The organism is Pseudalkalibacillus sp. Hm43, assembly GCF_054170705.1.
The window spans coordinates 2585057-2642727 of record NZ_CM135129.1; the positions used below are offsets into that span (position 1 = coordinate 2585057).

A 57671-nucleotide genomic window follows, 5' to 3' on the forward strand; every position below is an offset into this window, starting at 1 on the left:
AGGCTGGCAGCTTGAAAGATCTTTATATGGCACAAGGTTTCGTTACTGCCCAGGATCGTCTCTTTCAAATGGACTTGAGCAGACGTCTAGCTTCAGGAAGATTAAGTGAAGTTGTAGGCGATGGAACGGTTGACCGTGATCGCTTTTTCCGGACACTTGGTTTAAGAAGAGCGGCTGAAGCCTCTTATGATCAATACTCCACCGATGCTCAAAAAATCCTCCAGTGGTATGCCGATGGGGTGAATGCATACATAAAAGAAGCGAAAGAGAAAAACATACTCCCGCCGGAGTTTACAATTCTGGATTATGAACCGGAAAAATGGACGCCGACCGACTCTTTGACAATCGGCAAATACATGGCTTTCGACTTAGGGGGTCATTGGGAAGGACAAGCTTTCAGACAGTACTTATTACAGACTTTTCCGGAAGAGAAAGCGTTGGAACTTTTCCCGTCCTATCCTAAAGACGGGCCGGTCATCATATCAGAAGCGAAGTCACATCCCGTTGATTTCGAAAAATCTTTTGCGGGTGCCGTTATCCCGGATCCGTTCAATGGGAGTAACAACTGGGTCGTTGCTGGTCAGAAAACAGAAAGTGGGGTTCCTCTTCTAGCGAACGATCCACATCTCGGACTTGGAACACCGTCAATTTGGTACGAAACACATCTGAAGGCGGATGAGATGAATGTCAGCGGGGTCATATTCGCTGGCATCCCAGGAATCATCGTCGGACACAATGAAAAGATCGCTTGGGGAGTTACGAATGTTGGACCGGATGTGCAGGATCTTTATATCGAAAAAAGACATCCGGAGAACGCAGAACTCTTCTTATATAACGAAGAATGGGAAAAGGCTGAAGTCATTGATGAACCGATCAAAGTAAAAGATGGCGAAACCGTCGATCATCAAGTGACGATTACAAGACATGGTCCGATCGTTTCTGAATTTGCTCGATACGACGAAAAGGATACAGCCCTGGCTATGAGGTGGACCGCCCTGGACCCATCCACCGAGCTTGAGGCGGTGATCCGTATGAACCAGGCAGATGATTGGGACACGTTTAAGGAAGCCTTGACGTACTTCCATACTCCGGCACAAAACTTTGTGTTCGCTTCTGTTGATGGTGATATCGCTTACCGTGCGAACGGTTTGATTCCGATTCGTAAGAAAGGGGACAGCCTGCTTCCTGTGCCAGGTTGGACAGACGAATATGAATGGGAGGGCTATATTCCATGGGAGGACCTTCCGACGGTCGTAAACCCTTCTAAAGGATTCATCGCTACGGCCAATAACAAGATTGTTGATGACGATTACCCTTATCACATTACGCATATATGGGCACAACCGTACCGGCAACAACGGATTGTAGATACATTGTCGAGAATCGGCCAGCTGACGACGAAATCGATGAAAGATTTGCAGATGGATCAGTACAACCTCCAAGCTGCTGAAATGGTTCCGATCCTTTTACCGAAAATCTCAAGAACGGACCTGAATGAGATTGAAAATGATGGGTATGAACTGCTCGCTAAATGGAGTTATGAGGACCGGATAGATCTAGGGGGACCGTTGTTATTCCATTTATGGATGTCTGCCATGAGTGACGTATTGTTTGAAGATCAAATCGATAAGAAAATGATGAAGTTCTTTGATGGACGGGCACAAGCAGTAGATGAGCTGATCCGAAATGCCGATCGAGGCGAAATAGGGATATGGATGAGGGATGCAGGAGGATTGAAAGCAGCCGCTACGGAATCTTTTAAACGAGCTGTAAAAGAGGCTGTCGCCCTGCAAGGAGATGAAACGAAAAACTGGCGATGGGGGCAGTATCATTCCTTGTTGTTTGAACACCCTCTTGGCTCCATCGAACCCTTGAACCTATTGTTCAACCCGGATGAAGTGGAAGTTGGAGGAAGCCGCGTCACAGTTATGGCGGCCGGCTGGGATCAAAAGACCGGCAAAGTGAATCATGGAGCAGCATGGCGTACCGTTGTCGATCTTTCAGATATTCAACGCTCACAAAACATTGTCGGTCCTGGTCAATCAGGACATGTTTTAAGTACGTGGTATGATGATCAAGTGTTGGATTGGGCGAATGGGACCTATCATACGACTAGCATCGAAAAAGAAGACTATGCTGACGGCGACCAACTAAGGTTGGTACCGGCAGAGTGATATGATAGACTGAATATGGTTCTTAAGTCATGTTCGATTTGAACTACCGCAGAAATTCTGTGGTAGTTTTTTTATTCCGGAATGAGTGAATTTCTATAAATTTGAAAAGAAATTCAACATCGCAATAGATATAAAAACTTTCATGAAACCATATGGTCTTATGAACGTATAAATTGATAAGTGAGTTTTTAAAGGGGGTTGTAACAACATGAATCGTACAATGAAACTAATCATCTTCATCCCGCTCGGGTTGTTGATTGCTGCGGCATTAGTCACGAGTGTGTATACAGTGGACGAATCCGAACAAGCCGTCATTGAGACATTCGGTCAGGTGGAAGAGGGGATCATTCCTTCTGGCTTACACTTCAAATTACCGTGGCCGATCCAACAAGTGCGGAAGTTTTCAAAAGAGACATTCAGTTTGCAATTCGGCTATGAAGAAGTCGATGGTGAAGTGACGAAGGAATACCCAGAGGATACGAAAATGATTACAGGGGATGAAAATATCGTCTTAGCGGATATGGTCGTCCAATGGAAAATCACAGATCCGAAAAGGTATCTTTATGCCACAAATGATCCGAAGCAGATCCTTTATAATGCGACATCTGCTTCACTAAGGGGAATTATCGGGACATCAACCATTGATGAATCTTTGACATCCGGAAAGGCAGAAATTGAAGCGGAAGTCCGTGATCTTCTGGTCAAACTGATTGAAGACTATGACATTGGTGTTTCAATCTTAGCGGTCAAGCTTCAAGATGTGGATCTGCCGAACAAAGAAGTTCGCCGAGCATTCACAAAAGTAACGGATGCCCGCGAAACGATGAATACGAAAATCAACGAGGCGAAGAAGTATTCCAATAAGCAAAGGGAAGAAGCAGAAGGGGAAAAGGATGCCATCATCTCCAGAGCGGAAGGAGATAAAGCCGCTCGTGTCGAGAAAGCAAGAGGGGATGTCGCGACATTCAACGCTCTTTACTCTGAATATACGAAACAACCGGATATTACAAGAGAACGTCTTGTACTGGAAACACTTGATCAAGTTCTTGCCGAAGCTGAAATTTATATCATGAATGATGAAGGCGGGACATTGAAATACTTACCGATCCGACCTGCTGAGACGAAGCCGGCTGCGGCACCAGAGGGGGAGAAGAACAATGAGCGATAACATATATGATATCAATGAACAGAAGCGATCGTTCAACTGGAAAAGACACAAGAAGCCGATCATCTTCGGAGTGATCATACTTCTCCTATTAAGTTTCATCATCAGTAACCTGTTTATCGTAAAAGAAAATGAATACCGCGCGGTCCGTCAGTTTGGAGAGGTCGTCAAAATCATTGATGAGCCTGGTTTGAACTACAAGCTACCGTTCATCCAAACGGTGTCGACTTTACCGAAATATCAAATGATGTATGATGTGTCAAAAGCGGAAATCAATACGAAAGATAAAAAGCGGATGATCATCGACAATTATGCGGTATGGCGTATCGAGGATCCGAAAAAGATGATCACCAACTTGCGTACGACGGAAAATGCAGAAGCTAAAATGGCCGAATTCATCTTCTCCATTGTCCGTTCGGAGCTTGGTAAGTTGGATTACGATGAAATCATCAATGACGAGAACTCATCGAGGGGTAGTCTGAACGAGCGTGTAACGGAGAAAGTAAATAACTTACTGGAGCGTGATCAATTCGGTATCATTGTAAAGGATGTCCGTATGAAGCGGACCGACTTACCTGATGAGAACGAAGAATCCGTCTTCACACGTATGATTTCAGAACGTGAAACGAAGGCGCAACAATACTTATCTCAGGGTGATGCAGAAAAGAACCGGATCATCGCCAATACGGATAAAGAAGTGAAACAACTATTAGCGAAAGCAGAAGCGGACGCTGAAAAGATCCGTGCTGAAGGGGAAAAAGATGCAGCGTTGATCTATAACGAATCCTTTAGTAAAGACGCAGGATTCTACTCGTTGTATCGAACGCTGAATTCTTATAAGAAAACGATTGATGACGAGACAGTCATCATCTTGCCGAAAGACTCTCCATACGCCCGATTGTTGATGGGATACTTGGATTAATAAAACGATGAAAAAGACTGCCAGCACATCCTATAGTGGACTGCTGACAGTCTTTTTTTAAGTCCCCAAGGACTTTTATAAACATCGTAGAATTACCATCCATGCTCAGAAGGTTGATTTCGCACGAGATTCACGACACTCCTCGAAAATGAAATTCGCATTTTCTTCGTGCGATGGAATGCTGTCGAAGTTTTTCTTGTCCTGCGGGAATAGCGAGCCAGGCGAGAACCCGCAGCGAACACGATCGAGTGTTCTAAGGAACTTCGACTAAGTACCATCACGTCCTGTGATGAACGTCGAAGTCAGTACATCCTGTACAAGTCCGTCCTGTGGTGAACGTCGAAGCCAGCACATCCTGTGGAAGTGAGGCTCGCGGTTCGCCCGCGGAAAGGGAGTGAATTTCGAAGAAATCATATGTTATGAAAGCCGTAAAGAAAGGTGTTTCGCTGCAACCATGCCTTGAGCGGTCGCTGATGAAATGCTTGAAAACATCGGATGCGTACATACATCACCAATCGCATAGATCGAAGCATCACTCGTCTGTTGGCAGCTGTTGACGACTACATAATTCTCCTCATCAAGATGGACATAATCTTTTACGTAACGAGTGTTAGGTTGGACACCGATTCGGATAAAAACACCTTCTACGTCTAGATGATCCGTTTTTTGTGTCAGCCGGTTATATAGGTCAACCCCATTGATCCCGTTTTCTCCATGATGGATCTGCTTCACGACAGTATCCTCCATGACCCTGATACGGGTGTGATTTAAAGCGGGTTTGGTGAACTCATCTCTTGCGCGGAACTGTTTAGATCGGTGGACAAGATACACTTCAGCTCCGCTTTCTGCAAGCAGAAGAGCTCCTTCAAATGCGCGATCTCCTCCGCCTACGATGACGACCTTACGCCCTTGGAAGCGGTGGCGATCTTTTGTCGCCGAGTAGATTTCTCCCCGATCAATCATCTCCTGCTCACCTGGAATGTCCAGACGACGGACGGAAGTACCTGTTGCAAAGATCAAATATTGATATTCGACCTGCATTTTTTCTCCGTTAGAATGTAAGTGGACCGTTTTTTGATCATGGTCGAATGACTCGATCGACATCTTGACATGGGCTGTACAATCGAGTTCTTCCAAATGGTGTTCAAACTGTTTTTGAATTGCTTTTCCATTTTCAAATATGCCACCAAGGTAATCGACAATTTGATTATGGATGTCATTCAACTGTCCACCGAGGTAATCAGCTTCTTCAATTAACATATAATCCAACCCGAGTCTTTGGCACCATACAGATGCTGACATTCCGGCAGGACCACCACCGATTATGAGAATATCCTTTTTGATCAAGTGCGTTCACCCATTTCGAATTTTTCGATTAACGTTTCAAATTCAATCCAGCTTCCTACTCGATCCACATCGACATTACGATTGTATGGATAATCCATTGCCACAGCTTTTCTTCCGGTTTCAGAAAAGGCAATGAGATTATGGGGTGCATCATCAAAAAGCAAATCCCCGACGACCATTTCTTTTCGGTGAGTGAAAACCAAGTTTCGTGCACCGATGAACGGTAGATGTTTCTCCACCCATTTTTCTTTTTCCGTATAGGCGTAAGTCCGACTGCTTGTGACAATCAGAATCTCGTATGTTCGAGAAAGACGTTCGAGGACTGCAATGGCGTTCGGAAAAGGTTCTAGGTTCAAAAAGAGGCCTGGCTGATCCAAATATTCATAGATCTTTTTCCCGCATGCTTCTTTAACGTATTTTTCACTTTGCCAGCACTTGAGGTCTTCCACACTCAAGTTGTCATCATAATCTTCGTTATATCTTCGATGCCATTCCGTCATTAGATCCACGATGACGGAATCCATATCTATGAGTAGCGTTTTCATCCTAAAATCCCCTTTTGCATTCGACACTTGTTAACAAGATTATAACAAGAGGTTGTTGAAAAACAAAAAGCCGTGAATCTCGCTCAAAGAGAGCTTTTGGATGGGTGAAAAAAAGGAAAGCGGTGAAGTCACCTACCCAAAGAGAGCTTTTGGATAGGTGAAAAGAAGGAAAGCGGTGAAGTCACCCACTCAAAGAGAGCTTTTGAATGGGTGAAAAGATGAAAATCGTTGAAGTCACCCACTCAAAGTGGGTTTTTGCATATGCGCAAAGATGAAATGGACCTTTAGCAGTCGTTATTCAACTTTAGTCGCTTTTCCATTGAGGATCTTCAGTAAATTGTTTTCAAAGCTTACAGTGTAAGTGCATTTATAGACGAACGTTTTGGTCTCGCGATTTTTCTGTCGTTCCAACGCATCAATGATGATCGTGACTTTCATCGCTTCTTCCTCTTCCATATGTTCCGCTTTGATCTGGTTGATCGTAATATCCACCGTATGAATATAGCCGTTTCGAAACTTCTCATATGATGTGTTCTTCTGCCATTCACTTCCGAGCAGAGAGTATGCAGTCACGTAGTCTCCCATCGCAAGACTTTCATAGAAGTATCCGACAATATATTTACTATCTTCTGCATCAAGTTCTTTCGTTATCGAGTTGTCATCCTCGTTTTGAGGTGGCGGTGTCACGTTTGATGGATTTTCCGACCAGGAAGACAATTGTTCAAACACATCTTTCATCGGAATACTGAAGCCGATGGAACCTTCTTCTGTTCCGGCTGAATTGATGGCAACCACTTCACCCGTTCTCTGATCGATCAACGGACCACCACTGTTCCCTTGTGTGATGGGAGCGGATATTTGATAAACATTCGAGTATGTATAATTTTCTAATGTGAAATCTCGATTCAAACCGCTTATGATTCCTGTCGTGACAGAGTTTTGCAATCCTAGAGGGCTTCCAAGCGCAATCACTTCGTCCCCGATTTCTGCCAGATGATCATGAAGGACAGGAAGCGGATCGTTTCCTTCCAATTTTGGAACTCTTACGAGCGCAATGTCTGTTGATTTACCGATTCCGATCAGTTGCCCTTCATATTGCTGCGCATCTGCTGTCCGAATGGTGATTTTCTTCGCTCCAGCAACGACATGTGCATTTGTGACGACATCACCTTGATCATTGTATAGAAAGCCGGACCCGACGCTATTGCCAGAATCACTTTCAACATCCAGTTGGACGACGCTTTTCTGACTCTCATGGATGATGGTTTTCAGATCTTTCTCAAGATGAACGTCCGACTTTTCCTTTGCTTCTTTCAGACTGCCGATGGTAGAGGTCGCGTTCACTTGAAAATGGTTGAAATGATTGTAAAGGAGATACCCTCCTACGATACCCGTGATGAGTATGAGGGAGGTGGTGATGGTTGATATCCAAGTTCGAGTGTTCATTGATGACCTCCCCTTCATTCAATTGACATGCCAATCTGCTTCATTGAATTTTACATTCAGTTCTTCGTTGACCAGATAATGCGTGTATTCAAAAGTTCCAGTTTCATCAGGGTATAAGATATCTGGATACACGAATACTTCATTCTTATCAAAGATTTTCCCGTCCTGATCCGTGAGCGTATAGGAAATCCGGATTGAGCCGATCGGCACGGTTGCCTGACTTTTAATAGTACCGGTTACGATGATATCCCCGAGATGATTCATCTTGGCTTCAATGGAATTGAGCTTGATCGCATTGTTCAAGTTATGTTCCTTTTCTTCAGCTGCGGCGACAATCGCTTGTTCAATCCGCTTTTGCTCTGCTTGTTCGAAAGCGACTTGCTCGTTATGGATCGTCGTCTTCAAACTGAGCAGCTTTTTGCTCTTCGGTTCATGGTAGAGACCCTTTTTAACAGAGGCAAGAGCTGCAGAGAATTGATTGTCGGTCAGAAAATCATTCGCCTGCACATAGGCGATTTCAGCAATTCTCTTTCGAATTTCTTCCGCGATTTGTTCCGCTTCAGGTGATTGGATTGCGTCTGCTTTCGTTAAAAGGGGTTCCAGCTCATCCAGGGTTGATTTGCCTTCCATATCATATTGCAGGTGGGCGATATTCAGTGCATTCTCATTTGAGGTGATTTTCTGATCGAGTGCAGATGCAACTTTTCCTGTATAGCTCCTTAGCGTGCTTTCTGCTTTTTGGATCTGTTCCGAAGCTTTGTCGAAGGCTTTCTCTTCAATATGTTTCTCGGATATGTTCAACCGTTCTTGTATGTGAAGGGCATCTTCTATCAATCTCATGTTCTCTGTGGCGGCTTTAAAATCGGACCGGTGATCCAGAGCCGTCTGGAATGCTTGTTTCGCTTTTTTATAGTCGCCGTCCAGTGCAGCCTTTTCACCATTATCGAAGGCTTGGATAGCCGCTTCGGTCTTCCTATGCTCACTATAAAAATAGCCTGCTAGACTGGTAGTCACGAGGATGAAAGCGAGGAGAGGAGCAAGCCACTGCCAACGTTTCATTTTCTTAGTAGTTTCATCAACTGTAGGCAACCGTTTGGATCCGCATGCTAGACAATATGTATCTCCTATTTGGAGTTGTTTTCCACAATTCGAACAATACATCGAAATCCCACACCCTTAAAAGCAATTACTTCTTCTATTCTGTCATAATTTAGGACGCTTTGGAACTCCTAAATGCACCAATTTTAAGCAAAATAAGTTGACGGATGAACACGTATAATTTATTATATGTTTAAACAATTAAACGAATAAACCTAAAAAGGGTGAATGAATATGAAAACAGCGTTGATCACAGGAGCTTCAGGTGGAATCGGTCTGAAATTGGCTCACCATTTTGCGAAGGATGGACACAACCTCGTGCTTGTTGCACGATCGAAAGACAAGCTAGAGAAGCTTGCCGGTAATTTGAAAGACCGCTTCAACATCCAAACGGAAGTGATTATAGCGGACCTTGGTGCCACAGGCGCGGTTGATCGATTGCTTGAAGAACTTTCAAACCGCAACATCAGCGTCGATATCCTCGTCAATAACGCAGGTTTCGGATTATACGGGGAATTCTTTGAAACGCAATGGGAAGAAGAGAAGGAAATGATGATGGTCAATATGATGGCATTGACCGAATTGACCAAACGACTTGTTCCATCAATGATGGAACGCAAGTCAGGGAAGATCCTGAATGTCGCCTCTACAGCTGCCTTTCAGCCTGGGCCTCTTATGGCAGTCTATTATGCTACCAAAGCCTATGTTCTTTCATTTTCAGAAGCGTTAGAAAACGAATTGAAAGGTACGGGTGTCTCTGTATCGATCTTATGTCCTGGTCCGACAGATACAGGATTCCAGCAACGAGCAAGCATGGAGGAATCCAAGTTGCTTGAAGGTGGAGTCATGAGCGTCGATCAAGTCGCAGATATTGCTTACAAAGAGTTCATGGCTGGAAAGACGTTGATCATTCCTGGGTCTCAAAACAAGCTTCTTGCGTTCATGATTCGATTCTTGCCGCGTAAAATGGTGACGCGAACTGTACGTAAGGTTCAAGAACGGAAGTAGGGCAAGTAGCATTCCCCAGTGCCGATTGTTACAATAAAAGGAAATGATTGGTGCCAGGGTGATCTGTATGAAAATGAGCGACATTAAAAAATGGGTTGGAGGACGTGTAATCAAGACAGGACTTGCAGCCTTCGTGACCGCCTTGATCTGTAACCTTTTCCATCTCCCTGTCCTCTTTGCCGTCATTACCGCAATCGTAACCGTCGAGCCGACCGCTTCAGATTCCATCAAAAAGGGAATGATCCGCTTCCCTGCTGCGATGATTGGAGCGGCTTTTGCGATGGTTTTTGAGTATTTTCTCGGACCATCGTCTCTTACATATGCGTTAGCTGCCACACTTACCCTTCTAGCCTGTCATAAGCTGAGACTGGATGCGGGTATGCTCGTCGCCACCTTGACCGCTGTTGCGATGATCGCTGAAACGGAAGATCAGTATTTCTCTTCTTTCGTCGTACGCCTTTACACTACCCTTATCGGCCTGGTCGTCTCAACAGCCATCAACTATCTGATCCTGCCACCTCATTATCATGAAATGGTCCGCACGCAAGTGGATGAACTCTACGACCGTTCTGGGATGCTATTGAACCGGTTTGTAAAAGGAGGTACTCCACGTGAGCTTCAATCGGAATACCGCAAGATAAGCAAAGATATGGAACGCACCTTTTCACTTGCTCAGTATCAGAGGGAAGAGTGGAAATACAGACGTCATAACTTGAGGGATATTCGGGAATTCGGAATTCTCATGAAGAAGCTCGAGTACTATCAGAAGATCCTCTATCATTTTGCCAATCTCGTTTACTTGAACATTGAGGAAGCGAAGCTGAGTGAGGAAAAAGTCACTACGATCATGAAAGCAGTCGATTCCATTGGGTCGATTCTGAGAGATCCTTCTCATCGAATTCCAGATGAACACAACGCACTGATTGAAGAGTTGGACGAGTTGTTCATCTCAGAAAGAGAACGACGGATCCAGACAGAACATAAGTCGACAAGAAAACACTTATCTGTTCGGATTGCCATCATCTATGAATTGTTGGCTTTGGAAGATGTATTGGAAGACTTGGAAAGGATATGTACAAAAGAAAAGGCACACTAATTCTGTCAAAAAAGCTCGAAGGATTCTTCGGGCCAATTTACTTATATGAGCAGGATTTTCTATGGTTATAAAGAATCAGAAATGGGTACATAGTTTTAGAGTCTTTTTTGGGAACGTAATGTGAACGTTATGTGGATTCATCTTCTCATAGTTGCTGTCCAAGGGTGACATCCGATATTCTTATGACAGGACTATCGATATAGGAGAGAAACGATGAATCAAAATCAACCGAAACAACAGAAGAGTTACACTGGCGTTGTTGTCATTTTATCCATTGTCATTAATGCACTTGTGGTCGTCTTGTTCTTTTTACCAGAATATCAGGGCGAAACAGGATTCGATATTAAGATCCTTCCATTGTTGAATGCGATTTTCAACAGCTTTACATTCGTCTTTTTGCTTGCAGCATTATGGTTTGTGCTACGGAAAAACATTAAACTTCATCGTCGCTTTATCTTTGCGGCATTTACGACGACCGCATTGTTCTTGGTGTCTTATGTTTCCTATCATTATCTAGCGGAATCCACTACCTATGGGGGAGAAGGTCCGCTGAAGTACATTTATTATTTCATTTTGATTACCCATATCATTCTTGCGGCAGTCATCGTTCCGCTTGCTTTGTTATCCCTTGTGAGAGGGTTGACGATGCAGGTAGAAAAGCACCGGAAGATTGCAAGGTGGACCATGCCTTTATGGCTTTATGTCAGCCTGACAGGAGTGTTGGTGTACATCTTGATTTCTCCATATTATTAACAGGCGGGGTGCGCAATGGGGCAGTTAGGGCTTGATACTCGAAAGTTGAATCGAAAAATTTTAAGCGTCTATTGGATTGTGATTGGATTAGCGATTCTCATCAAGCTAGTCAACAGTAATTTTTCTGAACTGCCATTTACGGAATACTTTATAGACTTTGTGCTCATTCCGAGCGGTATAGGAGTCCTGGTCGTCTTATCGACAGAATGGTGTGTAAGGAAATTGAGTTGGAATGTCGATTTGATCGTTATACTGGCAGGGCTCGCTTTAGCGCTCAATTTCATTTACAGCCGTCCAGATATCATCATTCTTCGTTCTGCCCTGTTCTTGCCGATACTTGTTTCTGGAGCGTATTTCAAAAGGAACACCATCATCATGACGTCTGTCGCGACGATTGTCAGTTACAGTTTTCTCACGATGATGCAGCCGATTCTAAGGACTGGGGTGACCATCACCGATCATTTTACGATGATAGCGATGCTGGTCATAGCAGCCATTGCGGTCATTGGAATCATGGAAAGAGGGCTTGAACTGGCAGGGCATTATCGCCAGTCAATCGAGAACCAGCAAGATTTGCTCGTCAAAAATACCTTGATGGAGAAATTGACGAAAACAGACTCATTGACGGGGATGTACAACCAGATTTCGTTTCATCAATTCCTGGATGAACTGCTCGCTCATCATGCTCAATATCACTTCTCGATCCAAATGGCGATTTTCGATCTGGATAATTTCAAGCAAGTGAATGATACATATGGTCACCGTGCAGGTGATGAGGTGCTGAAACAGATTTCTAAGCTGATCAAAAGTGAAATCACACCAGATGACTTTGCGGCCCGTTATGGCGGGGAAGAGTTCATCGTTTTGTTTGTCGGTAAGCCGATGAAAAAGACGGCTCATTTAGTGGAAGACATCCGTAGAAAAATTGAAAGCATCTCCTTCCGCGTTCTGGAAGGACAAAGTGTTACGGTGAGCGTAGGCCTACAGGAGTACGAAGCGCACACTGGAAAAGACGCCTTTTTTGAAAAAGCCGATTCGTTATTGTACGATGCCAAACGAAACGGTAAAAACCAGGTGATTACAGGATGATACAGAGGAAACTGCAAAGTGCTGCAGTTTTTTCTTTTTTGTTCAAAAGATTGCAGGAGTCCACTTCCATATATGGAATATTGGTAGTCTGGCATTTTTATAGGAGGGAAGAAAGGTATGACAACCATTGCTTTTATTAGACACGGCGTGACGAACTGGAACTTGGAGAGAAGAGCACAGGGGCAGTCGAACATTCCACTGAATGAGGAAGGCATCCTTCAAGCGAAAGCGGTTGGACGCAGATTTGAAGGAGAAAAATGGGATGCGATTTATACGAGCGATTTGAGCCGGGCAAAAACGACTGCTGAAGAGCTTGGTAAAGTCCTTCAACTAGAAGTCACAGGAGATGAACGGCTTCGGGAAGTCTCATTCGGCGACATTGAGGGAACGCTGGAAGATGAGCGTGTAGAGCGTTGGGGACCGAATTGGAAGGATCTGAACTTGAATATTGAAAAAACAGAAGAGGTTTATAAGCGGGCTCAAAGCTTCATGGATGAAATACGAAACCGCCATGAAGGTCAAAAGGTCATCGTCGTAAGTCATGGTGCATTTTTGAACGACTTGTTCAAGCTTTTGCTTGGTGATCAATTTGAACATTGTCGATTGGATAACACATCCATCTCCATTGTCGAATTCCTTGAAGACCAGTGTGAAATGAAGCTTTTGAATTGCTCCACGCACCTTTCCGAAATCGGTGAAAAAGAGGCGTGAATAAGCGCTATTATCATTATAGTGAAGAGCCGGATATCCAAGACTTCAAACCGAGGATATCTCCATCTTTTCCAGATGAACCACCTATGGTGTGGGCGATTGATGCAGATCATCGCCCGCTTTATTATTTTCCAAGAGATTGTCCCCGTATCGCTTTTTGGGAAAATGAGAAGACGACACCCCAAGATATCGATCGGTTCAAGTTGAATACGAAAATGGTCATTATCATAGAAGAAGGTTGGCTGGGAAAACTGGAGGATGCGGTTCTCTATGAGTACACATTCTCAGGTGAAACTTTCCGATGCTTTGATGAAAATGCAGGATATTTCACCTCAATGTCCTCTGTAAAACCGGATAGCGTGAGGAGACTGGACGGTTTGATTCACCGGCTGCTGATGGAAGGCGTTGAGCTAAGGTGGGTGCCCTCTTTGTGGAAGGTAAAAGAAGACGTCCTCGCATCTTCACTCGCCTTTTCGATGATTCGTTTGAGAAATGCAAAATACTGACAATTCACTCTGGGCAAAGAACGTGGTATGATGGATAAATGAATTTTGAACAACGGAGGAAGAACAACATGAAATCATTCATCGTACGGTTGATCAGTTTTATACTTGGGCTGAGTCTCATTTCATTCGGCGTAAGTTTGACGATAAAAGCAGAACTTGGCACAGGCGCATGGGATGCCCTGAATGTCGGGCTCTCGAAGACGATTGGTTTGACGGTTGGAAGCTGGGTCTTCATCGTCGGCATCGTGCTTATTGTTTTGAACGCAATTTTGATGAAGTCGCGACCTGACTTTCTGGCGGTCATTACGATTTTCCTAGCAGGTCTTTTCATTGACGGCTGGTTGCTGGTTGTACTGGATACGTTCCAGGCCAATGGGTTATGGGAGCAAATCGTTGTGTTCGTTGTCGGTGTGATCGTCCTTTCATTCGGGATTGCAGTCTATCTGCAAGCGAACTTCCCGCTCATTCCGATCGACAAGCTTATGCTGGCCATTCAGGATCGTCTAGGTGTGAGTATGGGAACGGCCAAGACCATCGGAGAGCTCTCTGCACTTGTCGCAGCATTCCTTTTCAGTGGACCGATCGGCTTAGGGACACTGATCGTGACCTTTACGATTGGACCGCTTGTCCAATTGTTTGCACCTCGAGTCCACAAGTTTCAACAACGATTACAAACATGATATTTTTTAAAAAGGTGGGTCAAGGGATCCACCTTTTTTTACTGTATAAAAAAGGGTTTGGCATGTCGGAATTGGTATATATTAAGAGAGTGATCAAGGAATGGAGGGGATTTACTTGAGTAAGGCGACTGTCAAACATGTCGTTCGTTATCCTGTCAAATCAATGCAAGGTGAATATATGGACACATTGGAAATACATAAGCATGGAGCCGCTGGTGATCATATTTTCGCATGGGAAATGCAAGACAAACCGGGCGAATACCTGACGATACCGAAATATCCATTTTTGCTGGACTATGAAGTGACGTTAAGTGAAGGTGGCGCGCTGAACATTCAGAAAGAGGCCCTTCAGCTGAGCAGCCTTAGGTCGAAGGAGGCGGAAGCTCATATATCCGACCGCGCTGATCGACCTGTTTCACTCGTATCAATGGATGTTGAGAACGAAGAACCGAGCTATTGGGAAGAACCGCTTCTCATAGCAAGTACAGCCTCGCTTCGTAAAATCCAAGAAATGACCGACCGGGACTCATTGGACATGCTCCGATTCCGACCTAATCTGATCGTTGATGTTGAAGGGGACACGCCGTTCGTGGAAGAATCTTGGATCGGGAAAGAGCTCGTTCTGAATGATGTTGTCTTATTTGTGAAAAAAGCGTGTGAGAGATGCGCTTACGTCAATGTCGATTCAGGTACGAAAGAAGTGGATCCGACTGTATTGAAGACGGTCGTGAAAGAGAACAAAAACGTATTCGGCGTCTATGCCACAGTGAAAAAGACGGGAACCGTGCGAGTCGGAGACCCGATTGAGATCAAATAGAGGAAAAGCTGCCTGGTAAGGTTCCAGGCAGCTTTTTGTGTGCTTATTTATACGAGTCGTTTAATGCCTCACTCTCTCACTCTGACCGATGGCTTGCTAACCATTGCATACCTGCATCTGTCAGCTCGGATCCTTTTCTTCCGCGGTGGATCTTCACGAACCCGACCCGCTGCAAGTCTTCCATCCTCGTCCGGATTTGTTGAGGGGTCAAAGGGGTAGCCGTCTCTTTTAGCGTATCGACGAGCTTCAAGCGGCTCGCATTCTCGTTCCTTTCATGCAATATCTTCATGGCTTGGAGCAGTTCGCCGTATTCTTTCCGATTTTTCGGCGTGAATGGCGAGCTCGGTACTCCTTTTTGCACTGGAGAAGGACTGTATCCATCCATTTTCGGCATATCTTCAACCTTTAGCTCGGACGCTTCACTCAGCGCAAGCATATAGAGGATCGTGTTTTTCAACTCTCGCACATTTCCTTTCCACTCCGCATTTAAGAGCCGCTCCAACACGTCAGGATGGAATGATTTCTTATAACCGGCTTCCTGCAGAATGAAGGATTCTGCCAATAAGGGGATATCCTCTGTCCGTTCCCGCAAGCTCGGCAGCTCGAGCGACAACACTTTGATCCGGTGGTAAAGGTCCTCCCGGAACAATCCTTTCTCGACAAGTTCAGGCAAGTTCTTGTTCGTAGCCGTGACGATCCGTACATCGACGGATATGTTTTTCGTATCACCGATCCGCCTGACCTCCATCTCTTGTAAAACGCGCAATAGCCTCGCCTGTAGCTTCAGACTGATATCACCGATTTCATCCAGAAACAGCGTACCGCTATCCGCCTGCTCGAAGACGCCTTTTTTACCGCCTTTTTTCGCACCTGTAAAAGAACCTTCTTCATAGCCGAACAATTCGCTTTCAAGCAGCTCTTCCGGCAAGGCGCCACAATTGATGGCGAGATATGGATTTTTCCTTCTGGAGGATTCATTATGGATAGCGGATGCGAACAATTCCTTACCGGTACCAGTTTCACCGTGGATCAAAATCGGCAACTCACTATTCGCGAGTTTACGGGCGATCCGTTTCGTGTCTTCCATGATGGCACTCTGGCCGAGAATGCTTGAGAAGGTATACTTCGCCACATAACCGCGTCGCTGTAGCTCTTGTTTTCTCGCCTTTTCCATCTCCAACGTTTCTTCCATATCCTTGAACGTAGCGACGATCACGCCTTCCTGTTCCATCCGGAATCGATAGACCATCACTTCTCGTTGCCGTAGAGTGAAAAAGCTTTGAGATTCGGCTTTTTCAGAGAGCAAAAATCTTGTCAGCTCGATATTCTTGAAGACCTTTGATAGCTTTTTCCCTTCGGCATAGCTGCCGGACATGCCGAGCATTTGTTCCAACGCTTCATTGAACACGGTGATTTCTCCATTTTCCTGAATGGCGAGAATTCCGTCGTTGACACCATCGACAACCCGGTTCAAAAATTTGTTCAGCCTTCGAGCTTGCATGTGGGTATCTGAGAGCTTTTGACTGAGCTCGATGATTTTCTTCGTGTACCGGTCTGTGATATCAATACTCAATTCCTCTGAGAGTTCAAAATGATTGGCGATTTTAATGATCGTGTTCAAATCGATGAGTCGGACACCAACATCGATCTGCTTTTCAATCCACGAAGGAATCAGATGGGTTTCACCAGGTGAAATGGCAATGTGTACGCCATCCGGCTTTTGTGTACTCTCACTTGAATAGGGAATATAGTCGACGTGATTGATCCCGAGCTTATTCAGCTTCGTAATCGCCTCTTTCGACGTTTCCAAAAGATCGTTCACATAAAGGACTTTCTCTCCACGCTTCAGTTCGAAGATACGGTCAATGAATTCGTAATTGATCGTCCTGGTCGAACGAATCACGGTACAGGATGAAAAGTCGATGTAACTTTCGACCTCTTTTTCAATCAAAGAAGAAGAGAGAACGATAAGCTCATTCTCGAAATAGTGGGGGATGCCATGATCGCTCGCATGGCTTTCGATATGTATAAGGTCACCGAACACGGAGGCTAATTGGTTTTTTAAAGCTTTCTCCGTTTCTCTCGTTCCGGCAAGTAGAATTAAACGTCTCATGAATCACATCTCCTTTACGCCTTTCCTATGCTCTCAATATGGTGTAATAGGTTTAAGTGAGAAGAACCAATAACAACTTATTGTTACCAGAATAACATACATTTGTTGATATTTTCTGATTATTCTTCTTGGCACGAATCTTGCATTATTAATGGACAAGTACAAAATAGAGGGGGATAAGAATGGATCAAGAACAAAAAGCATGGAAAGTACCACATACATTCATCATCATTTTTTTCGTCGTATTGTTAGCTGGATTGCTGACGTACATCGTGCCGAAAGGGCAATTCGAGACACAAGACGTTACATACGTCAAAGACGGTGAAGAACAAACGAAAACCGTCTTGAATCCGGAATCGTTTACATATGTGAAGGATGACGAAGGAAACCTGGTTCGTGAAGGAACGAGCTTATTCGAGCCGGGTGGTGGAATCGGATTTCTGAACTATGTGTTTGAAGGGCTTGTGTCAGGAGATAAGTGGGGCTCTGCTGTCGGAGTCGTCGCATTCATCCTGATCATCGGTGGTGCTTTCGGTATCATCATGAGGACGAAAGCGATCGAAGAAGGCATCCTGAAAGTCATCGACCGTACAAAAGGGAAGGAAGGACTGATCATTCCAGTCATGTTCTTCTTGTTCTCACTCGGTGGTGCTGTATTCGGTATGGGAGAAGAGGCAATCGCATTCGCCATGATTCTCGTTCCAATCATGATTGCCATTGGTTATGATGCGATCACAGGTGTTATGGTCACTTATGTTGCAACTCAGATCGGATTTGCGACCTCTTGGATGAATCCGTTCGGTGTCGCCATCGCACAAGGGGTTTCCGATGTACCGGTCTTGTCCGGTGCAGGGTTCCGTATCACGATGTGGATCGTCTTTACGCTAGTCGGAACGTTCTACACTTGGAGATATGCACAAAGCATCAAGAAAGATCCAAAGAGGAGTTTGACCTATGAGTCAGATGGCTATTTCCGTAAGCAAGGTGAGGTAACGGATCTCAACTCGAAATTCTCGCTCGGACATACACTGGTTGTATTGACGGTCGCGTTGGGTGTAGTCTGGATCATTTGGGGAGTCGTGGAGCACGCGTATTACATTCCTGAAATTGCGAGTCAGTTCTTTACGATCGGATTGGTAGCCGGCATCATCGGCGTCATCTTCAAATTGAACAACATGACATGGAACGATATAGCGGAAGGCTTTACAGATGGCGCGAAGGATCTGCTTCCAGCTGCATTAGTCGTCGGGATGGCGAAAGGAATCGTCATCATCTTAGGAGGAGACAGTCCGGATGCACCGTCCGTATTGAATACCGTGCTTTATGGTGCTGGACAGGTTGTTGGTGATTTTCCTGAAGTGATTTCAGCCTGGTGCATGTATCTGTTCCAATCGATCTTCAACTTCTTCGTCGTGTCCGGTTCCGGTCAGGCAGCATTGACGATGCCACTTATGGCGCCGCTTGCTGATATTGCTGGTGTAACGCGTCAGACTGCTGTCCTTGCATTTCAATTAGGTGACGGGCTGACGAACATTTTCGTACCGACATCCGCTGCGTTGATGGGTACACTTGGAGCTGCAAGAATAAATTGGGGTGTTTGGGCGAAATTTATCATTAAGTTCATGCTGATCATGTTCGTTCTATCCACGATTTTCATGGTTACAGCCGTTATCATCAACTTTTAATATAGGGTAAAAATATCAGATAGAGAGGAGCTTGCATCATGTTGAAACTAGTTCGGAACGGAGAAATATATGCTCCCGAATATCTAGGGAAGAAAGATGTATTGATCGTCGATGAGAAAATCGGGTATATCGATGATCAGATTGACGTACCGGAAGGCTTTTTCGGTGAAAAAGTGGAAGTCATCGACGTGGAAGGGAAGGTAATCGTTCCCGGATTCATCGACTCGCACGTCCATATCATGGGAGGTGGCGGAGAAGGAAGCTTCAAAACGCGCACACCTGAGCTTATGCTGACAGACGCGACGACGTCTGGCATCACGACCTTGATCGGGGTGATCGGAACAGATGGGACGACACGGACGATGGCCAGCCTGATTGCGAAAGCGCGTGGCCTGGAGGAAGAAGGAATCACCTGTTACGTGCAAACGGGATCGTACCAGGTACCCGTGAAAACGTTGACCGGTAAAATCGAAGACGACATCATCCTCGTCGACCGCATTATCGGAGCAGGGGAGATTGCGATTGCTGATCACCGTTCTTCACAGCCGACTGTGGAAGAGATGGCGAAAATAGCTTCTGCAGCACGTGTCGGAGGGATTTTATCCGGTAAATCAGGAATTGTGAACGTCCATGTCGGGGATAGTCCGGATTGCCTGAATCTGATCGAGGAAGTCGTTGAAACGACTGACATTCCGATCAAACAGTTCTACCCGACGCATATCAATCGTAATTCCAGATTGTTTGAAGCGGGCATTGCTTATGCGAAAAAAGGCGGATATGTCGACTTCACGACGAGTACGATTCCGAAGTTCCTTGAAGAAGGGGAAGTGAAATGCAGTACAGGTCTGAAGCGGATGTTGGATGCAGGGGTCCCAATCGAGCAGATCACCTTCACATCCGACGGTCAGGCGAGCTTGCCTGAATTCGATGAAAACGGAGACTTCAAAGGCTTGAAGCTCGGAAAAGTATCCAGTCTGTTCAAAGAGGTGAGGGATGCGGTGCTAGAGGAGGATGTTCCGCTTGAGACCGCGATTCAGGTGGTAACCTCAACGCCAGCGCACATTTTGAAGCTGAAGCAAAAAGGTCGGATTCGTGAAGGGAACGATGCGGATCTCGTCATCCTTGAAAAAGAAACGCTCGAGATTGATACTGTACTTGCGAAAGGAAAGCTGATGGTGAAGGAGAAACAGGTAATCGTTAAAGGGACTTTTGAATAAATAATACGAGAAGAGGCGCATTTTGTGTTGCGCCTCTTTTTTGTGGTAGTAATGATGTACTATTTAAGTTCCCCAAGACGAAGCAAAAGTTCCACAGGTAGGACAATCAGCGTTGCTTTTTTCTTTAGACATGCTTGATCCGGACAGGCATAGGATGGTGGTATAGGACTTTTTGAAGGAGCACCGCTATGATTCCATTCAAAATGAAGCTGGCCTCATCCTTATATGCCACGATGTCGATCACGTTCTGGGGGATTTCATTCGTGTCGACGAAAGCTGTGCTTGATAAGCTTGATCCTTTTACACTACTCGTTGTAAGGTTCGGCATCGGTTCACTGTTCCTATTGGTCCTGATTCTTGCTTTAGGTGGGCAGCTGAAAATACCGCTCAACTATATTCCGCATTTGATTGTGCTGGGTATTTTAGGGGTGTTCGTCCACCAAGTGTTCCAGGCGACAGCGCTATTGACGATCGACGCCTCATCAGCAGGCTGGCTCATCTCCTTTTCGCCGATCTTCACGGTCATCCTGGCGATGCTCTTTTTACATGAAAAAATGACGTTGCGAAAAGCGTTCGGAATGACGGTAGCGGTGTGCGGAGTCCTCATGGTTACCACCCAGGGTGAAGCCGGCTCCTTCAATCTTGCGTTGAATATCGGGTACTTACTCATGGTGTTGAGCACGCTGAATTGGGCGGTGTACTCCGTACTTTTGAAAAAGTTGCGCGTTCCCATTCCGCCGCTCGTGCTTACGTTTTACATGAGCACATTAGGCTTCATCCTCACGATTCCGTTTCTGATCCGGAACAAAGGGTGGAACGAGATGGCCCTGCTATCTGCGAGCGAATGGACCCATTTACTGTTCCTCGGTATTTTCGTATCAGGTGTCGCTTATTGGTATTGGGCGAAAGCGCTTGAAGTCCTCGATGCTTCTCAAGTTTCCGTATTTCTCTATTTGGAGCCGATTGCGACGTTAATCGCCGCGGTCCTTTTACTACATGAAAAAATATTCATCATAAGTGTCATAGGTGGAATTATGATTATATTAGGCGTCGTTTTGGTCAATGGGCAATTGTTGTCGGCAGTACACCGGGTAATGATGAGATTCAGAAGCTGAAAAAGCCGAATGGAGGATGGTCGATGGATCTGTTGAAGCGGATTGAACAGCATTTCAGTCAGTTGCAGTCTACATCTAAGGAATCCTTACGAGAAGCGCTCGAACAACTGGATGTCCAGCTGGAGGAATTGGTTCCTTTTTTACAAAGTCCGGAGGGGAAGCCGTACTACCGGAAGCTTCTCTATCAAGACGACCAAGTGGAGATGCTTGTCATGAATTGGTCTGATCTCGAATGTGCGCCCCATGATCACGGGGATTCCTGTGGGTGGATCCAGGTCATGAATGGGATTTCCCGCAATACGGTTTACGAAGTGAAGGAGAATGAACTGCCTTTCGAAGTTTTCTCTGAATATAGGAAAAAGGGTCGGCTATTCTTTGCACCAAAAAAAGGGGTGCATAAGATGACGGACCCGGCAAAATCGGATCTCGTCACTCTGCACCTCTATTCACCACCCATCTCCGGTATGGTGGTCTATGATCTTGCGACTTGCGCAGCCTGTGTCGTATCGGATGATTGCGGCGCATGGTGGCCGGATGAGCAACGGCAAAAGCTGAAGGAATTCAAGCTGCAGAAATCTGAGAACGTCAACCTTTGAACTCAGGGGGTTTCCGGTGCTTGGTCAACTGTTCATAGGCATACCCAAGTGAAACCAAGGTCGATTCTTTGTACGCTTGACCGGTAAAGGTTACTCCGACAGGCTCTCCTTCTGGCGTGAACCCTCCTGGGACCGTGATGGAAGGATAGCCTGCTTTTGCTGGGATGCCCGCTCCATTGGAATTTGGAAAAAGAAGTGCACTCAATTGATGCTCTTCCATGACAACGTCGATCCCTCGCGTCCGCGAAAGCTGGAGGTCTCTCAACCGGCTTTCGATATAGGCAGGCTCTGTCATCGTTCCGGACGTTTCCTCCGCCTGAATCAAGATGTCTTGTCCATATTTCAACGCCTTGTCCTCATGTTCTTCGTTGAATTGGATCACATCGGCGAGCGAGTGGACAGGCAAGGACGGGTGCAGTTTTTTCAAGTACGCGTTCAAATCGGACTTGAATTCATACAACAGCACATTGTAATCCCACTTCGTGTCCATTTCCATCGGTGAAATCGACTCTAGTTCAATGATCGTTGCACCGGCTTCTTTCATATCCTCGATCGCTTTTTCCATGACCGCGCGCTGGCCATCCGGTAAACCGTTGAGGTATAGCGTACGGCAAACGCCGATGCGTGCACCGTGCAGCGCATAGGGGTTCAGATAGGTCGTAAAATCTTGAAAGCTTCGTTCTCTGCTTGTGTGTGTAATCATGTCTTTGTCATCCTGACCGGTCATCGCACCGAGTAAAATGGCCGCATCCGTTACGGTACGGGCGATTGGCCCAGCAGTGTCCTGACTGTGAGCGAGCGGTATGATGCCTGCACGACTGACGAGACCGACTGTCGGCTTGATCCCGACGACATTGTTTTGGCTCGCTGGACTCAATATGGAACCGGAAGTCTCGGTACCGACAGCAAGGGTGGCAAAGTGAGCCGCTATTGCTGCCGCAGAACCTGAACTGGATCCCCCAACGTCAAATTGACTACCATAAGGATTTAACACCTGGCCCCCACGAGAGCTGTAGCCGTTCTCCATCTTCATACTCATGAAATTCGCCCATTCAGTCATATTCGTTTTACCGATGATGACCGCTCCGGCCTCTCGTAATTTATGTACAATCGTCGCATCCTCACTTGCATAGTGATCGGCTAATGTGAGCGATCCGGCACTCGTATGCATCCGATCGGCGGTTTCCACATTATCTTTCAAAAGAACCGGAATCCCGTGTAAAAGTCCCCGCATCCCTCTTAGTTTACGTTCCGCATCGAGCGTTTCCGCAATTTGGAGGGCATCAGGATTCACCTCCAGGACTGCGTTGATGTTCATTCCTGCGTGGTTCTGTTTTGCGATATATTCCAAACAACGGCTGACCAGTTGCAGTGAAGTCAGGTCTCCGTTGTTCATCGCTTTTTGGATATCAAAAATCGTCGCCCTCTCAAGCCAATCTTCATTCCGTAATTTGAAGCTTTCTCTCATGATTCTAAACTCCTTCTAGTTTGTTACTTTTTACATTCAACATAAGAATTGAGGACTCCTTTTTAGTGTGTGTCAAAAAATCGAATGTAGACATGTAGTTGTGTTGATACCGCTTTCATACTACTATTAAACTAGAGGAAACAGTGATTTCTGTTCAGGTAGAGAAAGGGGAATGGTTGTGGGGAAGACCAAACACACGGGCCCGATGAAATTAGCAAAGGACCTCGATCCATCACTATGGGTAAGCAAGGTTCCTTTTGGACTTGGAAAAATAAAACCGAAACATATACGAGATACAGCCAAGGTCGCTTGGGAAAATAAAGACAATCTTCCATATGCAACGAGGATTTTGACACAAGGCGTTTGTGACGGCTGCGCGTTAGGGGTAGCGGGACTGCAGGATCAGACCCTGCAAGGTCCGCACTTATGTACGACCCGTTTGAACGTTCTGCGGTTGAATACGATGCCGGCGATGAAACCAGAAGTTGTTCATGCGGATATTGATGATTTGAGAAAAAAGAGCAGCACCGAACTGCGGAAGCTCGGACGGATTCCGTACCCGCTCATCCGAAAGCCTGGCGACAAGAAATTCAGCCGTCTTTCTTGGGATGATGCGCTCGATTTGATCGCCGATAAAATGAAGACAATCGATCCGAAGCAATACGGATTCTATTTGACCTCCCGCGGAATTACGAATGAATCGTATTATACCGCTGCCAAGGTTGCGCGTTTTTTGGGGACGAACAATATCGACAATGCATCACGCATTTGTCACTCACCATCCAAGACGGCACTCAGCCGCTCGCTTGGAATCGGTGCATCAAGCTGTAACTACCAAGATTGGATCGGGACGGATGTACTCGTATTCTGGGGATCGGTTGCAGCCAACAACCAGCCAGTCTCCACGAAATACATGTACGCTGCCAAACGGAAAGGGACGAAAATCATCGTCATCAATCCTTACTATGAGCCTTCTATGGACAAGTATTGGATTCCGTCGATTCCCGAGTCGGCTTTGTTCGGCACGAAAATCGCCGATGATGTATACCAGGTGAACATAGGTGGGGACATCGCGTTCATGCACGGGATCATGAAGCATTGGTTTGAGATGGAAGAAGTAGAGCCAGGTTCAGCGATCAATCATGCATTTATCGAGGAGCATGCGAATGGATTGGACGAGTTGAAGGAGAAGGTAGAGTCTTATGACTGGTCTACGCTTGAACAATCGTCTGGACTGACGAAGGACCGCATGAAAGAGCTTGCCATTTTACTCGCCAAATCTGATTCAGCCGTATTCGTCTGGTCGATGGGATTGACGCAGCACCGCTTCGGCACCGATAACGTTTCACAGGTGGCCAACCTCGCTCTGTTACGAGGGTTTTTAGGTCGTGAACATTGCGGTGTCATGCCGATTCGCGGGCATTCCGGAGTACAGGGATCTGGTGAAATGGGAGCAGATCCATTCGTATTGCCAGGCGGTGGATTCGATGACACGAACGTTGAACGCGTAGAGAACGTATGGAACTTCAAGATTCCGAGGTGGCAAGGAGATATCGTCGGTATTTCACTCGAAAACGCTCTGCTTCCGGAAGACCATGAACGCAAGTTGAAACTGTATTACATGTCGGGCGGGAACTTCCTCGAGACGATGCCGGAACCCGACTTCGTCAAAGAATGCCTGGAGGGTGTCGACATTCGCGTCCACCAAGATATCATCTTCAACACATCAACCTTCGTTGATGCGAAGGAAGCGGTTGTTGTCTTGCCGGCAATGACCCGCTATGAGCAGCCTGGAGGAGGAACATCCACGTCGACTGAGCGAATGGTCTACTTTTCACCGGAAATCAAAGGACCGCGCATTGAAGAAGCCCGCTCCGAATGGGAAATCTATGTCGATCTTGCGAAACGTGTAAAACCGGAAGAAAAGCATCTGATCGATTTTAAAAATGCACAGGAAATCCGGGATGAAATTGCGAAAGCAGCACCGAATTACGATGGCATTCAGCACTTGAAGGAAAAAGGCGACGTCTTCCAATGGGGTGGTGCATGGCTATGCGAGGATGGTGTCTGTCCGACACCGGATGGTCGAGGTAATCTGATTGCAATGGATATTCCGGAGCTTCGCAAAGCAGACGGTCTCTTTTATGTGACGACTCGCCGTGGGAAGCAATTTAACTCGATGATCTACTCGGACAAAGATCCATTCAATGAAGCGGATCGATACGATGTGTTGATGAACGAGGAGGATGGCGAACGCCAAGGGATTAAGCAGGGCGATGCTATCGTCGTATACAACAAGCATGGTCTGTTCCATGGGAAGGCGCGTTTCGTCGATGTGAAGTCAGGGAACATCCAGGTCCACTGGCCGGAAGGAAACGTAGTCATTCCGAAAGGCGTGTACGAGGAGTACGCCGGCATTCCTGAATACAACACAGCCGTCATCGTAGAAAAAGCCGAAACCTTCCACGCACAAAAAGATACGAAATATCTCGAGAAAAGAATCGAAGAGCTGGAAATGGAAGTAGGATAATAGATTAAATGAGCGCAGGTGAGGAATCACCTGCGTTTCCTTTTAGAAGAATTATGTTTAGGGAAAATATGTTAACCTAGTGAGGGATATGTTTTTTTATGGAAATGGAGAATGACAAAATGAGATCGAGAAATAAGTTTCCCATTATCTTAATAGCGATCATTTCCTTCTGCTTCCTTACTGGCTTTACAGAGGTAGACTATTACATAGATGTAGCTGAGGATGAAACCACTAAACTGAAGCTTGTCGTTCAGGTGGATAAGAAGTACTCGGAAGCACAAATCCTAGAATATATAGATGAGCACTTTTTTCTGAATTTTGAAGAGAGCGCTTTTACAAAATATGAATATACGTTTGCTGAAGAAAATCAAAGAAGAGTAATGATTGTTGATGTGCACTACGATTACTTTTCTTCAACCTTTGATATTAACCATTTTCATGCCTTCAATATTCTTGGGAATTCAGGAGGCCATACAAGGACCTTTCCTTTTTATAAAAAAGCGGAAATCGAAGCTGTCATGGAGATTCCTGAAGATTCGATTAAAGGAAACGTCAATCATGGTTACATAAATGAAGAAGAGGTGGATGTTCAGGTACACTTATCTCTCCCTTTTACCGTAAAAAATCATAACGGAAGCTACGATGGAAAAGAGATCGTTTGGACGTTGGACCCCGTGAGAAATAATCACCTCCAAGTCACCTATGTTAACAATGAACTTTACAAACCCGTTATTTACGTGGGGGCAGCTGTCCTTTTCATATGGATGATTAGGATCAGAAAAAAGAAGCATATGGACCTTAAGTGAGTTTAAAAGGTCATGAAAATGCTAGAAATGAGATTTGGTATATTCATGGAGGACCATTCTGTCCCCCAAATGAGCGAAATCAGAAAATGAGGGACAGTAAGAGGCTCTTTCTATCCTCGAAAAGCACAAAATCCCAAAATGGAGGATGGAAAGAGTACTTTTCGTACCGTGATAAGAGCAAAATCCCCTTATAACGGATAGAATAGTCTCCTATTCTTCTAACGATTTGTCATTGGACCGGTTTTCCATGTAGGATGGGTATAGTAGAAGGTTAAGAGAGGAAATAGACTCATGGATGACAAATTGGTGTTCGACCCTGCCTGGGAAAAGGCAATTGCGCCACAAGATCGTGAGGCGATCGAAGAGTTGCATCGCAACAATCCAGTCAGAGAAGGAGAACTTCGCTGGACTCCGATACGTGCGGCGCTCAACCATCAAGGCTCGTTGCTCGCAATGGTGTTAATGCAAAATGGCCTATCGGAAAGTTTTACAGCAGATGCAATTGACCTGACATATGCTGAGAAAGAACGAGGGACCATTGCAGAATCCCAATTCAATCTGCCCAACGTCCACGTCCCGCCGGGTGCCTCCATGCCTTGGACATTCGTATTCTCTCAACAGAAATTAACGATGCGTCCATTGCTTCAGGATTGGTTCATCAAGCTATCCGAAAAATCCACCAATTTGAAATTATGAGACATTTTCCCTACTCTTCCATGCTTTATTGTGATAAAATGAGAACGTCATACATATTGAGAAAGGGGAAATAAACCAATGAAAAAGCTTTCATTAACATTCGTTCTTATGTTAGCGTTTACACTTGTTTTGGCAGGATGTAACGAGCTCGGCGGCGGAGACGGAGCAGAAGCTGACCCTGAAGAAGTAAGCATGCTTACAGGTGGGACAGGCGGTACTTACTTCCCACTGGGCGGTGAAATTGCCGAAGTGATGTCCAAGAACTCCGAAAAATCCGTCAGTGCACAAGCATCTGGTGCATCTGTCGAAAACATCCAAACACTACAAGATGGTGACGCGGACCTTGCGTTCACACAAACTGACATCGCTAGCTATGCGGTTGAAGGTAAATTGATGTTTGAAGATTCAGCAGCAGATAATGTTCAAGCGATTGGTACATTATACCCTGAAACGATTCAAATCGTTGTATTGAAAGATAGCGACATCAAGTCTGTTGAAGATTTGAAGGGTAAAAAGGTTTCAATCGGAGACGTAGGTAGTGGAACGGCTGAAAACGCGAAGCAAATTCTTGAAGTTCACGGAATCTCTACGGACGATATCGAGGTACAAAACTTGCCGTTTGATGAGTCTGCAGAATTGCTTCAAGACGGTGATTTAGATGCAGCATTCATCACTTCAGGTGCGCCAACAGGTGCGATTGAAGGACTTGCAGCATTGAAGCCAGTTCGAATTGTACCGATTGAGGATGACAAGGCGAAGGAATTGAGCGAGAAGTATCCGTACTACGCTCAGGATACGATTCCATCTGGAACGTATCAGCTTGAGGAAGAAGTGAACACTGTAGCAGTCCTTGCGATGCTTGTTGCACGTAAAGATTTGAGTGAAGACGCAGTGTACAACTTGACGAAAGCATTTTTTGACAATGTCGGGAATATCAAACACGCAAAAGGTGAGAAGATCAGTGCTGAAAATGCATTGAACGGTGTTGGAATTGATCTTCACCCTGGTGCAGAAAAGTACTATAAAGAAAAAGGCTTGAAATAATAGAATAGAAAAACGGTTTGACCCAAGAAGTGTCTGACTCTCTCCGTATGAAACAACATTTGTAAAACGCGTGTTTTGGACACGGAATGTTGTGCCGGAGGAGTCTGGCACTTTGTTTTTGGGTTTACACTTTACAAAAATACACAGTTTAAGGTGCTCATTATGAAACAGTGGAAAAAATGGAGCTTGCTCATCCTTTTAGTGATTGGGCTTCTATCAATGGGAATGATTCCTTATGGAAAGGTGCTCGCGCTACAACTTGAAAGCAGTGGACAAGTTCTCGTCTACATGGATGTGAATGAGGGTACAGACTTCCGAATCCGTTATACCCACTCGGTTCATCAGACACCTGTAACAGAATTTTATGAGATCAACGAGGTAAACCAGATTGTACAAACGAAACTTGCCTATGAAAACTTTGCAATTGGCATGCCATCGAATGCAACTGGTGAAGAGAAGTTCATAGAAAAAGATGGCATCTATTACATTACGAATATGAATCGCGAGTTCTCACACGTTGATTTACGAACGGGACAGGTCATCGCGAATCATACATTGATGATGGATGATAACGAAATCCCGTTGAAGAATTGGGTCGAGCCAGGATCATGGATTCGCCTAGAGGTTCGACCGATCAGTCTATGGCAACGGCTGAAAGGAGAGGATATTCTTGGATGAAAAAGCAACGAAGAAGGATCAACAACTATCAGAAGAAGAATTAGAACAGCTGATGTCTAAGTTCGATCCAGAAGCTGGTTACCGGAAATTGACCGGAATCCTTGGTTGGATCGTAACCATTGGACTGCTATGCTTTTCTCTTTATCAATTGTATACATCGACGTTGGATCGATTCTCACCACAGATCCATCGTTCGATTCACTTAGGTTTTGCCTTATCATTGGCATTCTTACTATTTCCTGCTTCTAAAAAGAAGAAGCTGAAACAAGCGAAATCACGTTTCCAAATTACATGGCTGGACGGGTTGTTGGCGGCACTTAGTGTCGTTGTCGGATTATATTGGCCATTGTACATGGACGACCTAGTCATGAGGGTTGCGCGATTGACGCCGATGGACTTGATTGTCGGAGCATTAGCGATCTTCCTTGTTTTAGAAGCGACACGAAGGGTCGTCGGACTGCCGATCACCATCATTGCGTCCGTTTTCCTCGCGTATGCTTACCTAGGACCGATCATGCCCGGATTTTTGGCGCATAAGGGGATTGGCATCGACCGGATCATCCGGACGATGTTCTTTACGACCGAAGGGATTCTCGGTACACCGTTGAAAGTATCCTCGACCTTCATCTTCCTGTTCCTCTTGTTTGGAGCGTTTTTAATCAAAACAGGGGTCGGACAATATTTCAACGATCTGGCGGTTGCGATAGCCGGTAAACGGACTGGAGGACCTGCGAAGGTTGCGATATTCTCCAGTGCCTTGCAAGGAACGATTTCTGGAAGCTCGGTCGCAAACGTGGTTACATCCGGTTCCTTCACCATCCCGATGATGAAACGGCTCGGATACCGGAGAGAATTTGCAGGAGCGGTAGAAGCAGCCGCCTCGACAGGAGGTCAGCTTATGCCGCCGATCATGGGGGCAGCGGCCTTCCTGATGGTCGAATTCATCGGTGGCGGCATCACTTATTGGGAAATTGCCAAGGCAGCCGCCATTCCTGCATTGCTGTATTTTGCGGGAATCTGGGTCATGACACATTTCCAGGCGAAGAAAATCGGATTGAAAGGTTTGGATGAAAGTGAGATGCCGAACCGAAAGGAAGTATTGAAGAAAATCTACCTGCTTGCTCCGATTTTCGTTGTTGTCATTTTACTCATGTCTGGAGTGAGTGTCACGAGAGCAGCACTATGGTCCATCGTTTCTGCGATTGTTGTAGGTATGCTTAATAAAGAAACACGTATGGGACCAAAAGATTTTGCAGAAGCGCTTATTAACGGTGCACGTACAGCGATCGGTGTAGCGACAGCAACCGCATGTGCGGGTATCATCGTCGGTGTCGTGACCATTACCGGCTTAGGGCTGAAAATGGCGGGCGGGCTCATCGCACTGTCCAACGACATCTTATTCTTGACGCTGTTGTTCACGATGATTGCATCCCTCATCTTGGGAATGGGATCACCGACCACGGCAAACTACGTCATCACGGCGACGATTGCAGCGCCAGCATTGATGACTTTGAATATTCCAGATCTCTCGGCGCATATGTTCGTGTTCTACTTCGGAATTATTGCGGATATCACGCCACCTGTAGCACTTGCGGCCTTTGCGGCCTCAGGGGTGTCGGGAGGAGAACCGCTGCGGACCGGGGTCAATTCAGCCAAGCTTGCCATTGCAGCCTTCATCATTCCGTATATCTTCGTCTACTCACCTGAGCTGATGATGATTGATACGACCTGGACAGAGGTGCTATGGATCATAGTCACTTCCCTGACCGGTATGATTGCAATCGGAGCTGCGATGATCGGTTATTGGCTGAGAAAAGCACACTGGGCTGAGCGAATCGTCTCCCTCGGAGCTGGAATCATGCTCATCTATCCGGAAGGAAGTACGGACTTGATTGGGTTAGGAGTCTTCATTGCACTGTTTGCTTTACAATATTTCATCAAAGAGAAAAATTCAGAACCACAATCGGCAAGTGCATAAAAAAAGAAAAGGGGATGACAAAAAATGTCATCCCCTTTTCTATATATGATTGACATAGTATACATACAGCGGTATACTTATCTCGAATTCGAGATAATGAAGGAGTTAATGAATATGCAAAATTCATCATTAGAACTCTTCGTCGTACTATCCAGAGCGTATCAATCCATCATGGAGGTCGCTCGAAAAGATATTCAACGATATAACCTGAATGTGACGGAATTTGGTGTGCTTGAATTACTATACCATAAAGGTCCTCATCCTCTACAGAAAATCGGAGGAAAGATTTTATTGGCAAGTGGAAGCATTACGTACGTTGTCGATAAGTTGGAGGAAAAAGGATACTTAGAGAGAAAACCTTGTGAAAACGATCGACGGATTACGTATGCACACCTCACTGAGCAAGGAAAATCCTATATGGAAGAGATCTTTCCACCTCACCATGAAGTCCTTGAGAAAGCGCTAGCTGGCATACCAGAAGAAGAGAAGCGGCAAGCGATTGAAACGTTGAAAAAACTTGGGAAGTACGCCCAGAATTACCAGGCATAATTTTTTTACCTAAATATCTCGAATTCAAGAAGTATGAATACAGGATTTTTGCTTAAAAAGAGATTAAATTACATCAGGTATGGGAACGTATAAAGAGACGAAATTTTGAAAGAGGAGTGATTTTGAATGGCAACGAAAATTTTAATTCCGTATTACAGTGCGTTCGGGCACATCTTACAAATGGCAAAAGCGGTAGCAGATGGCGCAAGTAAAGTAGATGACGTCGAAGTGAAGATCGTGAAGATCAAAGAGTTTGAAGAAGTGAAGCAAGCGATGTCCAACAATGAGTATTATGTAAAAGCACAAGAAATGCAATCGGACATTCCTGAAGCAACGCATGAAGATCTACAGTGGGCAGACGGCATCATCTGGGGCATCCCGACTCGTTACGGCTCTATGCCAGCTCAAATGAAGCAATATCTTGATTCTGCTGGTGGTCTATGGATGAAAGGGGAACTTGAAGGAAAGGCGACAGCTGTATTCACAAGTACAGGTTCCATCCATGGTGGTCAGGAAACGACAGCGGTCACTTCTTTCGTACCACTCATGCACTTCGGGTTGATCTATGTGGGACTTCCGTACGGTGAAAACCCTGAACAGTTGACAGCTGAGGCGGTCGGAGGATCCCCTTATTCTGCATCCACAGTTGCTGGACCAGAAGGTGGCGAACAGCCGAAGGAAGTCGATCTGACAATGGCAGGACGTTTAGGTGCACGTGTTGCGAAAGTAGCCGGCGCATTGAAAACACTACGATAATGTAGGAAACAGGACTGGCCATATAGGGCCGGTCCTTTTTTTGATGTCCTATCTCTAAAATAAAAGGCTTTTTCCTCTCTTCTTAGACAAGTTGAGTTGGAGCGGAAATCAACAACATTTAAAGAAAACTTGGCGAGACCAAGCCTTTTGTAGGGCGAGCCTTAGTTGCCCTTATACTGAAGAAAGTATTTTATACTTTCTTCAATTGCAAGAGCAACAAAGTTTATGAAAACAGATTTTAATATGCTTGAGTCGAATCAGTTGGCGAGCGGTGGCAAACCTTTTACAATAAAAGGATAGAAAGAAGGAGGATGTTCACATGACCTTGAAAATACAAATCTATTCCGATTACGTTTGACCATTCTGCTATTTAGCGGAGGTTCCGCTACAAGAAGCAATGAAAGGGAAAGACGTTGAAGTAGAGTGGAAGCCGTTCGAGTTAAGACCTGAACCCGTTCCACCACTTGATCCGAGCGGAGACTATATACAGAATGCCTGGAAACACTCAGTCAAACCGTTGAGCGAGAAACTCGGCGTCCCGATGAACTTTCCACCTGTCCAACCGAGGACACATCTAGCATTTGAAGGATTCCAATATGCGAAAGAGCAAGGGAAGGCAAACGAATACAACCACCGGATGTTGGTAGCTTTCTTCGTAGAAGGGCAGGATCTCGGCGATGTCGATGTACTTGTGAGGTTGGCTGAGGAAGTCGGACTCGATGCAGACGGATACCGGGAAGCGGTAGAGTCACGAAGGTATAAAGATACCCATAAGGCAGCATTGAATGAAGCAGCTGCTAAGGATATCCGCGCTGTTCCGACGTTCTTCATCGGAGACCGAAAGTTGCAAGGTCTGTATCCCGCCGATCGCCTGACTCAGATCATTGATGCCGAATTAGAAAAACAGGGAACTGCTGAATCGGAAGAAGGACTCTCCTGTGATATAGATGGATGTTAAATTGAAACTACTGAGCTTGGCTCAGTAGTTTTTTCTATAACCATTCCTAAAGTTCTATACCGATTTTCCTATTTCTACTTCACAATCATTCTAAAGTGTCGATATAAAGGGAAATTAATGTGAAGGTCCGTGGGGGAAATTGGTTATGACGATAGCAGCAACAGAACATATTACAACTCTATTGAATGGCACAATCAATGTGGTGAAAACGGTGCTCCCGATGGATTTTACAGTCGGGAAACCGGTCAACGATATAGAGTCGGTCGATGTTCATCAAACTGGGGTTATGATCGGATTGGAAAAAGAAATTAATGGATCGCTCTTGTTTCTCGGATCCCGAGACTTATTTGGCGAATGTGGAAACAAAATGTTCGGTATGCCATTTGAAGGTGAGATGCTTGATTCGTTCATGGGGGAGCTCGGCAATATTCTGGCTGGTAACATTGCAACGCAGTTATCAACTGAGGACATCACCATCGATATTACAACACCGAGGGTCGTCGAATCCGTCTCTATAACGGAAGCTAGAAAGATTCTCTCTGTTCCTATGAAATTTGATGAAGAAGATCTAACGATCATCTTCATCATTGAATAGGTTCATTTCTATAAGATAATAGCCTTCAATAAAAAAACAGACCATTAAGGTCTGTTTTATTTTAACGACTGGACTTGTCTCTTGCGATTACGCCCAATCGGATACTTTTTCTTTATCGGTAACCATCATGATGATGCGTCCTTGGTCCAGCTTGTCCTCATAATGGTTCGCTTCTTCTTGTGAGAATCCCATCTCTTTGAATTTCGCTCTCAGCTCATCGCCTTTTTTATTGAAAATGTTCCCTACTGTACTTTCAAGACCCATTTCCTTTAGACCTACAGTATTTGCATCTGCACTGTCCGCTACACGGTTCGTGCGATCATCGTCGTGAGAAATGACATAGATATCGTCCTTGTACACACCTTTATTTTGCAAATCGTTGATGTCGTTCTTCAGTTCTTCATCATTGACATATTCGCGTACAATCGGTTTTTCCATTTCACTCACTCCTTATATTTGTAAAGTCTAGTATTCTATATATCACGTATCCGCAATCGCTAAACCTTTTCTTCGAGCAAGTGAGGGGAATCACGATCAAGCGGGATCTTTTTCAAAAAATCAGAGAGCAGTTATGATTATAGATAAATAGGGGAATAAGGAAGTAAGGGGACAATATAGAAGGAGGAGATAAGTATGACAGATAGACGATTGAAAGACTGCCCGTCTTCACCAAACTGTGTTTCGTCTCAAACGGATAGTTCCAATCATTATATCTCACCGATTTCATATAATGGATCCTCTCAGCATGCACTTTCAACCTTGGTGAATATATTGAAGAAAATGAAGCGAACCAAGATTGTGGAAGAAGAAGGAGATTACATCCTGGCGGAATGTAAGTCGAAGCTGTTCCGTTTCACAGATGATGTAGAGTTCCTTTTCGATAAGGAACAAAAGGTCATTGAAGTCCGCTCAGCATCACGGATGGGATACTCTGACATGGGCGTGAACCGGAAACGGATTGAGAAAATCAGGCAGCAATTCATCAATGATTTGTAGAAGAACATAGTGAAGAATTGTCGAGTACATGCGTTTTGACGCACTTTGTACTTGGCAATTCTTTTTTTATGGATTTTGTCACCGATATTACGTGCTAACTTGTGTGAATGTGATACCATTTTCTGGTTCGTCAGAGAGATTTTCCGATTACTTTGACCTGACGTGGAAAATGGGAAAGGTTTTTGTAGATAATTTCTTCCATTTCTCACCCAGATTGTGACAAACATTGAGACTAGCTTTACGTATACTTTTACTCATAGACGAATACATTGGTACGTTCCGATTCGAAAAAAGGAGGTGCGTGTTGAGCTTCGGGACATCATACATCAAATTCTAATCTTGTGAGGGAGAAAGGGGTAAGGGTATTATATGATGAGCGATTTGGTTACGTATTGTATGGTGATGTGGTTGGCTATTATTCAAATTGTTCGTATCAAGCACCATGAATGGAACGGATCCAAACGACAGAATGCATATTTCCCTAATCGACCGGTTCAACGTCCATTTAGAATTCTGGAAGTCCTGATGCTCAATCCCAGCGTGAAGATCATTTACCGACTAAAGACGAACGTGCTTTGGGATACATCATAACTACACCGATACGACCGAATGATGAGCTTGTATTAATATAATTGCAATTAAGAAATTCACGAAACACATGCGAGAAAAGCACCTGAACTTTTCATTAACAGGGAGTCCCTTTATAATGAGGTAAGAATGATTCTAAAGGAAGAGGGATTCTCTTGAGTATAAAGTCCAGCATTGTTGTACAGAAAATGATCGACCGCCTTGAAAACATAAAAGAAGAGGTGGATGTAAATGCATCTTCCAGCTCAGTTCGAGATGAACTTACAGCGATTAAAGCTTATTGTGATTTGTTATTGGAGGCCAAGGATGTAAAGCCGTCAACGTACAGAACGGTCGAAAATAAACCGCAGAGTCCTGCGCCTGTCCAGAACTTATCCACTAAGCGTTTAGAAGAAGATGATGACGTGAACGGAGATTCGATCTTTGATTTCTAAAAACTTCATATTGAAAAAATGAATGTTCAAAGAGGATACATTCCTATTTGAGCAACCTGAATATAAGGAAAAAGGGAGCACTCTCAATCCGATCAGCCCCTTTCTATCAAACGGCCTGAGTCAACCGCTTGATAGAGGGAGAGGTGTGATGGAGTTGGAAGAGTCGCTCCCCAATTGAAGTTGGTTTCATTTAGTTTGTATACTCATAAATGCGAGCTTCATGAGGCTGCAGAGTGGTTTCCAGTTCTCTAACCGTTTTTTCCGTGTCCCCGTAGTTACCGATCATTAATTGAGCGCCTTTGCTCTCTTCAGGCAACTCCAAATCATGTGCTTCATCTGAATGGTTGAGCACGACCAACCAGGTCACTCCGTCCAAGCTTCGTGTATACATATAAAGTCTTTCATCGCCTTCAGAAAGGTCTTCATAATTTCCATATACCATCACATCGTTCTCTTTTCGTAGTGAAATGAGTTTTTGATAGTAATAGAAAATGGACGTTGGGTCCTCCAATGCTTGTTCCACATTGATCTCTTTATAGTTCGGATTGACCGGAATCCAAGGTTCTCCATCAGTGAAGCCGGCATGCTTTGTATTGTCCCATTGCACCGGTGTACGTGAGTTGTCTCGGCTGAGTGGCTTCAATTCCTCCAACACTTTCTGAGGATCGCGTCCTTTCCCGACTTCCTCTTCGTATTTGTTTTTCATCGCAATGTCGTGGTAATCCTCAATCGAGTCAAAATCCACACCCGTCATGCCGATCTCTTCACCCTGGAATATATAAGGTGTACCAGGCAGGGTGTGAATCATGGTAGCCAACAGTTTCGCAGACTTCTCACGATACTCACCATCATTCCCGTAACGCGTAACCTGACGGGTATGATCATGATTGTTTAGGAATTGCGAATTCCACCCTTTGCCATACATGCCTTCGTACCAGGTCTTCTGGATCTCCTTGAAACGAAGCATATCCCATGTCGGCATATCGTCGGCGACCTCGAAATGGAAAAGCGTATGAAGCTCATCACGATCTTCTCCAACGTATTTCAAGCCATCTTCAGGTGTGACAAAAGGAATTTCCCCGACCGTCATGATGTCATAATGGCGTAGAACTTTTTCATTCATTTCCTGAAGATACGCATGAATTCCAGGATTATTTCCCAGATAATTAATTTTTTCAGGCTGCTCGGCATCCGGGAACCCTTCTAATTTGGCAAGTAAATTGATGACATCCATCCGGAACCCGTCGATGCCTTTATCGAGCCAGAATTTCATCATATCGAAAATGGCTTCTCTCACTTCAGGATTGCGCCAATTGAGATCCGGCTGCTCAACGGCGAAGGAGTGGAAGTAATACTGACCGGTTTTTTCATCGTATTCCCATGTTGAAGGCGTGAAATAGGAACGCCAGTTGTTCGGTGGTCCACCTTCCGCACTTGGATCCTTCCATATGTACCAATCACGCTTCGGATTCTCTTTTGAAGAACGGGACTCCTGGAACCAAGGGTGCTGATCGGACGTATGGTTCACAACAAGGTCCATGATCAACTTCATGTCTCTCCGGTGGACTTCATTCAACAGGTTTTCCCAATCATCCATCGAGCCGGCCTTATCCATGACAGACTGGTAATCCGAGATATCATAACCGTTATCCTTGTCCGGTGATTCATAGACTGGGTTCAACCAAATCACATCGACACCTAGCTTCTTGATGTAATCCAACTTTTCTATCACGCCACGGATGTCTCCGTATCCGTCACCATCTGTATCAAAAAAGCTTCGCCAATACACTTGATAGACGACCGCTTCTTTCCACCATCTCTTATTCACGACAAGTCAGCCTCCTCATGTTCGAATACTATTCTTAGTCACATTATGCTTTCTATTCCCTTACGTGTAAAGTTCGCAGTCTGAGGGTAAAAATAGGGGATGGAAAGTTTGAATTCGATTGGAGCGAATATCTATGGTTAAAGTGAAAAGTATGGCCGCACTCATCATGATGTTTTTTACAATGTTCCTTCTTGGAGGATTATCGAGTACAAAAGGAATCGTCCTGGACGAAGTCGAGAAAGATATTGGACTTGATCTCAGCCAATTCGGTCTCGTCGTCTTCATCTTCCAATGGGGATTCGTCCTTGCGAGTGTGTTGATCGGTTATTTTACAGATAAAAAAGGCGTCAAACTCATGATGATCATCGGAAGCATCATCATGGGTGCTGGGCTGCTCGGAACGGGAGTTGCGCAAACCATCGCGTTCTTCCTCGGCTTCTATTTGATCGTCGGATTTGGCCTTGGTGCCATGACCGTCGCTTCCAATGCGATCGTGCCAGCCGTCTACCCTGAGAAGCAAGGTGTCATGTTCAATGTTGCCATGGGGGTTTACGGCTTTGGGATGTTCATTTTCCCGATCGTTTTGAAAACGATGTTCGCTAACGAGATTTCCTGGCGATATTTTTACATTGGGATCGCCATATTGCTGATCGGGTTCATCATATATGTCTTCGCTTCCAATGTGCCACAAGGAAAAGTCGACAAAATCGACCTGTCTGCATTTAAAGAGATGCTGAAGCAAGGGCAATTCCTGCTCATCATGGTCTTCCTCATCTTTTACGTGTCAGCAGAAGTGTCGTTCTTGAACTTTTTCCCGAACTATTTAAAAGATCTCTCGCTAGGTGGAGCATCTGAAGCGGCGAAAAACAGCATGGTTGCCACCATCATTTCCGTGTTCTCACTCAGCTTCACAGTTGGCCGACTCGGTGGCGGATGGCTGATTAGTAAACTAGGAGAACGGTGGTTGTTGATTTCCTTCTCCGCACTAGGATTGCTCTTCGTTACGGTGAGTAAAGTGTTCGCTGACGAATGGGTATACTTATTCGGTGTGGCTGGACTGTTTTTCTCTGTGTTGTTCCCGACCGCAACTGCGATCGGTACGAAAATGTCCCGAACAGGTGGCTCAGCACTTGGTTTGGTGTACGTCGCTGCAGGTGTTGGAGGGGCGTTCGCCGGTTGGATCGTCGGTATCGTATCCGAAGCGTTCGGCTCGAGCGCAGGCTTCAACCTACCGATCGTTTTCCTCGGGATATTGCTAGTGATCGCCTTTTTCATCCGTCCGCCTAAGGAAGAGGCTGCATAATCCAAAGCTGGAAAAAGTAGGACGTTGGACACGAACAAAGAACACCCTAAAAGCCTCATGGTCAAAGGGTGTTCGCTTTTTTATACTTAAAAATAAGAACAAACGTTCGCTTTTTAGTTTGTTTTTTGTCCATTTCATTTTGCTTTATAGATAAAGGGAGGGATGCAAAATGAGAGATGCCAAACAGATATTACAGGAATTCCAAAGACAGAAAGATCTCTTGACTGCATTTTTAGATCAGCATGAAAACCAGAAAGAAATGCTCCGGTTCATTCAGTCACCGACATCGGGTCGGTTGAAAGAACTGAATCATCGCTTCCGACAATTCTGTTTTGAATGCAGGTTCATCCACTATATGTCGAAATTCATCTATTTCCAATCGATCAATACGATCCGAAAACTGCGACGCAATCAATTGCACCCGTTGGAGGAAGTGCCAGGAGAAGGCGTTGCCGTATGCGGAGGCGAGCCGGAACAAGGTTTGATCGAGAACGAATTCGGTTGCCCGGTTTTGGCGAGTGCGATTGAAAGACTGACGGATTTACAGCAAAAAGTGATCCATCTACATTATCAAAAAGGCTGGAAACTGAGGCGGATCGCGGAATCGTTTCGGGTGACCCCGCAATCCATCTCCAAAACCCATAGACGTGCCCTTGAGGAAATCAAAAAAAGAATGGAGAGTGAGAAGCATGCTTGAAGGTAGCGTAGTGGGCTGGTTCAATCTCATCTCGAACATCGGTTTCCCTTCAGTAGTCGCACTCTACTTACTCTTTCAACTAGAAAAAAGACTTGTCAGCCTGGAAAGCGCTGTTGAAGATATTGGAGAACATATAGAAGAGAGGAATGAGCAAGATGAGTTTGTACGACGAGGTCCAAAAAGCAAAAAGAAACGATAGGGAAGCGATGGAGAGGATCCTTGAACGGCTCGAGCCGAAAATCAAACACACCGTCCTGTCGATCGAAAAGAAATATCAAGAGGACGTCGAGCAGGAGGTCAAATTACGGGTGATGGAGGCTGTCCGCCGATATGAGGTCGACGATTTACCGTCGTTTGTAGAAATGCTCCAGAAATCTGAGGCAGGACATGCTCTTTTGGAAAAATTGAAAGATGACAATTCCGAGGCACTCTAGTGAAAAGGTTGGCAGAGGCGTTCACGATGATTTAAGATGATGGTAGTTAGGTTAGACAGCTAAAACGCAGTAAGGAGCTTAAATATGTTTAAACTATTCATTCTTCTAGGTGCTTTGAATGCAGGGCTTTCCGTCATACTAGGTGCATTCGGTGCACACGGTCTGGAATCAAAATTATCGGAAAAGATGTTGGACGTATTCAAAACAGGCGTTCAGTATCACATTTTCCACTCACTAGGGTTATTTGTCGTCGCTTTCTTAGCTGATAAGTTCCCGGCATCAGGTATGATTGCCTGGGCAGGCTGGGTCATGCTGATCGGAATCGTCCTGTTTTCCGGAAGCTTGTATGTGCTAAGCATCAGCGGAATTTCGAAGCTTGGCATCATCACGCCATTCGGGGGACTCGCATTCATCATCAGCTGGTTACTCATCGTGTTTGCCATGCTGAAGGTGTGATGCATGAAAGTGAAAGTGTCTGATCAATGAGATCAGACACTTTTTTTGTGCAATGGATTATAAATTCTGGATTTGGATTATAATTCCGAAATTCGGATTATAAATCTGAGTTTTGGATTGTAATTTCCGAATTTAGTCTATAAATCTGAAATCTGGTCTATAATTTCTGAATCTAATCTATAATTTTCATTTTGTATGGGAAATACACCGATTTTTATGGGAAATAACGCAAAACTGAGCTATAATTCTGTTTTGCTATGAAAACAAGCGCAAGATGACATCAAAACGAAGGCGATTCCTCCACATCCAGCCAAAAGAGTGGGAAGAATCGCCTTTTTCTTTACCTCGGTGAATAGTTCACCAATTCATTTTGATTAAAATAGTCGATTTCCTCATCAAACGTCACATAATCGAGATAAACCATTAAGAGAAGATAGCGTTTTCCTGTTTCCGGATCGCTGATGATGATATGGTCACGACCCGCAGCCTCTACGACCCCTTTGAAAATCTTTGCCGGCCACTTCGGATTACCTTCGAACGTCATATAGAAAGTACCCACTTTTCCACGGTTCAGTCGAAGGATATTTTCTATATAGGACTGTTCAATTGGAAGCTGCCCATTCATTTGCGAAGCACCAGGGAATCCGGATGGGAACTGGCCAGGCATTCCACCCATTCCCTGCATACCAGGCATTCCACCCATTCCTGGCATCCCTTGCATACCGGACATACCAGGCATTCCCGGCATTCCTTGCATCATCCCACCTTGGTTTTGGCGATTATTCGGATAGTTCATAACAAACCTCCCCATCTTCAATAGTACTCCCTATTAAACAGGTATACTCGACGCTCGTATAACTTATGACTATGAAAAATGAGGCACACCCCTAATAGGTGTTGTACGCCTCTGGACAATCGGATTCGGTAGGAATATAGAAACAGTGCGATTTGAAACGGCCGGAATTCCACTGGTTGAACCACTGGGCTGGACAGCTTCCGCCAGGCTTGAAAAACCAGAGCGCATTCGAGGCTGGGTGAAATCTCTCTCCAGCAATGGCGCGTTTCGCCAATCTGATCTCACTTGATCGAGCCCGTTGATAGAAATATCCCTTCTGGGTCGCTTCAAATCCACCTGGCGATTGAAAGACCATTCTGGGAATCGTATTGATATCTTTGAAATCGAGACAACGTACTTTGACACGATTGACTCCGACATTGCCGACCATGAGCATGCCCTGTTTTCCTTCTCCTTCTGCCTCAGCGCGCATCAATCTCGCGAGTGTTTTGATGTCCTCCTGGGTCGCCTTGACCACTCCCATGATGTCACCCCCGTGAAGTAGGCTTTCACTTATTATACGTATGACTTCAGTTGGGAAAAAAGAAGGAAGGACGGTATTTGTGTATAAAAAAACAGCCCTCTAAGTGAGGGCCGTTTGATACCTGTATAGGTTGTTACACTGCGAGGAACGAGCTTACTTTTTCCTTCGGCAGGATGTTGCCGACGTAGAAAGAGCCAAACTCGCCGAAGCGTGCACTTACTTCGTCGAAACGCATTTCGTATACGAGCTTTTTGAATTGGAGTACGTCATTTGCGAACAATGTAACGCCCCATTCCCAATCGTCGAAACCGACAGAACCGGTGATGATCTGCTTCACTTTCCCTGCATAACCGCGGCCGATCATGCCGTGGCTGCGCATCATGTCACGACGCTCGTCCATGGAAAGCATGTACCAGTTGTCGTTACCTTCACGACGCTTGTCCATCGGGTAAAAGCAGACGTGGTCCCATTTCGGTAGGGTCGGCTTCAGACGGCCTTGGATCATAGGATCCGTTTCAGGATCGACGTCTTTAGAAGCCATGTAGTTGCTCAATTCTACGACAGATACGTAAGAATACGTCGGAATTGTATATTCAGCGAACGTCGTTTTATTGAAAGCTGTTTCGATTTCGTTCAGTTCTTCCATAGTAGGGCGGAGTAACATCATCATGAAGTCTGCTTTCTGACCGACAATCGTGTAGAATGCATGACTGCCTTTTTGCTGTGCTTCCGTTACTTCCCACTTTTCCAAAAATGTAAGTAGTTCTTGGATGGCATGCTCACGCTCATCACTTGAAAGGGACTTCCAAGCTGTCCAGTTCATCGTGCGGAAATCGTGGAGGCAATACCAGCCATCTAATGTTTTCGCTGCTTCGCTCATCATTAGACACTCCTTTATCCTGTAAACTATTATAACTGTTTTTACACCGCCTCTATCATATCACAAAACCCCTGAAACCTAAAAAAGAGCACCACTTTGGCAGATTTAACAGAGAGGGAGAGCGCAATGAGTACCTAAAAACGGGGAAAACAGAAAATGGAGGACAGGATGGGCTTTCATAAGGAAAGACTCGTCAGTCGACGAGTCTATCATTTTTACATATATGAACGAATGTGGTTTTCGAACATTTGCTTGAGTCTTTGTGGGTCTTCGGCATCCGCACGAGAAATGCTGATCATGGACTTTTGTTCGTCCAAATCCAATGCATCTTCTAAGAATCCGAAAAGGCCTTTACCTCGTTTATCTACTTCAATCAACATCTGAACATGGTTTTGGTCAGGGTAGAGGACAAGTTCAATCTCATCCAACTCACCACGAAACGATCCAGACGAAGGCACGAATTCAAATTCCTGTACAAATGGATGATTGCGTTGCATGTGTCTTTTCACATGAAGACATTGGGACTTTTTCAAGCGGAATCCAAGCTCTTCTACAGTTGAAAAGATGCGGTCTACAAGGTCGTGTGGAACGACATGAATGTAATCATTGTCGGTCGGGTCGACAGCTTGCTTGATATCCAGCGCCGTTTTCAACCAGATCGGTGTCTGTCCAACAGATAATGGGACATCATAAGGAAGTGGGATAGAGAGCGGGATTTCCTTCACTTCATTCGCGGCGATCGTGAACGGTTCAGAAACACGATATTTACCGAGTACGTGTGTTTCAGTAACGGTATTATCATCCATTTCACGAAGATATTCCGTCATTAAATAGATATGGATTTCATCGATATTTTGCTCAACCTTACCACCCTTAATGTGGACGACACCATGGATGTTCCCTCCAGCCTGGAATGTACTACCATCAAGCTTCGTATCAACGACAGCAGAGCCGATTCCTACACTAGCGAGCATGCGGTTTACGAAAGACATCTAATTACCCCTTCCTTTTACAAAATGATATGTTCAAGTTCGACGCGTTACGGGAAAGTACCCTGAAGAACGACATCAAACCTAAATACAGAATGACAAGCATTCCTGTAAATCCATTTTACTCCTTATACGAACGACCCGTCATCAAGTTTCAAAAAAATCAAACAAAACTTAACATAACGAAGCTCTGCAACATGATTAACCCTAAAAGTGGGACCCCGAAGCATATTCCTCAATGCTCCCCCTTTAAAAGTATTTTGAAAGCGTAGCGACTCTTGGGTAGCAAATGAAGAACACAAGTTTACTTGTAGGGCTTCATTTGATCCCTAGGATAGGAGGAGCATTAATGACTGTATAAAGTGTTGAAGAATTAAGAAATTAAAAACTTCTCCAATAAAGCGCTTTCCGAAATTTTTTTGGTTTCGTCCACGGTTAAAAAAGAGTATTGTAGGAAATGAAATAAAGAGTAGGTCTTTTTGACGTTGAACCATACTGGCTAAGAGCCTTGAATATATACGGATTGTAAAAAGGAGGACTTTGACATGGCGAACATGTTCACAGCAATGGAGCAGAAGCTTCAAGCAAACTATCCTTCCATCGTTTTTCCGGAAGGTGAAGACCCACGTATCCTGGAAGCTGCAGCAAGACTTGCAGAAACGAAAATCATCAAACCGATTTTACTAGGAGACGAGGAAGTCATTCGTACTGATCTTACGAATAAAGGCGTAGACCTTGATTATGTAGATGTGGTTTCTCCAGGATCGTACGAAGGCTTTGATGAGCTTGTACGAGCGTTCGTGGAGCGCCGTAAAGGTAAAGTGAGTGAAGAGGAAGCACGGGAAATCCTCATGGATGTGAACTACTTCGGAACGATGCTGGTATACACCGATCAAGCGGCAGGTCTCGTAAGTGGGGCAGTGCATTCAACTGCAGATACAGTGCGTCCGGCTCTGCAGATCATTAAAACGAAAGACGGCATCAAGCGTACGTCAGGTGCATTCTTGATGGTTAAAGAAGATGAGCGTTACATCATGGCCGACTGCGCCATCAACATCAACCCGTCTGCATCCGATCTAGCAGAAATTGCAACGACCAGTGCTGAAACGGCACGCATCTTCGGTATTGATCCGAAAGTCGCTATGCTCAGCTTTTCCACGAAAGGATCGGCAAAGTCGGATGAAACGCAAAAAGTCATCGATGCGGTCAGCTTGTTGAACGAAGCAGGTACAAATTTCCCAGTCGACGGTGAACTTCAGTTTGATGCGGCATTCGTACCAGAAGTTGCTGCGAAAAAAGCACCCGATTCTCCACTGGAAGGGAAAGCGAATGTGTTCGTATTCCCTGGACTTGAAGCTGGAAACATCGGATACAAGATGGTCCAACGATTGGGCGGTTTTGAAGCGATCGGACCTGTACTACAAGGTTTGAACAAGCCGGTCAATGATCTTTCCAGAGGTTGTAATACAGAAGATGTGTACAAGCTCGCATTGATTACAGCCATGCAATCCCTATAAGTCAAAAAAAGCACTGGAGTCATTGCTCCAGTGCTTTATTATTACGATCGACCACTCGTTTCAGATAGAAGTCATATTGATTGATTTCAGTGATGGAAAGGTGAGAGGACAACAGGTCTGCATCCTGCTCCTTCAAGAACAAAAGCACATCCCTCATCAAGTCGCTGACAGTAAGATCCTTACCCACCAACTCAGACAACGATGCCATCACTTCGGGATTGACCTTCGGATAAGTAAACTTCATAGACTCATGACTTTTTGCTTTATCATAAAAATCACGAATCAATGCAGCTCGATCAGCACCAGAGCCTGTTACACAAAGATAAATCTGGACAGCGATACCACCACGTAAACGCCGCTGCGAAATCCCCGCAAACTTTTTCCCATCGATACTCAAATCGAACTTCCCAGGACAATAGGAATCGCTGATTTCTACCACATCAAAGCTCAAACCGTATTTTTCCAGGATCCTGCGTGTCATATAGACCATCGCATCATACCCCTGGTCGATGTCGATCTTGTTCTTCTTTTCCGATAAAATCAAGGACAGGTTCAGAACCCCATGATCCAATACGACAGCCAGCCCGCCAGAATTGCGGACAATCACTTGATACCCTTGAGATTCTAAAAACTTTACCCCTTCGTGCAGTTCAGGTAAGCGACTATCTTGGATGCCAAGGACAACGGTCTTCTGATGGACCCAGGCCCGGACTGTTGGGGGTGAATCCTCAGATCCGATGGAACTGCATAGTGTATCGTCCATCGCAAACGATTGAAGTGCATGGAATGAATCTCCTAGCGTCGTCTGATCGATTATTCTCCATTTCGGTTGTGCTAACAGCTGTTTACTCTTATCTTCCATTGTTCCAAATCTCCTTTAAAACTCAACCGTTCTATTATAGCATGTCCTGTAAATATTCAAATCTACGAATTACGAAGGATGTCGAATTTTCTTTGCATATGTGAGGAGCAGTTTGGGAATATAAAAATGGGGTATGCGCGCATTGCTCGAGAGTGTATAGATTTTGCATAAAAGAATGCGTTTTCTTGTTAGTTTCTAGCAAGGGATATTCTTACAATAGCTTACATATCAGTGCTTTAGCAGGGTGAAAATGTATAAAGATACGAAATGTTTTATATTTACATTTGACAATTTTCCTAAACAATTAGAAAATAATCGATAGACAAATTCAAATCGTAGAATTAATAGGAGGAGAACTATGAAGCTAAGCATACAAATCATCATCGGTTTAGTTGTAGGTATTATTGTCGGACTATTACTTAATATCTTTGCAGCTGACGCTTTTGATGTTCTGGATAAATACATTTTCAGTCCAGTCGGAAAATTATTCTTGAATCTGATCAAGATGCTCGTCGTTCCGATTGTCTTCTTCTCAATTGCGCTTGGAGCTGCTGGTATCGGAGATCCTAAAAAGCTCGGTCGTATCGGTGGAAAGACGATTGGTTATTTCTTGGTGACCACTTCAATCGCACTTGTAATCGCTTTATCATTAGCGACACTCATCCAGCCTGGAGCAGGTGGAGGATTTGATACAGAGCAAGCCAATTTTGAGGAGGATGCTGAAGCACCTCCAGTGGTGGACACGATTCTGAACATCATCCCGACCAACCCGATTGACGCGATGGCGAAAGGGGATATGCTTCAAATCATCGCATTTGCGATCTTCGTAGGATTTGCAGTTGCGGTGTTAGGTGAGAAGACGAAAGCGGTGCATCGTTTACTTGAAGAAGGTAACGAAATTCTGATGTATCTCGTCAATATCGTCATGATCTTAGCTCCTTATGGTGCGTTTGCATTGATTGCTTCTGCAGTCGGAAGCTTCGGACTCGAGGCGCTGCAAGCGATGGGACTATACTTCGGAACCGTCGTACTCGCACTCTTGATTCATGCTGTCTTGACTTACGGAACAGCGGTTTCTACGCTTGGAAAAATGAATCCACTTGCATTCTTCAAAGGCTTTGCGCCAGCAATGTCCGTGGCATTCAGTACGTCCAGCAGTAGTGGTACACTGCCTGTTTCCATGAAAACAGCACAAGAAAACTTGAATGTGCCAAAACAGGTCAGCAGTTTCGTGCAGCCGCTCGGAGCAACGATCAACATGGATGGTACAGCGATCATGCAGGGTGTGGCGACGGTCTTCATCGCGCAAGTTTATGCAATCGATCTATCTATGGCTGACCTCGTAACTGTCGTATTGACAGCAGTTCTTGCGAGTATCGGTACCGCAGGTGTTCCAGGGGTCGGACTGATCATGCTTGCCATGGTATTGAACCAAGTCGGACTTCCAGTCGAAGCGATTGGACTCGTACTTGGTGTCGACCGACTACTTGATATGACACGTACTGCAGTCAACATCACAGGTGATGCATCTTGTGCCGTCATCGTTGCGAAATCAGAAGAAAAGCACGGTGGTCCACAACAACCACAAGCAGATTTGGATATTTAAATGCAGTAAGGAGCTGACTCATTGTTGAGTCAGTTCTTTTTTTGCTGTTTTCGCAAACTTTTATAGTAGTTGATCCCGCTTCAGGTGCTCGCTTTCCACTGGTCGTGCGGTGAGCCAACTCACTTGCACAGGATGTGCTGGCTTCGACGTTCACCACAGGACGTGGTGGGTCTTAGTCGAAGATCCTTTTAAAAAGTGAATGCTCTCCCTGTCCCGCTGTTCTCGCAGGACAAGGAAAGCCTCAGCAGTGTTACATCGCATGAAGAAAATGCAATTTTCATTTTCGAGGAGTCTCGGCAAGTTGAACGGACATGAGATCCGTTATCTGTGTCAAAAACGCTAACTTCGGGGTGCTAACGGACATCTGGTAAGCTATTTTTTGAAAAGCACCTTGTTTTTGATGATTTTGCCGCAAATAAGGTCTCCTATGTCCGTTAAGCTTAGTGAAAACGACTGTTTTATAGAAATAAGGGCCTCAATGTCCGTTAAATTTATGAATCAGTCATGCTTACTCAATTATCCAGGGGCTTTAATAGAATAAGAAGCAAGTTCCATTCTGTATAGACAAAAGACTCGTCAAATAAACGAGTCTTTTTTAATTTTGATTTTGCGCCTCTAAGTGGAATCCTTTACCTAAAGATGACAGCCTTTTTGCTGACCAAAAGATAGGTACTGAATTTCGTCTATTTATCTTGAAAATATTTTTTCCAAGCTGAAACCCTCTGTAGAAGTAATGGAAAGTCTGGCCAAGATTTTTCAAGAGGTTTTTTTCTTCTTTTGAAGAATATATAATTAACTATTGTCGAATCAAAAAACATAATCATTCGTTTTTCGTGGTACTAATAAGCATAGATACTTTTCTGGATACGGATAAAGAAAACTTGGCGATGCCCAGCCTTGGTGAAGGTAGAGCCATAGTTGCACTCATACTTTACACTTGAACTTTTCACCTACCTCGATTCACATCCTTGCTGAAAAGTTTTACATTCGTAAAGTGAGATGAAAGGGGAACTAGCCAGGCAATGAGCTATATGCAGCAACAATTAGACGAAGAAAAGGTATTCAAGGATCCTGTCCATCGGTACATCCACGTACGTGATCGTATCATTTGGGACTTGATCGGAACGAAAGAGTTTCAACGTTTAAGAAGGATCCGACAGCTCGGAACGACTTTCTTGACGTTTCATGGCGCTGAGCATAGCCGATTCAGCCATTCGCTTGGTGTATATGAAATCGTTCGCCGGATTACGGAGATTTTCCAAAACCGACCGCATTGGGATGGAGAAGAGAGGATCCTCTGTTTGACGGCAGCATTGCTCCACGATGTGGGTCATGGCCCTTATTCCCATTCATTTGAAAAAGTGTTCGATCTCGATCATGAAGATTTTACACAAGCCATCATCCTTGGAGATACCGAAGTGAACGAGGTATTGAAAAGGGTAGATGATGATTTTCCTAGAAAAGTGTCTGAAGTCATTGCGAAGACGTACGAGAATAAGCTCGTTGTCAGTATGATTTCCAGTCAGATTGACGCGGACCGCATGGATTATCTGTTAAGGGATGCGTATTTTACAGGTGTGAGTTATGGACAATTCGATATTGAAAGGATTCTCCGGGTGATGCGACCGAAGGAAGATCAGGTTGTCATCAAACAAAGTGGCATGCATGCTGTAGAAGATTACATCATGAGCCGATATCAAATGTATTGGCAAGTCTATTTCCATCCGGTGACGCGAAGTGCCGAGGTCATCCTGTCGAAGATTCTGAACCGTGCGAAGTCCTTGTATGAAGAAGGATACAAGTTCAAACTTGAACCGCTTCATTTCATTTCGTTGTTCAAAGGCGAAGTCAAGCTTGATGATTACATAAAACTGGACGAAGGCATCATTCAATTTTATTTCCAAGCATGGCAAGAAGAAGACGATCCGATTCTTCGGGATTTGTGCGAGCGGTTTTTGAACCGTCGTCTGTTCAAGTATATGGAGTTCAATCCGAATGTCCATATGGAAGATTGGCACAAGCTGTATACGTACTTTGTAAAAGCGGGTATCGACCCGGATTATTACTTGATTGTCGATTCTTCATCCGACTTACCGTATGACTTTTACCGTCCGGGTGAAGAAGAAGAACGGCTTCCGATCCATTTGTTGACGAAAAGAGGAGAGTATCGAGAGCTCTCAAGAGAGTCGACGGTAGTCGAGGCGATTTCAGGTAAGAAACGGACAGATCATAAATTGTATTATCCATCAGACTTAATCGAACAGATAGAAGATCAAGATATAAAGAGAAAGATCAGTGAGATATTAGATTTTTAGGAGGGGATTCAACGTGCTTGAGCATCATGCGCGGTTGATTGCATTGTTCAATTATGCGAGGGAAGTAGTAGGTCGTAAAAAGCTGCAGAAGATGGTCTACATTGCCAAGAAGCTGAAGTTTCCATTCGGGGAGAAGTATCAATTCCATTTCTACGGGCCGTATTCGGAAGAGTTGACGCTTCGAGTCGAAGAACTGTGTAACTTAGGGTTTTTGGAAGAGATGAAGGAGAAAGTGTCGGGATATTACCAATATCGGTACGTGTTGACGGAACAAGGAGAGCAATTCTTGAAGCACTATGATCTGGAGCTTGAGCCGCTTCAATCTTGTGTGACATCGATGAACGAGCAGCCTTCCCGCATCTTGGAACTGATTTCTACCATTCTTTATTTCGACCACTTGGCGAAGGAAGAAATCGTAGAGAAGGTTCAGACCGTCAAACAGAAACAGAAGTATACGACAGAAGAAATTGAAGAAGCGTTCAACTATATCGATGACTTGAAGAAACAAACGGTCGTATCGTAAGAGCAATTGGATAGGCTGAGAAGAAGAGATTTGAAGAAAAACACTCCCACCCCGCGTGGCGAGTGTTTTTTAATTCAAAAGACCTATGGTACCAGGTACTGAAAGAAAGCCCTTGCCCTGCAAGGGTTTCTGATCCGTACCTGGTACTGCCTATTGACACGTGCTATATTTAGTGAGATTCTATAGTGGACAACACAATATATTGATGAATTCGAGTGTCGGGTGCCTCTATCCATGTATTTAGAGGCTTAAAAGGGAATCTGGTGTAAGTCCAGAGCTGTCCCCGCAACTGTAATTGTGGACGAACGGAAGTGACCACTGTATAAGTCAGTCTAGCAATAGGTGCTTATATGGGAAGGTTCCTAGTAGGATGAAGCATAAGTCAGTAGACCTGCCTGCCGCTTGAGTGTTTCAATTCTTCGGGGATTGAGGGTTGAAGCGTAGGCGTTACATATGACGTATGTCTAACAATGCTCGTCCTCAATCGACGAGTTTGATGATACGGTCATTCATTCCGTCTCCGTTTCAACCACTCCCTCCGAGTGGTTTTTTTATATACAGAGGAGGAATAAGAATGATCACAAAAGTGAAAAGAAAGTCAGCAACAAGCCGACTGAAACAACAACTTCAAAAGGAATTTCCCCAATTGGATGTAAACGGTCTGTTCCGTAAAGTGTCGATCCAATCGACGGATAAAGAAAAAGACCCTGACACTAATCTGCTCCTATTAGAAGGGTTGGCGCGAATCACTCAACAAGAACCCGACTGGACATATGTTTGCGCCAGAATCTATCTGCATTCCCTCTATGAGGAAGCATCTATGAACCGATTCCAAGGCGGCCCTTATCAAGACTTTTACGGTCTGATCAATGAACTCGTGCAGCGGAGAATTTTCGACCTGGAACTCCTCAACCATTATACGAGAGAAGAGGTCGCTGAATTAGAAGCAGTCATCGCTCCAGAGAGAGACCACCTTCTTACATATGCAGGCGTCCGGATGTTAGCCGATCGTTATCTAGCAAGAGATCATGAGCGGAATCTATTCGAGCTCCCACAAGAACGGTGGATGATCATTGCGATGACCTTGATGATGCCAGAAACGAAGGAACAGAGATTAGAGCTGGTAAAAGAAGCGTACTGGGTGCTATCCAACCTGTACATGACGGTCGCGACCCCCACTCTATCAAATGCGGGCAAGGCCCATGGCCAGTTGAGTTCGTGTTTCATTGATACCGTGGATGATAGTCTGCGAGGCATTTACGACTCGAACACAGACATCGCCATGCTCAGTAAAGCTGGGGGCGGAATAGGCGTTTATCTTGGGAAGATCCGCAGCAAAGGCTCCGATATCAAAGGGTATAAAAACACGTCATCAGGGGTTATCGCCTGGATGAAGCAGCTCAATACGACCGCGGTGAATGTCGATCAACTGGGGCAGCGGAACGGAGCGATTGCGGTCTACTACCCGGTGTTCGGAAAAGATATTTTCGCTTTCCTGGACGCGAAGCTGAACAATGGCGATGAGCGTCAGCGGACACACGACCTTTTTACAGGTGTCGTCTTACCGGATCTGTTCATGGAAAAAGTGGAAGCGCGTGAAGATTGGTACCTGTTCGATCCGCATGAAGTGAAGAAGATGATGGGATTCGAGCTCGATGATTTTTACGATGAAAAAGAAGGCGCAGGGAGTTTCCGGGAGCGGTATGAGGAATGCGTCAATCATCCGCTTCTTTCGAAAGATAAAGTGCCCGCGATCGACATCATGAAGCGAATCATGATCAGCCAGCTCGAAACCGGAGGTCCTTTCATGTTCTACAAGGATACGGTCAACCGGCTGAACAACAATCGCCATGAAGGCATCATCTATTGTACGAATCTTTGTACGGAAATTACGCAAAACCAAACGGCCACGACGGTTGAGGAAGAAGTGACCGCTGACGGGAAGATCATCATCACGAAAACTCCGGGTGATTTCGTCGTTTGTAACCTGTCGAGCTTGTCGCTTGCGCGAGTCGTAGAAGCAGATGCGCTGGAACGGGTGATTCCGATCCAGGTCCGGATGCTCGACAATGTGATCGAGTTGAATAAAGATAAAATTGAAGTGAAACAGGCGGTCCTAACGAATGACAAATACCGCGCGATTGGGCTCGGTACATTCGGTTGGCATCATCTTCTCGCGAAAAAAGGGATCCGCTGGGAATCGGAAGAAGCGGTTGCGTTTGCCGATGAACTTTATGAAAAAATCAACTTCCTGACCATCCAGGCGAGTCAGACGTTAGCAGAAGAGAAGGGCAGCTATCCGACGTTTGCAGGCAGTGATTGGGAAACGGGGCGATATTTTTCAGAACGTGGTTACGAAGGCGAAGAATGGACGGAGCTTGCGGAAAAAGTTCAGGCAGGCGGAATTCGGAACGGCTGGCTGCTGGCGGTCGCACCGAACGCATCGACAAGCATCATTGCCGGATCGACAGCGAGTATCGACCCGATTTTCAAAAAGCAATATGCCGAAGAGAAAAAGAGCTCGAAAATTCCTGTCACTGCCCCTGATCTGTCACCTGAAACGACCTGGTTTTACAAAAGTGCATATGAAATCGACCAAAAATGGAGCATCCGCCAAAATGCGGCACGGCAGCGCCATGTCGATCAGTCCATTTCGTTCAATCTATATGTAAAAAATACAGTGAAAGCGAAAGAACTGTTGGACCTACATCTGTCAGCGTGGAAATCAGGATTGAAAACGACTTATTACGTCCGTTCGACCTCCCATGAAGATGTGGAAGGATGTGATTCCTGTGAAAGCTGATCAGACTTTGAAAGAGAGGAAGCTTTATGTACCAGATGCGCCGAACGCTTCGACTGGCATTTTGAATGGGCAAAGCTCGAATGTATTGAACTGGGATGATGTCCGTTATTCATGGGCGTATCCACTCTATAAGCAGATGCTTTCGAACTTCTGGACGCCGTTTGAGATCAACATGTCCGGCGATCGGAAACAGTATGCGGAACTCGCTCGGGATGAGCAGGATGCCTTCAACAAAATCATCGGGCTGCTTGCCTTTTTGGACAGCATCCAGACGGATTATGCGAACCGGGTAGCCAATTACCTGACGGACTCGAGCCTGACGGCATTGATGACCGTACTCGCCTTTCAGGAGGTCGTCCATAACCAATCGTACTCGTATGTATTGTCGAGCCTAGTTGATAAAGGGAAGCAGGATGAGATCTTCGAGTACTGGAAGCATGATGCGGTTCTGAAGGAGCGGAACGAGTTCATCATGGAGGGTTATGAAGCGTTCGTAAACAATCCGACTCCTGAAACATTCCTGGAGTCAATCGTTTACGATGTTGTGCTGGAGGGGCTGAACTTCTACTCGGGATTCAGCTTCTTCTATAACCTGGCCAGGAATCAGAGGATGGTCTCCACCTCGACGATGATCAACTACATCAATCGGGATGAACAGCTGCACGTGAACCTGTTTACGAAAATATACGGAGCTGTGGTTGCAGAGTTCGATTTGGATAAAAAGGAAGCAGCACATTTTGTGGAGAAAACCTTCAAAAAAGCGGCAGAGCTTGAAATCAAATGGGGGAAATACATTATCGGTGACCGCTTCCCTGGGATCTCGACTTCTGAGCTCGATGCGTACATCAAGTTCATCTCGAACATCCGAGTCAACCAGCTCGGAGCAGAGCGACCATTTCCTGAACATCGGAAGAATCCGATGCCATGGATCAAAGCGTACGAATCCGTCAACGAAGGGAAAAGCGACTTCTTCGAACAAAAATCTCGCCAATACACGAAAGTCTCCGAGGACAACGGCTTCGACGAACTGTAACCAGAATCAGACAGTACCAGGTACCGTCACAGATACCTTTGGGCGCAACGGGTTTGAGTCGGTGCCAGGCACCGAAAGAAAGCCCTTGCCCCGCAAGGGTTTCTGTTCAGTGCCTGGCACTCGTCGTTTTTGTCATACAATTGACATTAAATGGGCGGGGATTTTCGTGCCTAATCTCGTATTACTAATAATAGGAAGTAGTAATTTCGAGGAGGGTGCGACATGAGTAACAATGATGAATTTTATTACCAGGATCACATCGGAGAAATCATCAAACGTTCTGAAAAAGAAGGCATGTTCGACAACTTAAAGGGGAAAGGGAAACCACTAGAGCTTGATGGGGACCTCTCCTATAATCCAGATCGCCTCCTGAACAAAGTACTGAAAAACAACAATGTACTACCGGCCTGGATCCAAATGGACAAGGATATTGAAAAAATGAAAGCAGAGCTAGCGGGGTATTCGAGTGAATACAACATTCGGAAATACGTCGAGGAGATCAACAAAAAGATTTTCAACTTCAATTTAAGCTGTCCACCGCCAGCCCAAAAGCGTAAACTGAAGCTGGAAGATTACTTGCCAAACGAATCATAATTGATGAAAAGGGACTGTCGCGTAGACAGTCCCTACTTAAATTAATCTTCGTCTTCCTCATCTTCTTCTGATGAGCTCGGAACATAATCAGGGTAGTCAGTGATGATGCCATCCACTCCTGCATCCAACAGCGGTTGGACGTCTTCTTGGGCGCGGACAGTCCAAGGCATGATCCCCATCTCAAGCCCATGAATCTCCTCAACGAGCGCACGGTTCACTTTACTTTTACTCGGATTGACGTAATCTGCATATTCCGTAAATGCTTCCAACGCTTCAGGTGTTAAGTCTTCTGACTTCCAAGTGAGCACTCCGACCGGCACTTCATCGCTCAATTCGTTGAAAATTTGCATAGAGTTGAAATCGAATGATTGGACGATGACGGAATGATCTTCGGGCTCATCCATATCTCTCGCTTCCAGAGCGTCAGCCACTTTTTCCTCAATTCCAGGGTAGAGGGAAGGGGCCTTCAACTCAATCAAAAAATTCGTCTTTCCACGGTACTCATCCAAAACCTCACCTAATGTCGGAAGGTGTTCACCTTTAAACTCAGGAGCAAACCAGCTTCCCGCATCCAACGCTCGAAGCTCCGCATATGTAAGTTCGCCAACTTTTCCAGTACCGTCTGTCGTGCGATCGACGGTTGTATCATGAATGACGACCAGTTCACCATCCTTACTCATCTGTACATCGAGTTCAATGTAGTCGGAATCCATCTCAACAGCTTTATCAAAGGCCGCCATCGTATTTTCAGGTGCATATCCGGCAGCTCCTCGGTGAGCGACGACCTCAACACGCTGGTCTTCGTCATCCTCATCTTCAGCGACCACTTGGACTGGAGTCAATGCAACCAAAAGCGCCATCATTGTAAAAGTAAAAAGCAACAAGCTAAACCGTTTGAATTTTGTTTGAATCATCTTCTCATCTCCTCTTTATTCTTCATTTCACCCCTTATGTTAGAGCTGCTCTATTGAGGGCCTATGAATAAGAGATGAAGGATTCTAAAGAAAAGGAGGTCGATGGTCGCTCTAAATGACATCTGTTTGTCATCAATGAGTCTTTAGGTATAAAAAAACCGCCTGATATCAGGCGGTTTGGCTTGTTTTTAGTGTGGTACGAAAGCCAGTTGAATGAAAAACAATACTGCGAAAAGCATGACGAGCGGATGAACCTCACGCCATTTCCCACGAACGATTTTCAATAAAGGATACGTGATGAATCCGAGTGCAATTCCTGTCGCGATGCTTGACGTCAACGGCATCGTCAAAATGATCAAAAACGCAGGGAACGATTCATCAAATGTATTCCAGTCAATTTTCGCAAGACTCGATAGCATGAAGCTTCCGACGATGATCAAGGTTGGAGCGGTGATGGCTGCCAAACCTGAAATCGCACCTACTAGCGGAGCAAAGAACATCGCCATCAGGAACAAAAATGCAACAACAACGTTCGTCAATCCTGTACGTCCGCCAGCGGCAACTCCTGATGAGGACTCGATGTAAGCACTTGTCGGGCTTGTTCCGAAAATCGCTCCGACAGAAGTGGCGACAGAATCCGCAAGCAATGCCTGTCGTGCTCGTGGCATTTTGTTGCCTTTCATGAGACCGGCTTGCTCAGCCACCCCGATCATCGTTCCGGTCGTATCAAAGATCGTGACAAGTAGGAAAGAAAACACGGCTGCATATAATCCATATTGGAACATGTCGACAAAAGCTGTGATCGGACTTCCGAAGATGAACGCTTCGGGCATGGAAGGTGCGCCGACAACGCCTTCTTTAAACTCCAACTGTCCCGTTAAAAAGGCGATTGTCCCTGTTGCAACGATACCGAAGAATAAGGCACCATGTACGTTCAACGCCATCAGGATCAATGTGATGGCCAGACCGACCAATGTCAAAATGACGGTTGGAGAATGAAGGTCACCTAACGCGACAAGGTTCACTGGATGGGAAACGACTAGTCCTGTCATACGCAATCCGATGAACGCGATGAATAACCCGATTCCAGCTGTGATTCCGTGTTTCAAGTTCGAAGGAATCGCTTCGATCAACTTTTTACGGAAAGGTGTCAAAGAAAGAATGACGAATAAGATACCAGCGATGAAAACAGCACCGAATGCGACTTCGTATGAAATCCCCATACCGCCGACGACGGAGTAAGCAAAGTAGGCATTCAATCCCATACCAGGTGCGATGGCAATCGGATAATTCGCGAACAATCCCATCCATAACGTCCCGACGACGGTCGCGATGATCGTTGCCATGAAGACAGCGTCAAATGGCGCACCTGCTTCACTTAATATCCCTGGATTGACGACGACGATATAGACCATTGTGAGAAATGTCGTGATCCCCGC

At 45.2% G+C, this 57671-nt stretch carries 54 protein-coding genes and 1 riboswitch (2 of these 55 running past the window's edge); of the genes, 39 read left to right on the forward strand and 15 right to left on the reverse strand.

The annotated features are described in order from the left end of the window. The 3 genes from ACXQIQ_RS13710 to hflC all read left to right on the forward strand — a co-directional run. Positions 1-2174 carry the 3' portion of a penicillin acylase family protein gene (locus tag ACXQIQ_RS13710; RefSeq protein ID WP_439301792.1) on the forward strand. It extends 238 nt beyond the left edge of the window, so the window shows 2174 of its 2412 coding nt (coding positions 239-2412); the start codon falls outside the window, past its left edge; its stop codon occupies positions 2172-2174. A 208-nt stretch (positions 2175-2382) separates the two neighbouring features. After that, positions 2383-3342 (forward strand): FtsH protease activity modulator HflK, encoded by a 960-nt coding sequence (gene hflK / locus ACXQIQ_RS13715; protein ID WP_439301791.1) that lies wholly within the window; start codon positions 2383-2385, stop codon positions 3340-3342. Further along, positions 3332-4261, forward strand: a complete 930-nt coding sequence (gene hflC / locus ACXQIQ_RS13720) for a protease modulator HflC (RefSeq protein WP_439301790.1) — start codon at positions 3332-3334, stop codon at positions 4259-4261. The genes hflK and hflC overlap by 11 nt, the downstream gene beginning before the upstream one ends. Before the next feature lie 417 nt (positions 4262-4678). Here hflC and ACXQIQ_RS13725 read toward each other — a convergent pair whose 3' ends face one another. The 4 genes from ACXQIQ_RS13725 to ACXQIQ_RS13740 all read right to left on the reverse strand — a co-directional run bounded on the left by ACXQIQ_RS13725 (position 4679) and on the right by ACXQIQ_RS13740 (position 8760). Beyond that, positions 4679-5608: an NAD(P)/FAD-dependent oxidoreductase gene (locus ACXQIQ_RS13725; protein ID WP_439301789.1), complete on the reverse strand. Its 930-nt coding sequence runs from the start codon at positions 5606-5608 to the stop codon at positions 4679-4681. Further along, positions 5605-6153 (reverse strand): 5' nucleotidase, NT5C type, encoded by a 549-nt coding sequence (locus ACXQIQ_RS13730; protein ID WP_439301788.1) that lies wholly within the window; start codon positions 6151-6153, stop codon positions 5605-5607. The genes ACXQIQ_RS13725 and ACXQIQ_RS13730 overlap by 4 nt, the downstream gene beginning before the upstream one ends. A 294-nt stretch (positions 6154-6447) precedes the next feature. Then, entirely contained in the window at positions 6448-7599 is a 1152-nt protein-coding gene (locus ACXQIQ_RS13735) for a S1C family serine protease (RefSeq protein ID WP_439301787.1), read from the reverse strand. An 18-nt stretch (positions 7600-7617) separates the two neighbouring features. Next, positions 7618-8760, reverse strand: a complete 1143-nt coding sequence (locus tag ACXQIQ_RS13740) for a zinc ribbon domain-containing protein (protein WP_439301786.1) — start codon at positions 8758-8760, stop codon at positions 7618-7620. Positions 8761-8925: 165 nt separating this feature from the next. Between ACXQIQ_RS13740 and ACXQIQ_RS13745 the strand changes: the two genes are divergently transcribed. The 8 genes from ACXQIQ_RS13745 to ACXQIQ_RS13780 all read left to right on the forward strand — a co-directional run bounded on the left by ACXQIQ_RS13745 (position 8926) and on the right by ACXQIQ_RS13780 (position 15357). Then, on the forward strand, positions 8926-9705 hold the full coding sequence (locus tag ACXQIQ_RS13745) for an SDR family NAD(P)-dependent oxidoreductase (RefSeq protein ID WP_439301785.1): 780 nt from the start codon (positions 8926-8928) through the stop codon (positions 9703-9705). A 67-nt stretch (positions 9706-9772) separates the two neighbouring features. Continuing rightward, positions 9773-10801 carry an FUSC family protein gene (locus tag ACXQIQ_RS13750; RefSeq protein ID WP_439301784.1) on the forward strand — a complete coding sequence of 343 codons (1029 nt, stop codon included), beginning with the start codon at positions 9773-9775 and terminating at the stop codon, positions 10799-10801. Between the two features lie 213 nt (positions 10802-11014). After that, complete coding sequence (locus ACXQIQ_RS13755) at positions 11015-11554, forward strand: DUF420 domain-containing protein (RefSeq protein ID WP_439301783.1); 540 nt, start codon at positions 11015-11017, stop codon at positions 11552-11554. 15 nt (positions 11555-11569) lie between these two features. Continuing rightward, positions 11570-12643 carry a GGDEF domain-containing protein gene (locus ACXQIQ_RS13760; RefSeq protein ID WP_439301782.1) on the forward strand — a complete coding sequence of 358 codons (1074 nt, stop codon included), beginning with the start codon at positions 11570-11572 and terminating at the stop codon, positions 12641-12643. Positions 12644-12760: 117 nt separating this feature from the next. Then, positions 12761-13354 (forward strand): histidine phosphatase family protein, encoded by a 594-nt coding sequence (locus ACXQIQ_RS13765; protein ID WP_439301781.1) that lies wholly within the window; start codon positions 12761-12763, stop codon positions 13352-13354. Continuing rightward, a complete protein-coding gene (locus tag ACXQIQ_RS13770; protein ID WP_439301780.1) occupies positions 13351-13860 on the forward strand; it encodes a DUF6886 family protein in 510 nt (169 codons plus the stop codon). Before ACXQIQ_RS13765 ends, ACXQIQ_RS13770 begins: the two co-directional genes overlap by 4 nt. A gap of 68 nt (positions 13861-13928) precedes the next feature. After that, the gene (locus tag ACXQIQ_RS13775) at positions 13929-14540 is read left to right on the forward strand and encodes a YczE/YyaS/YitT family protein (RefSeq protein WP_439301779.1); all 612 of its coding nucleotides are present in this window, start codon (positions 13929-13931) and stop codon (positions 14538-14540) included. 115 nt (positions 14541-14655) lie between these two features. Further along, on the forward strand, positions 14656-15357 hold the full coding sequence (locus ACXQIQ_RS13780; protein WP_439301778.1) for an MOSC domain-containing protein: 702 nt from the start codon (positions 14656-14658) through the stop codon (positions 15355-15357). 76 nt (positions 15358-15433) lie between these two features. Here ACXQIQ_RS13780 and ACXQIQ_RS13785 read toward each other — a convergent pair whose 3' ends face one another. Next, on the reverse strand, positions 15434-17470 hold the full coding sequence (locus ACXQIQ_RS13785) for a sigma-54 interaction domain-containing protein (RefSeq protein ID WP_439301777.1): 2037 nt from the start codon (positions 17468-17470) through the stop codon (positions 15434-15436). Between the two features lie 182 nt (positions 17471-17652). Here ACXQIQ_RS13785 and yfcC point away from each other — a divergent pair, with 182 nt between their 5' ends. The 4 genes from yfcC (at position 17653) to ACXQIQ_RS13805 (ending at position 22083) form a co-directional block, all read left to right on the forward strand. After that, a complete protein-coding gene (gene yfcC, locus ACXQIQ_RS13790; protein WP_439301776.1) occupies positions 17653-19155 on the forward strand; it encodes a putative basic amino acid antiporter YfcC in 1503 nt (500 codons plus the stop codon). 38 nt (positions 19156-19193) lie between these two features. Beyond that, the gene (gene iadA, locus ACXQIQ_RS13795; RefSeq protein WP_439301775.1) at positions 19194-20372 is read left to right on the forward strand and encodes a beta-aspartyl-peptidase; all 1179 of its coding nucleotides are present in this window, start codon (positions 19194-19196) and stop codon (positions 20370-20372) included. A gap of 188 nt (positions 20373-20560) precedes the next feature. Then, positions 20561-21487, forward strand: coding sequence for a DMT family transporter (locus ACXQIQ_RS13800; RefSeq protein ID WP_439301774.1), 927 nt, complete (start codon positions 20561-20563; stop codon positions 21485-21487). A 23-nt stretch (positions 21488-21510) separates the two neighbouring features. After that, complete coding sequence (locus tag ACXQIQ_RS13805) at positions 21511-22083, forward strand: cysteine dioxygenase (RefSeq protein ID WP_439301773.1); 573 nt, start codon at positions 21511-21513, stop codon at positions 22081-22083. On the opposite strand, the gene ACXQIQ_RS13810 is transcribed toward ACXQIQ_RS13805, so the two are convergent. Continuing rightward, a complete protein-coding gene (locus ACXQIQ_RS13810) occupies positions 22073-23551 on the reverse strand; it encodes an amidase family protein (RefSeq protein ID WP_439301772.1) in 1479 nt (492 codons plus the stop codon). The two genes, ACXQIQ_RS13805 and ACXQIQ_RS13810, sit on opposite strands and share 11 nt — an antisense overlap. 178 nt (positions 23552-23729) lie before the next feature. On the opposite strand from ACXQIQ_RS13810, the gene ACXQIQ_RS13815 reads away from it, so the two are divergent. The 10 genes from ACXQIQ_RS13815 (at position 23730) to ACXQIQ_RS13860 (ending at position 34141) form a co-directional block, all read left to right on the forward strand. Continuing rightward, positions 23730-26081 (forward strand): FdhF/YdeP family oxidoreductase, encoded by a 2352-nt coding sequence (locus tag ACXQIQ_RS13815; RefSeq protein ID WP_439301771.1) that lies wholly within the window; start codon positions 23730-23732, stop codon positions 26079-26081. Positions 26082-26200: 119 nt separating this feature from the next. Next, positions 26201-26887, forward strand: coding sequence for an LppM family (lipo)protein (locus ACXQIQ_RS13820; protein WP_439301770.1), 687 nt, complete (start codon positions 26201-26203; stop codon positions 26885-26887). A 291-nt stretch (positions 26888-27178) separates the two neighbouring features. After that, entirely contained in the window at positions 27179-27583 is a 405-nt protein-coding gene (locus tag ACXQIQ_RS13825) for an SLAP domain-containing protein (protein WP_439301769.1), read from the forward strand. Between the two features lie 78 nt (positions 27584-27661). Beyond that, positions 27662-28627: a TAXI family TRAP transporter solute-binding subunit gene (locus ACXQIQ_RS13830; protein WP_439301768.1), complete on the forward strand. Its 966-nt coding sequence runs from the start codon at positions 27662-27664 to the stop codon at positions 28625-28627. A gap of 162 nt (positions 28628-28789) precedes the next feature. Continuing rightward, on the forward strand, positions 28790-29305 hold the full coding sequence (locus tag ACXQIQ_RS13835) for a DUF1850 domain-containing protein (protein ID WP_439301767.1): 516 nt from the start codon (positions 28790-28792) through the stop codon (positions 29303-29305). Between the two features lie 52 nt (positions 29306-29357). After that, positions 29358-31283 carry a TRAP transporter permease gene (locus tag ACXQIQ_RS13840; RefSeq protein ID WP_439302023.1) on the forward strand — a complete coding sequence of 642 codons (1926 nt, stop codon included), beginning with the start codon at positions 29358-29360 and terminating at the stop codon, positions 31281-31283. Between the two features lie 114 nt (positions 31284-31397). Next, positions 31398-31832: a MarR family winged helix-turn-helix transcriptional regulator gene (locus ACXQIQ_RS13845; RefSeq protein WP_439301766.1), complete on the forward strand. Its 435-nt coding sequence runs from the start codon at positions 31398-31400 to the stop codon at positions 31830-31832. 126 nt (positions 31833-31958) lie between these two features. After that, entirely contained in the window at positions 31959-32588 is a 630-nt protein-coding gene (wrbA, locus tag ACXQIQ_RS13850; protein WP_439301765.1) for an NAD(P)H:quinone oxidoreductase, read from the forward strand. A gap of 397 nt (positions 32589-32985) precedes the next feature. Further along, positions 32986-33546 (forward strand): DsbA family oxidoreductase, encoded by a 561-nt coding sequence (locus tag ACXQIQ_RS13855; protein ID WP_458025579.1) that lies wholly within the window; start codon positions 32986-32988, stop codon positions 33544-33546. Between the two features lie 145 nt (positions 33547-33691). After that, a complete protein-coding gene (locus ACXQIQ_RS13860; RefSeq protein ID WP_439301764.1) occupies positions 33692-34141 on the forward strand; it encodes a chemotaxis protein CheX in 450 nt (149 codons plus the stop codon). 87 nt (positions 34142-34228) lie between these two features. Here the strand turns inward: ACXQIQ_RS13860 and ACXQIQ_RS13865 are convergent, their stop codons facing one another. After that, entirely contained in the window at positions 34229-34579 is a 351-nt protein-coding gene (locus tag ACXQIQ_RS13865) for a general stress protein (RefSeq protein ID WP_439301763.1), read from the reverse strand. Positions 34580-34774: 195 nt separating this feature from the next. Between ACXQIQ_RS13865 and ACXQIQ_RS13870 the strand changes: the two genes are divergently transcribed. Then, positions 34775-35137 (forward strand): DUF1499 domain-containing protein, encoded by a 363-nt coding sequence (locus ACXQIQ_RS13870; protein ID WP_439301762.1) that lies wholly within the window; start codon positions 34775-34777, stop codon positions 35135-35137. A 743-nt stretch (positions 35138-35880) separates the two neighbouring features. Continuing rightward, complete coding sequence (locus tag ACXQIQ_RS13875) at positions 35881-36159, forward strand: YwdI family protein (protein WP_439301761.1); 279 nt, start codon at positions 35881-35883, stop codon at positions 36157-36159. A 190-nt stretch (positions 36160-36349) separates the two neighbouring features. Here ACXQIQ_RS13875 and ACXQIQ_RS13880 read toward each other — a convergent pair whose 3' ends face one another. Continuing rightward, positions 36350-37987 (reverse strand): glycoside hydrolase family 13 protein, encoded by a 1638-nt coding sequence (locus ACXQIQ_RS13880; RefSeq protein ID WP_439301760.1) that lies wholly within the window; start codon positions 37985-37987, stop codon positions 36350-36352. Between the two features lie 133 nt (positions 37988-38120). On the opposite strand from ACXQIQ_RS13880, the gene ACXQIQ_RS13885 reads away from it, so the two are divergent. The 5 genes from ACXQIQ_RS13885 to ACXQIQ_RS13905 all read left to right on the forward strand — a co-directional run bounded on the left by ACXQIQ_RS13885 (position 38121) and on the right by ACXQIQ_RS13905 (position 40877). Continuing rightward, entirely contained in the window at positions 38121-39290 is a 1170-nt protein-coding gene (locus tag ACXQIQ_RS13885) for an MFS transporter (protein ID WP_439301759.1), read from the forward strand. Positions 39291-39459: 169 nt separating this feature from the next. Then, positions 39460-39987 (forward strand): sigma-70 family RNA polymerase sigma factor, encoded by a 528-nt coding sequence (locus tag ACXQIQ_RS13890; RefSeq protein WP_439301758.1) that lies wholly within the window; start codon positions 39460-39462, stop codon positions 39985-39987. Then, positions 39980-40186, forward strand: coding sequence for a YvrJ family protein (locus tag ACXQIQ_RS13895; protein ID WP_439301757.1), 207 nt, complete (start codon positions 39980-39982; stop codon positions 40184-40186). Before ACXQIQ_RS13890 ends, ACXQIQ_RS13895 begins: the two co-directional genes overlap by 8 nt. Further along, entirely contained in the window at positions 40143-40421 is a 279-nt protein-coding gene (locus tag ACXQIQ_RS13900) for a helix-turn-helix domain-containing protein (RefSeq protein ID WP_439301756.1), read from the forward strand. Before ACXQIQ_RS13895 ends, ACXQIQ_RS13900 begins: the two co-directional genes overlap by 44 nt. 84 nt (positions 40422-40505) lie before the next feature. Beyond that, positions 40506-40877, forward strand: a complete 372-nt coding sequence (locus ACXQIQ_RS13905; RefSeq protein ID WP_439301755.1) for a DUF423 domain-containing protein — start codon at positions 40506-40508, stop codon at positions 40875-40877. A 340-nt stretch (positions 40878-41217) separates the two neighbouring features. Here ACXQIQ_RS13905 and gerQ read toward each other — a convergent pair whose 3' ends face one another. From gerQ to ACXQIQ_RS13925, 4 genes are all read right to left on the reverse strand, one after another. Continuing rightward, positions 41218-41673, reverse strand: a complete 456-nt coding sequence (gene gerQ, locus ACXQIQ_RS13910) for a spore coat protein GerQ (RefSeq protein WP_439301754.1) — start codon at positions 41671-41673, stop codon at positions 41218-41220. A 91-nt stretch (positions 41674-41764) separates the two neighbouring features. Beyond that, positions 41765-42196: a cell wall hydrolase gene (locus tag ACXQIQ_RS13915; RefSeq protein ID WP_439301753.1), complete on the reverse strand. Its 432-nt coding sequence runs from the start codon at positions 42194-42196 to the stop codon at positions 41765-41767. 133 nt (positions 42197-42329) lie between these two features. Then, entirely contained in the window at positions 42330-43076 is a 747-nt protein-coding gene (gene hemQ, locus ACXQIQ_RS13920) for a hydrogen peroxide-dependent heme synthase (protein ID WP_439301752.1), read from the reverse strand. A 215-nt stretch (positions 43077-43291) separates the two neighbouring features. After that, the gene (locus tag ACXQIQ_RS13925) at positions 43292-44068 is read right to left on the reverse strand and encodes a sporulation protein (protein ID WP_439301751.1); all 777 of its coding nucleotides are present in this window, start codon (positions 44066-44068) and stop codon (positions 43292-43294) included. A gap of 542 nt (positions 44069-44610) precedes the next feature. On the opposite strand from ACXQIQ_RS13925, the gene pta reads away from it, so the two are divergent. Further along, positions 44611-45582 carry a phosphate acetyltransferase gene (gene pta / locus ACXQIQ_RS13930; RefSeq protein WP_439301750.1) on the forward strand — a complete coding sequence of 324 codons (972 nt, stop codon included), beginning with the start codon at positions 44611-44613 and terminating at the stop codon, positions 45580-45582. A gap of 19 nt (positions 45583-45601) precedes the next feature. On the opposite strand, the gene ACXQIQ_RS13935 is transcribed toward pta, so the two are convergent. Beyond that, positions 45602-46444, reverse strand: a complete 843-nt coding sequence (locus tag ACXQIQ_RS13935) for a lipoate--protein ligase family protein (protein WP_439301749.1) — start codon at positions 46442-46444, stop codon at positions 45602-45604. Between the two features lie 358 nt (positions 46445-46802). Here ACXQIQ_RS13935 and ACXQIQ_RS13940 point away from each other — a divergent pair, with 358 nt between their 5' ends. The 6 genes from ACXQIQ_RS13940 (at position 46803) to ACXQIQ_RS13965 (ending at position 55318) form a co-directional block, all read left to right on the forward strand. Beyond that, positions 46803-48050: a dicarboxylate/amino acid:cation symporter gene (locus ACXQIQ_RS13940; protein ID WP_439301748.1), complete on the forward strand. Its 1248-nt coding sequence runs from the start codon at positions 46803-46805 to the stop codon at positions 48048-48050. Between the two features lie 1022 nt (positions 48051-49072). Then, complete coding sequence (locus ACXQIQ_RS13945; RefSeq protein ID WP_439301747.1) at positions 49073-50365, forward strand: HD domain-containing protein; 1293 nt, start codon at positions 49073-49075, stop codon at positions 50363-50365. 13 nt (positions 50366-50378) lie between these two features. Further along, entirely contained in the window at positions 50379-50888 is a 510-nt protein-coding gene (locus ACXQIQ_RS13950; protein WP_439301746.1) for a YwgA family protein, read from the forward strand. Positions 50889-51091: 203 nt separating this feature from the next. Then, a riboswitch (cobalamin riboswitch) is annotated at positions 51092-51301 on the forward strand. A 161-nt stretch (positions 51302-51462) separates the two neighbouring features. Next, the gene (locus ACXQIQ_RS13955; protein ID WP_439301745.1) at positions 51463-53691 is read left to right on the forward strand and encodes a ribonucleoside-diphosphate reductase subunit alpha; all 2229 of its coding nucleotides are present in this window, start codon (positions 51463-51465) and stop codon (positions 53689-53691) included. Then, positions 53681-54724: a ribonucleotide-diphosphate reductase subunit beta gene (locus ACXQIQ_RS13960; RefSeq protein ID WP_439301744.1), complete on the forward strand. Its 1044-nt coding sequence runs from the start codon at positions 53681-53683 to the stop codon at positions 54722-54724. Before ACXQIQ_RS13955 ends, ACXQIQ_RS13960 begins: the two co-directional genes overlap by 11 nt. A 222-nt stretch (positions 54725-54946) precedes the next feature. Next, positions 54947-55318, forward strand: coding sequence for a DnaJ family domain-containing protein (locus ACXQIQ_RS13965; protein ID WP_439301743.1), 372 nt, complete (start codon positions 54947-54949; stop codon positions 55316-55318). 41 nt (positions 55319-55359) lie between these two features. Here ACXQIQ_RS13965 and ACXQIQ_RS13970 read toward each other — a convergent pair whose 3' ends face one another. Further along, the gene (locus ACXQIQ_RS13970) at positions 55360-56229 is read right to left on the reverse strand and encodes a glycerophosphodiester phosphodiesterase (protein ID WP_439302022.1); all 870 of its coding nucleotides are present in this window, start codon (positions 56227-56229) and stop codon (positions 55360-55362) included. A 191-nt stretch (positions 56230-56420) separates the two neighbouring features. Next, on the reverse strand, positions 56421-57671 hold the 3' portion of the coding sequence (locus tag ACXQIQ_RS13975) for an NCS2 family permease (RefSeq protein ID WP_439301742.1). The gene runs 60 nt beyond the window's last position; 1251 of the gene's 1311 nt are visible here — the last part of the coding sequence; its start codon lies beyond the right edge, outside the window; the stop codon is at positions 56421-56423.

Coding starts and splice junctions, on each gene's coding strand:
- ACXQIQ_RS13835 (WP_439301767.1), top strand. CDS start 28,790: ATGAAACAGTGGAAAAAATGGAGCTTGCTCATCCTTTTAGTGATTGGG.
- ACXQIQ_RS13735 (WP_439301787.1), bottom strand. CDS start 7,599: ATGAACACTCGAACTTGGATATCAACCATCACCACCTCCCTCATACTC.
- ACXQIQ_RS13825 (WP_439301769.1), top strand. CDS start 27,179: ATGGATGACAAATTGGTGTTCGACCCTGCCTGGGAAAAGGCAATTGCG.
- ACXQIQ_RS13820 (WP_439301770.1), top strand. CDS start 26,201: ATGAGATCGAGAAATAAGTTTCCCATTATCTTAATAGCGATCATTTCC.
- ACXQIQ_RS13900 (WP_439301756.1), top strand. CDS start 40,143: ATGAGTTTGTACGACGAGGTCCAAAAAGCAAAAAGAAACGATAGGGAA.
- ACXQIQ_RS13955 (WP_439301745.1), top strand. CDS start 51,463: ATGATCACAAAAGTGAAAAGAAAGTCAGCAACAAGCCGACTGAAACAA.
- yfcC (WP_439301776.1), top strand. CDS start 17,653: ATGGATCAAGAACAAAAAGCATGGAAAGTACCACATACATTCATCATC.
- ACXQIQ_RS13890 (WP_439301758.1), top strand. CDS start 39,460: ATGAGAGATGCCAAACAGATATTACAGGAATTCCAAAGACAGAAAGAT.
- hflC (WP_439301790.1), top strand. CDS start 3,332: ATGAGCGATAACATATATGATATCAATGAACAGAAGCGATCGTTCAAC.
- ACXQIQ_RS13785 (WP_439301777.1), bottom strand. CDS start 17,470: ATGAGACGTTTAATTCTACTTGCCGGAACGAGAGAAACGGAGAAAGCT.
- ACXQIQ_RS13760 (WP_439301782.1), top strand. CDS start 11,570: ATGGGGCAGTTAGGGCTTGATACTCGAAAGTTGAATCGAAAAATTTTA.
- ACXQIQ_RS13730 (WP_439301788.1), bottom strand. CDS start 6,153: ATGAAAACGCTACTCATAGATATGGATTCCGTCATCGTGGATCTAATG.
- ACXQIQ_RS13830 (WP_439301768.1), top strand. CDS start 27,662: ATGAAAAAGCTTTCATTAACATTCGTTCTTATGTTAGCGTTTACACTT.
- ACXQIQ_RS13810 (WP_439301772.1), bottom strand. CDS start 23,551: ATGAGAGAAAGCTTCAAATTACGGAATGAAGATTGGCTTGAGAGGGCG.
- pta (WP_439301750.1), top strand. CDS start 44,611: ATGGCGAACATGTTCACAGCAATGGAGCAGAAGCTTCAAGCAAACTAT.
- ACXQIQ_RS13895 (WP_439301757.1), top strand. CDS start 39,980: ATGCTTGAAGGTAGCGTAGTGGGCTGGTTCAATCTCATCTCGAACATC.
- ACXQIQ_RS13800 (WP_439301774.1), top strand. CDS start 20,561: ATGATTCCATTCAAAATGAAGCTGGCCTCATCCTTATATGCCACGATG.
- gerQ (WP_439301754.1), bottom strand. CDS start 41,673: ATGAACTATCCGAATAATCGCCAAAACCAAGGTGGGATGATGCAAGGA.
- ACXQIQ_RS13855 (WP_458025579.1), top strand. CDS start 32,986: ATGAAAGGGAAAGACGTTGAAGTAGAGTGGAAGCCGTTCGAGTTAAGA.
- ACXQIQ_RS13935 (WP_439301749.1), bottom strand. CDS start 46,444: ATGGAAGATAAGAGTAAACAGCTGTTAGCACAACCGAAATGGAGAATA.
- ACXQIQ_RS13965 (WP_439301743.1), top strand. CDS start 54,947: ATGAGTAACAATGATGAATTTTATTACCAGGATCACATCGGAGAAATC.
- ACXQIQ_RS13870 (WP_439301762.1), top strand. CDS start 34,775: ATGACAGATAGACGATTGAAAGACTGCCCGTCTTCACCAAACTGTGTT.
- ACXQIQ_RS13905 (WP_439301755.1), top strand. CDS start 40,506: ATGTTTAAACTATTCATTCTTCTAGGTGCTTTGAATGCAGGGCTTTCC.
- ACXQIQ_RS13755 (WP_439301783.1), top strand. CDS start 11,015: ATGAATCAAAATCAACCGAAACAACAGAAGAGTTACACTGGCGTTGTT.
- wrbA (WP_439301765.1), top strand. CDS start 31,959: ATGGCAACGAAAATTTTAATTCCGTATTACAGTGCGTTCGGGCACATC.
- ACXQIQ_RS13750 (WP_439301784.1), top strand. CDS start 9,773: ATGAAAATGAGCGACATTAAAAAATGGGTTGGAGGACGTGTAATCAAG.
- ACXQIQ_RS13915 (WP_439301753.1), bottom strand. CDS start 42,196: ATGGGAGTGGTCAAGGCGACCCAGGAGGACATCAAAACACTCGCGAGA.
- ACXQIQ_RS13740 (WP_439301786.1), bottom strand. CDS start 8,760: ATGTATTGTTCGAATTGTGGAAAACAACTCCAAATAGGAGATACATAT.
- ACXQIQ_RS13885 (WP_439301759.1), top strand. CDS start 38,121: ATGGTTAAAGTGAAAAGTATGGCCGCACTCATCATGATGTTTTTTACA.
- hemQ (WP_439301752.1), bottom strand. CDS start 43,076: ATGAGCGAAGCAGCGAAAACATTAGATGGCTGGTATTGCCTCCACGAT.
- ACXQIQ_RS13805 (WP_439301773.1), top strand. CDS start 21,511: ATGGATCTGTTGAAGCGGATTGAACAGCATTTCAGTCAGTTGCAGTCT.
- ACXQIQ_RS13865 (WP_439301763.1), bottom strand. CDS start 34,579: ATGGAAAAACCGATTGTACGCGAATATGTCAATGATGAAGAACTGAAG.
- ACXQIQ_RS13940 (WP_439301748.1), top strand. CDS start 46,803: ATGAAGCTAAGCATACAAATCATCATCGGTTTAGTTGTAGGTATTATT.
- ACXQIQ_RS13765 (WP_439301781.1), top strand. CDS start 12,761: ATGACAACCATTGCTTTTATTAGACACGGCGTGACGAACTGGAACTTG.
- ACXQIQ_RS13860 (WP_439301764.1), top strand. CDS start 33,692: ATGACGATAGCAGCAACAGAACATATTACAACTCTATTGAATGGCACA.
- iadA (WP_439301775.1), top strand. CDS start 19,194: ATGTTGAAACTAGTTCGGAACGGAGAAATATATGCTCCCGAATATCTA.
- hflK (WP_439301791.1), top strand. CDS start 2,383: ATGAATCGTACAATGAAACTAATCATCTTCATCCCGCTCGGGTTGTTG.
- ACXQIQ_RS13775 (WP_439301779.1), top strand. CDS start 13,929: ATGAAATCATTCATCGTACGGTTGATCAGTTTTATACTTGGGCTGAGT.
- ACXQIQ_RS13925 (WP_439301751.1), bottom strand. CDS start 44,068: ATGTCTTTCGTAAACCGCATGCTCGCTAGTGTAGGAATCGGCTCTGCT.
- ACXQIQ_RS13745 (WP_439301785.1), top strand. CDS start 8,926: ATGAATATGAAAACAGCGTTGATCACAGGAGCTTCAGGTGGAATCGGT.
- ACXQIQ_RS13840 (WP_439302023.1), top strand. CDS start 29,358: ATGTCTAAGTTCGATCCAGAAGCTGGTTACCGGAAATTGACCGGAATC.
- ACXQIQ_RS13845 (WP_439301766.1), top strand. CDS start 31,398: ATGCAAAATTCATCATTAGAACTCTTCGTCGTACTATCCAGAGCGTAT.
- ACXQIQ_RS13945 (WP_439301747.1), top strand. CDS start 49,073: ATGAGCTATATGCAGCAACAATTAGACGAAGAAAAGGTATTCAAGGAT.